Source organism: Achromobacter kerstersii (assembly GCF_902859595.1).
GTDB lineage: Bacteria > Pseudomonadota > Gammaproteobacteria > Burkholderiales > Burkholderiaceae_B > Achromobacter > Achromobacter kerstersii.
The window spans coordinates 1-56,643 of sequence record NZ_CADIJQ010000018.1 but is presented as its reverse complement, the minus strand read 5'-3'; the positions used below and the strand labels follow the sequence as shown (position 1 = coordinate 56,643).

At 59.6% G+C, this 56,643-nt stretch carries 56 protein-coding genes and 3 pseudogenes (1 of these 59 only partly in view); 30 read left to right on the top strand and 29 right to left on the bottom strand.

Going from position 1 to position 56,643, the window contains the following annotated elements:
- The 10 genes from HV765_RS30340 to HV765_RS30295 all read left to right on the top strand — a co-directional run.
- Positions 1–434, top strand: the 3' portion of a protein-coding gene (locus HV765_RS30340) for a hypothetical protein (protein WP_217483406.1). It extends 52 nt beyond the left edge of the window; the window shows 434 of its 486 coding nt (coding positions 53–486); its start codon lies off the left edge, out of view; the stop codon is at positions 432–434.
- A gap of 155 nt (positions 435–589) precedes the next feature.
- Positions 590–859, top strand: coding sequence for a hypothetical protein (locus HV765_RS30335; protein WP_046804256.1), 270 nt, complete (start codon positions 590–592; stop codon positions 857–859).
- Between the two features lie 64 nt (positions 860–923).
- The gene (locus HV765_RS30330) at positions 924–1,973 is read left to right on the top strand and encodes a helix-turn-helix domain-containing protein (protein WP_175171956.1); all 1,050 of its coding nucleotides are present in this window, start codon (positions 924–926) and stop codon (positions 1,971–1,973) included.
- Positions 1,974–2,710: 737 nt separating this feature from the next.
- A complete protein-coding gene (locus HV765_RS30325; RefSeq protein WP_175171955.1) occupies positions 2,711–3,586 on the top strand; it encodes a KfrB domain-containing protein in 876 nt (291 codons plus the stop codon).
- Positions 3,587–3,623: 37 nt separating this feature from the next.
- Positions 3,624–4,046: a hypothetical protein gene (locus HV765_RS30320; protein WP_175171953.1), complete on the top strand. Its 423-nt coding sequence runs from the start codon at positions 3,624–3,626 to the stop codon at positions 4,044–4,046.
- Positions 4,047–4,055: 9 nt separating this feature from the next.
- On the top strand, positions 4,056–4,763 hold the full coding sequence (gene stbB, locus HV765_RS30315) for a StbB family protein (protein WP_083036994.1): 708 nt from the start codon (positions 4,056–4,058) through the stop codon (positions 4,761–4,763).
- A 65-nt stretch (positions 4,764–4,828) separates the two neighbouring features.
- Positions 4,829–5,179 (top strand): hypothetical protein, encoded by a 351-nt coding sequence (locus tag HV765_RS30310; RefSeq protein WP_175171951.1) that lies wholly within the window; start codon positions 4,829–4,831, stop codon positions 5,177–5,179.
- 63 nt (positions 5,180–5,242) lie between these two features.
- Positions 5,243–6,871, top strand: coding sequence for a type IV secretion system DNA-binding domain-containing protein (locus HV765_RS30305; RefSeq protein WP_175171949.1), 1,629 nt, complete (start codon positions 5,243–5,245; stop codon positions 6,869–6,871).
- Positions 6,872–6,926: 55 nt separating this feature from the next.
- Entirely contained in the window at positions 6,927–9,800 is a 2,874-nt protein-coding gene (gene mobF, locus HV765_RS30300) for a MobF family relaxase (RefSeq protein ID WP_175171947.1), read from the top strand.
- An 8-nt stretch (positions 9,801–9,808) separates the two neighbouring features.
- Positions 9,809–10,375, top strand: coding sequence for a hypothetical protein (locus tag HV765_RS30295; protein ID WP_175171945.1), 567 nt, complete (start codon positions 9,809–9,811; stop codon positions 10,373–10,375).
- Positions 10,376–10,911: 536 nt separating this feature from the next.
- On the opposite strand, the gene HV765_RS30290 is transcribed toward HV765_RS30295, so the two are convergent.
- The 8 genes from HV765_RS30290 to HV765_RS30255 form a co-directional block, all read right to left on the bottom strand.
- Entirely contained in the window at positions 10,912–11,202 is a 291-nt protein-coding gene (locus HV765_RS30290) for a HigA family addiction module antitoxin (RefSeq protein WP_198158204.1), read from the bottom strand.
- Between the two features lie 12 nt (positions 11,203–11,214).
- Entirely contained in the window at positions 11,215–11,493 is a 279-nt protein-coding gene (locus HV765_RS30285; RefSeq protein ID WP_175171943.1) for a type II toxin-antitoxin system RelE/ParE family toxin, read from the bottom strand.
- 86 nt (positions 11,494–11,579) lie between these two features.
- Positions 11,580–13,568 (bottom strand): ParB/RepB/Spo0J family partition protein, encoded by a 1,989-nt coding sequence (locus tag HV765_RS30280; RefSeq protein ID WP_175171941.1) that lies wholly within the window; start codon positions 13,566–13,568, stop codon positions 11,580–11,582.
- Positions 13,569–13,598: 30 nt separating this feature from the next.
- On the bottom strand, positions 13,599–13,748 hold the full coding sequence (locus HV765_RS30275) for a hypothetical protein (RefSeq protein ID WP_164741215.1): 150 nt from the start codon (positions 13,746–13,748) through the stop codon (positions 13,599–13,601).
- A gap of 72 nt (positions 13,749–13,820) precedes the next feature.
- Positions 13,821–14,243 carry a thioredoxin domain-containing protein gene (locus HV765_RS30270; RefSeq protein WP_175171940.1) on the bottom strand — a complete coding sequence of 141 codons (423 nt, stop codon included), beginning with the start codon at positions 14,241–14,243 and terminating at the stop codon, positions 13,821–13,823.
- A 19-nt stretch (positions 14,244–14,262) separates the two neighbouring features.
- Entirely contained in the window at positions 14,263–14,493 is a 231-nt protein-coding gene (locus HV765_RS30265) for a hypothetical protein (RefSeq protein ID WP_175171938.1), read from the bottom strand.
- A gap of 13 nt (positions 14,494–14,506) precedes the next feature.
- Positions 14,507–14,938: a hypothetical protein gene (locus tag HV765_RS30260; RefSeq protein WP_175171937.1), complete on the bottom strand. Its 432-nt coding sequence runs from the start codon at positions 14,936–14,938 to the stop codon at positions 14,507–14,509.
- 487 nt (positions 14,939–15,425) lie between these two features.
- A complete protein-coding gene (locus HV765_RS30255) occupies positions 15,426–15,761 on the bottom strand; it encodes a ClpX C4-type zinc finger protein (protein WP_175171935.1) in 336 nt (111 codons plus the stop codon).
- 177 nt (positions 15,762–15,938) lie between these two features.
- Between HV765_RS30255 and HV765_RS30250 the strand changes: the two genes are divergently transcribed.
- Positions 15,939–16,148 (top strand): hypothetical protein, encoded by a 210-nt coding sequence (locus HV765_RS30250; RefSeq protein WP_175171934.1) that lies wholly within the window; start codon positions 15,939–15,941, stop codon positions 16,146–16,148.
- A gap of 82 nt (positions 16,149–16,230) precedes the next feature.
- Here HV765_RS30250 and HV765_RS32005 read toward each other — a convergent pair whose 3' ends face one another.
- From HV765_RS32005 to radC, 5 genes are all read right to left on the bottom strand, one after another.
- Positions 16,231–16,686, bottom strand: coding sequence for a DUF6900 domain-containing protein (locus tag HV765_RS32005; protein ID WP_254600785.1), 456 nt, complete (start codon positions 16,684–16,686; stop codon positions 16,231–16,233).
- The gene (locus HV765_RS30240) at positions 16,683–17,330 is read right to left on the bottom strand and encodes a DNA methyltransferase (protein ID WP_175171932.1); all 648 of its coding nucleotides are present in this window, start codon (positions 17,328–17,330) and stop codon (positions 16,683–16,685) included. Before HV765_RS30240 ends, HV765_RS32005 begins: the two co-directional genes overlap by 4 nt.
- A gap of 300 nt (positions 17,331–17,630) precedes the next feature.
- Positions 17,631–18,530 (bottom strand): N-6 DNA methylase, encoded by a 900-nt coding sequence (locus HV765_RS30235; protein WP_175171931.1) that lies wholly within the window; start codon positions 18,528–18,530, stop codon positions 17,631–17,633.
- A 308-nt stretch (positions 18,531–18,838) separates the two neighbouring features.
- A complete protein-coding gene (locus tag HV765_RS30230; protein ID WP_175171930.1) occupies positions 18,839–19,249 on the bottom strand; it encodes an antirestriction protein in 411 nt (136 codons plus the stop codon).
- Positions 19,250–19,454: 205 nt separating this feature from the next.
- Entirely contained in the window at positions 19,455–19,982 is a 528-nt protein-coding gene (radC, locus tag HV765_RS30225) for a RadC family protein (protein WP_175171928.1), read from the bottom strand.
- Positions 19,983–20,237: 255 nt separating this feature from the next.
- Here radC and HV765_RS30220 point away from each other — a divergent pair, with 255 nt between their 5' ends.
- The 7 genes from HV765_RS30220 to HV765_RS30190 all read left to right on the top strand — a co-directional run bounded on the left by HV765_RS30220 (position 20,238) and on the right by HV765_RS30190 (position 26,350).
- Positions 20,238–20,900, top strand: coding sequence for an SOS response-associated peptidase (locus HV765_RS30220; protein ID WP_175171926.1), 663 nt, complete (start codon positions 20,238–20,240; stop codon positions 20,898–20,900).
- 302 nt (positions 20,901–21,202) lie between these two features.
- Positions 21,203–21,514, top strand: a complete 312-nt coding sequence (locus HV765_RS30215; protein ID WP_175171924.1) for a hypothetical protein — start codon at positions 21,203–21,205, stop codon at positions 21,512–21,514.
- 86 nt (positions 21,515–21,600) lie between these two features.
- On the top strand, positions 21,601–21,855 hold the full coding sequence (locus HV765_RS30210) for a CrpP-related protein (protein ID WP_175171923.1): 255 nt from the start codon (positions 21,601–21,603) through the stop codon (positions 21,853–21,855).
- A gap of 326 nt (positions 21,856–22,181) precedes the next feature.
- Positions 22,182–22,847 carry a hypothetical protein gene (locus HV765_RS30205; RefSeq protein WP_175171921.1) on the top strand — a complete coding sequence of 222 codons (666 nt, stop codon included), beginning with the start codon at positions 22,182–22,184 and terminating at the stop codon, positions 22,845–22,847.
- 105 nt (positions 22,848–22,952) lie between these two features.
- A complete protein-coding gene (locus HV765_RS30200; RefSeq protein WP_083447496.1) occupies positions 22,953–23,129 on the top strand; it encodes a DUF3606 domain-containing protein in 177 nt (58 codons plus the stop codon).
- A gap of 50 nt (positions 23,130–23,179) precedes the next feature.
- Positions 23,180–25,702, top strand: coding sequence for a DNA ligase D (ligD, locus tag HV765_RS30195; protein ID WP_175171919.1), 2,523 nt, complete (start codon positions 23,180–23,182; stop codon positions 25,700–25,702).
- A gap of 384 nt (positions 25,703–26,086) precedes the next feature.
- Positions 26,087–26,350: a type 2 periplasmic-binding domain-containing protein gene (locus tag HV765_RS30190; RefSeq protein ID WP_175171917.1), complete on the top strand. Its 264-nt coding sequence runs from the start codon at positions 26,087–26,089 to the stop codon at positions 26,348–26,350.
- Positions 26,351–26,398: 48 nt separating this feature from the next.
- Here the strand turns inward: HV765_RS30190 and HV765_RS30185 are convergent, their stop codons facing one another.
- The 5 genes from HV765_RS30185 to HV765_RS32285 all read right to left on the bottom strand — a co-directional run bounded on the left by HV765_RS30185 (position 26,399) and on the right by HV765_RS32285 (position 31,189).
- On the bottom strand, positions 26,399–26,626 hold the full coding sequence (locus HV765_RS30185; protein ID WP_175171915.1) for a GntR family transcriptional regulator: 228 nt from the start codon (positions 26,624–26,626) through the stop codon (positions 26,399–26,401).
- A gap of 21 nt (positions 26,627–26,647) precedes the next feature.
- Positions 26,648–26,926, bottom strand: coding sequence for a hypothetical protein (locus HV765_RS30180; RefSeq protein WP_175171913.1), 279 nt, complete (start codon positions 26,924–26,926; stop codon positions 26,648–26,650).
- A 112-nt stretch (positions 26,927–27,038) separates the two neighbouring features.
- On the bottom strand, positions 27,039–27,269 hold the full coding sequence (locus HV765_RS32290; RefSeq protein ID WP_420840199.1) for a CrpP-related protein: 231 nt from the start codon (positions 27,267–27,269) through the stop codon (positions 27,039–27,041).
- A 429-nt stretch (positions 27,270–27,698) separates the two neighbouring features.
- Positions 27,699–29,456, bottom strand: coding sequence for a PAS domain-containing sensor histidine kinase (locus HV765_RS30175; RefSeq protein WP_175171912.1), 1,758 nt, complete (start codon positions 29,454–29,456; stop codon positions 27,699–27,701).
- 1,559 nt (positions 29,457–31,015) lie between these two features.
- Positions 31,016–31,189, bottom strand: a complete 174-nt coding sequence (locus HV765_RS32285; protein ID WP_175171910.1) for a DUF3606 domain-containing protein — start codon at positions 31,187–31,189, stop codon at positions 31,016–31,018.
- Between the two features lie 615 nt (positions 31,190–31,804).
- On the opposite strand from HV765_RS32285, the gene HV765_RS30165 reads away from it, so the two are divergent.
- The 3 genes and pseudogenes from HV765_RS30165 (at position 31,805) to nadE (ending at position 34,367) form a co-directional block, all read left to right on the top strand.
- Entirely contained in the window at positions 31,805–32,698 is an 894-nt protein-coding gene (locus tag HV765_RS30165; protein WP_175171909.1) for a manganese catalase family protein, read from the top strand.
- Between the two features lie 238 nt (positions 32,699–32,936).
- On the top strand, positions 32,937–33,443 hold the full coding sequence (locus HV765_RS30160; RefSeq protein WP_175171907.1) for a CinA family protein: 507 nt from the start codon (positions 32,937–32,939) through the stop codon (positions 33,441–33,443).
- 28 nt (positions 33,444–33,471) lie between these two features.
- A pseudogene (nadE, locus tag HV765_RS30155) lies at positions 33,472–34,367 on the top strand (ammonia-dependent NAD(+) synthetase).
- On the opposite strand, the gene HV765_RS30150 reads toward nadE, so the two are convergent.
- Entirely contained in the window at positions 34,345–35,514 is a 1,170-nt protein-coding gene (locus tag HV765_RS30150; protein ID WP_175171906.1) for a zinc-dependent alcohol dehydrogenase, read from the bottom strand. The pseudogene nadE and the gene HV765_RS30150 sit on opposite strands and share 23 nt — an antisense overlap.
- Positions 35,515–35,598: 84 nt before the next feature.
- Positions 35,599–36,102, bottom strand: a complete 504-nt coding sequence (locus tag HV765_RS30145; RefSeq protein ID WP_175171905.1) for a DUF421 domain-containing protein — start codon at positions 36,100–36,102, stop codon at positions 35,599–35,601.
- A gap of 176 nt (positions 36,103–36,278) precedes the next feature.
- Here HV765_RS30145 and HV765_RS30140 point away from each other — a divergent pair, with 176 nt between their 5' ends.
- The 3 genes from HV765_RS30140 to HV765_RS30130 all read left to right on the top strand — a co-directional run bounded on the left by HV765_RS30140 (position 36,279) and on the right by HV765_RS30130 (position 38,367).
- Positions 36,279–36,845 (top strand): DUF4142 domain-containing protein, encoded by a 567-nt coding sequence (locus HV765_RS30140; RefSeq protein WP_175171903.1) that lies wholly within the window; start codon positions 36,279–36,281, stop codon positions 36,843–36,845.
- Between the two features lie 75 nt (positions 36,846–36,920).
- A complete protein-coding gene (locus HV765_RS30135) occupies positions 36,921–37,427 on the top strand; it encodes a YciE/YciF ferroxidase family protein (RefSeq protein WP_175171901.1) in 507 nt (168 codons plus the stop codon).
- A gap of 103 nt (positions 37,428–37,530) precedes the next feature.
- Entirely contained in the window at positions 37,531–38,367 is an 837-nt protein-coding gene (locus tag HV765_RS30130; protein ID WP_420840200.1) for a ZIP family metal transporter, read from the top strand.
- Positions 38,368–38,434: 67 nt separating this feature from the next.
- Here the strand turns inward: HV765_RS30130 and galU are convergent.
- Positions 38,435–39,256: pseudogene (galU, locus tag HV765_RS30125) on the bottom strand (UTP--glucose-1-phosphate uridylyltransferase GalU).
- Between the two features lie 461 nt (positions 39,257–39,717).
- Here galU and HV765_RS30120 point away from each other — a divergent pair.
- The 6 genes and pseudogenes from HV765_RS30120 (at position 39,718) to HV765_RS30095 (ending at position 46,832) form a co-directional block, all read left to right on the top strand.
- Positions 39,718–39,945, top strand: a complete 228-nt coding sequence (locus tag HV765_RS30120; RefSeq protein WP_175171897.1) for a DNA-3-methyladenine glycosylase — start codon at positions 39,718–39,720, stop codon at positions 39,943–39,945.
- Positions 39,946–40,026: 81 nt separating this feature from the next.
- Positions 40,027–42,411 carry a UDP-galactopyranose mutase gene (gene glf, locus HV765_RS32145; RefSeq protein ID WP_217483405.1) on the top strand — a complete coding sequence of 795 codons (2,385 nt, stop codon included), beginning with the start codon at positions 40,027–40,029 and terminating at the stop codon, positions 42,409–42,411.
- Between the two features lie 7 nt (positions 42,412–42,418).
- Positions 42,419–43,564: a beta-glucosidase gene (locus tag HV765_RS30110; protein ID WP_175171895.1), complete on the top strand. Its 1,146-nt coding sequence runs from the start codon at positions 42,419–42,421 to the stop codon at positions 43,562–43,564.
- Positions 43,565–43,567: 3 nt separating this feature from the next.
- Positions 43,568–45,082: pseudogene (locus HV765_RS30105) on the top strand (ABC transporter ATP-binding protein); the annotation flags it as partial.
- A 160-nt stretch (positions 45,083–45,242) separates the two neighbouring features.
- Entirely contained in the window at positions 45,243–46,001 is a 759-nt protein-coding gene (locus HV765_RS32140; RefSeq protein WP_338077820.1) for a DUF2243 domain-containing protein, read from the top strand.
- 381 nt (positions 46,002–46,382) lie between these two features.
- Positions 46,383–46,832: a helix-turn-helix domain-containing protein gene (locus HV765_RS30095; RefSeq protein WP_175171893.1), complete on the top strand. Its 450-nt coding sequence runs from the start codon at positions 46,383–46,385 to the stop codon at positions 46,830–46,832.
- A 409-nt stretch (positions 46,833–47,241) separates the two neighbouring features.
- Here HV765_RS30095 and HV765_RS30090 read toward each other — a convergent pair whose 3' ends face one another.
- The 8 genes from HV765_RS30090 to HV765_RS30055 all read right to left on the bottom strand — a co-directional run bounded on the left by HV765_RS30090 (position 47,242) and on the right by HV765_RS30055 (position 54,594).
- Positions 47,242–47,937, bottom strand: coding sequence for a putative bifunctional diguanylate cyclase/phosphodiesterase (locus tag HV765_RS30090; protein ID WP_175171891.1), 696 nt, complete (start codon positions 47,935–47,937; stop codon positions 47,242–47,244).
- A complete protein-coding gene (locus tag HV765_RS32280; RefSeq protein ID WP_420840198.1) occupies positions 47,850–48,158 on the bottom strand; it encodes a diguanylate cyclase domain-containing protein in 309 nt (102 codons plus the stop codon). Before HV765_RS32280 ends, HV765_RS30090 begins: the two co-directional genes overlap by 88 nt.
- Positions 48,159–48,343: 185 nt before the next feature.
- On the bottom strand, positions 48,344–48,877 hold the full coding sequence (locus HV765_RS30080; protein ID WP_175171974.1) for a CHASE4 domain-containing protein: 534 nt from the start codon (positions 48,875–48,877) through the stop codon (positions 48,344–48,346).
- Positions 48,807–49,097: a JAB domain-containing protein gene (locus HV765_RS32275; RefSeq protein ID WP_175171888.1), complete on the bottom strand. Its 291-nt coding sequence runs from the start codon at positions 49,095–49,097 to the stop codon at positions 48,807–48,809. Before HV765_RS32275 ends, HV765_RS30080 begins: the two co-directional genes overlap by 71 nt.
- A 663-nt stretch (positions 49,098–49,760) precedes the next feature.
- On the bottom strand, positions 49,761–50,933 hold the full coding sequence (locus HV765_RS30070; protein WP_175171886.1) for an EAL domain-containing protein: 1,173 nt from the start codon (positions 50,931–50,933) through the stop codon (positions 49,761–49,763).
- Positions 50,934–51,104: 171 nt separating this feature from the next.
- Positions 51,105–51,800, bottom strand: a complete 696-nt coding sequence (locus tag HV765_RS30065) for a response regulator (protein WP_175171884.1) — start codon at positions 51,798–51,800, stop codon at positions 51,105–51,107.
- 784 nt (positions 51,801–52,584) lie between these two features.
- Positions 52,585–53,220, bottom strand: a complete 636-nt coding sequence (locus tag HV765_RS30060; protein ID WP_254600781.1) for a fimbrial protein — start codon at positions 53,218–53,220, stop codon at positions 52,585–52,587.
- 999 nt (positions 53,221–54,219) lie between these two features.
- Positions 54,220–54,594: a hypothetical protein gene (locus HV765_RS30055; RefSeq protein WP_175171883.1), complete on the bottom strand. Its 375-nt coding sequence runs from the start codon at positions 54,592–54,594 to the stop codon at positions 54,220–54,222.
- Positions 54,595–56,643 lie beyond the last annotated feature (2,049 nt).

Here is a 56,643-nt window from a genome sequence, read left to right as displayed (position 1 = left end):
CCGGCAGCTTGAAAGGACCACTGCGGCCTCATACCGAGGCGCTCGCGCTCGATGTCATCGATTCGCGCGTCCGTGCGCTCGTGGCGGTGTTCAACGTCGACGGTGTCGTCTCATCAGTAAGCAGCTGCGAAGGGCATCGGCTGTGGTGCCTGCCGACGCGTCGAACGCCGTTCGTTATGTTCTGTACGGACGTCGCTCGCGCCGCGCGCCTTGCGGACAGAATCCTCTTGGACCACGGGCAGGGGTGCGAGCTGCAGCACTACTGGAGAATTGACGCGACGTTCAATGCTGACGGCGGCCTCGTCTTCTCACTTCACTGCCCGGACCAACGCTTCAACCGCAGAAAGCTGGACGCTGACATCTTGCGTCTCACGCAGTGGGTGCGGGACGTCTTTCAAAACCAGCCGGCCGAGCACGCTCGCAGTCTCGACTGAGCTCAAGGCGCCAGTCCTAGCGAGCGCCGCCGAATGCGGCCGGTGCGCGCTATGTCTTCTCTGTTTCCTATTCCCAGCGCGCCTCTACTCGGGGCCAGCGCCGCCGTCGGTCGACCATTCCACCGTCCCGACGCCATTTCCTCCCGGAGACTTCCATGACCCGAGCGAACCGCCAACGCGGCGCGCAGGAAGCACGCACCCGCATGGCATACAAGATCATGCAAAGCGTCTTCGAACGCTGCCGCGCCGAAGGCCTCAGCGCCGAACAAACCCACCAGGCCATCAAGGACGCCTACCCCTGGGGCGAGCGCCGTGCGTGGCCCTACAAGGCGTGGCTGATGGCCCGCCGCGAGTTCTATGAAGCACACGGCCTGCCCCTGCGGGCACGCCGCACCATCGCTGAATCACTGGAGACGGACTCGTGACCGGCACGCTGTACCAGCAAGACCCATTACCCGGTAATAACTCGCAGCAACGCAAGGGGCGAACATGAGCGTCGAAGCATCCAAATGGGCCAGAATGGCCGACGTCCAGAAATCCTCATCCAAGCTCGTGTTGCTGAACCTGGCACAGCTCGTTCGTTACGATGCCGACCACTGGACGGTTTTCGCATCGATCGACTACTTGGCCAAGGTCACGCATCTAAATCGCAAGACGGTCATCGAAGCCCTCGGCCGCCTTCGCGACTTGGGCGCGATCCAGGACACAGGGCGACGAGCGGGCGACAACCGTAGCAGCATCATTTATCGCTTGTGCCCGAATGCAGTCCCCCTGATCGACCTTGCGGCCTCTGGTGCCGTCGCCGGCGGCGAATCGCAGTCGACGCAGCAAGATCTCGCACTGCAGGACGGGCTTGAGCTTGAGGATGGGATTGTGCCGCTGGCAGCTCCGGAGGGCGACCGCGGGGCGAATGCCGGCCAAAGCGAGCCGTCAGAGCGGGATGGATCCGCGATCGACGAGTCGCTGTTTCCTCCCGAGGGCGACGCCTCGTCGCCGCACTGCGAGGGGACCGACGCGACATTCCTTCCCACGGGCGGATCAATCGATGCAGCGGGCGCTCGCGTCAGCGCTGAAGGCTCTCCTACTTCCGATGCCACACGGCATATGCCCGCCAGCAGAGCAGCGAAGGGGGGCAGGCGAAAAGGGCGACGACGCGAGCCTGATGGGCGCCCGGCCGGCGCCGGCCCCACCCGGCTTCCAGCAACCTGGACCCTGCCGGAGCGGTGGCGAAGTTGGACGCAGGAGCAGCGGCCGCTTTGGACGCAGGAGAAGATCGACGCCATGGCCGCCACCTTCAGCGCCTACATGCGGTCCAGGCCCGGAGAACTGGGCATGTCACCCGACTGGTTCGAGTCATGGCGGCTCTGGGTTTTCCGGGAACGCGACGCCGGAGAGACGGCGGGCATTGCCTGGCAGAACAGTTGGACCGGCATCGTGGCCACCGGCAAGAAGCTCGGCGTTGAGCAGGCTCCGAACGAGCCGCCGCCCCATTTCAAGGCGCGCGTATTCCTCGCCGCCGGACTCGTGCCGTCCCATTAAAAGTTGTCCACAGCCTGGACCCATATCGGGACCAGTCCCAGTTTTGGGCCTAGCCCGAAAAGTGTTTTTGCCCGTCCCAATTTGTTCGTTCGCCAGTACCGAAAACGGCTTTTTGCCAGTACCGAAAACGGTACCCAATAGGTATATATAGGTTTTATAGGTTTTAGAGAGAGTCGCGCGCGAGGCGCTGGCTCGTCGCGAACGCCGATCCGCCTACCCTCCGGTCGCTACGCTCCCTCCGCCCCGCCGCCTGCGGCGCCGGCCTGAACCCCTTAGCTTGAGTCCCCCTCCCCGCCGGCGCAATGCGCCGCCAGGCGGGGGAAAGGCATCCCCCCGGGCGTCGCGGGCCGTTGGCCTCGCCCCGCCCCGAGCGCCACGACCTCCCTGCTGAACACCGTCAACGCCACACCACCGCTGCGGCCCTCCGAAGCTGCGTCGGTGTCTGCCGTGCGGGGAGAAAAGGTCCGTCCCCTTCCCGGCGAATCCGCCGGGTGGGGATCGGCAGGCCCCAAAAGCGCGGGGGCTGCTGCCCCCCTGGCCGGCCGCCTGGCGGCGTCCGCGCTTCCGACCCCCCGGGGAACCGCAACGGTTCCCCCGCGCCCGCTCACGGGCGCGGCCCCCCCTCCTTCAACCCCAAGGTTCTCCAGCAGGAGGGACGCCACCGCCAGCGTCAACTTAACCCCACGACAGTGCGCGGCCTGGACCGTTTCGCACCATCACACACCCGAGGAAATCTCATGAAAATCTCCGACTGGAAAACCAAAGTCCAGGCGCTATTTCGCCCTGCCCGGCACGATCACGCGTCCGTTTCAAACGGCCCGCGTACCTTCGCCGCCAGCGCCGACCGCAAGCCGGTCGCGCACGGCGCCGGCCTTGAGCAATTCGTACATGCCCCCTCGCTCGAGGACGCCGTCGTCGATCCGCGCTACTTGTCGCCCGACCCGTATCACGACGACCTGGAACGCGCCGCGGCCGAGGCGCTCAAGCGCTGGGACGGAAAGTCCGTGCGCGACATCGACACGGAGCGCTTCTACGACCATTCGCATCTCGAGACGCACACGGCGCTGCAGGCCAGCGTGCCCGAGCAGGCGCGCGCGGAATTCTGGAACCCGGCGCCGAAAGAGCCGGCCTATCGTTCCAGCATCACCGTGCTTGCGGTCGACCAGCTGGGCGAGGCGCTCGTCAAGGAGTACGTGGTCGATAACTCTCGCAATGCCGAAGGGTGGTCCTATTCCGTCATGTCCGCCGACCGAGCCGCCCAACTCCTGAGAGATTACGGCGCGGCCGCAGATCTGAAGCTCGACGTTGCAGATGACCTTTGGGACGGCTCGCTTCCCGTACAGCCCGCAGAGATTGGCGCGACCTATCGCGGACAGATCGTCTCGATCCATGGCGATATCGCGTGTCAGATTGTTGGTGATGAGATCGCAATTGAACACAGGATCGGCACGCTGGCCATTTCCGACCCCCAGCAATACGTGGGCAAGGACGTGGAGATCAGCTACCCGTGCGGAAAGGTCGGCCTGGTGCGCCAGGTCGACACCATGGCGATGGCAACGACCGCTTTGGAAAAGGCCGGCGCGGAGAAAACTTCAGCCGCCCTCGAGCGGTAGAGAAGTATGCCGAAATCAGACGGTGAAGCTACTCACTATGGAAAAGAAACACTCGTCACAGGACGGCGTTCAGCCCACCACAGTTCAGCAGCTAAACGACCTTCGCGTTGCTGATTCGCAAGCGCGACTTCGGACGCTTCTCCCTCTCATCGACGATTTGAGGCGACAAGGCGTTTCCCATTCCGGGATCCTCGAAGTACTTAGCCGCGCCGGAGTCACGTTGAAGCCCGCGTCGCTACGGCAGGCGCTGCACCGTTGGCGCCGGCGCCAACAACAGCCGTCACAACCATCCAGGGTTGCGACGGTCGGCAGCGCGTCTGCTGTTCCAGAAGTTCCGGTCGCTGCGTCACCTCAAACGCCAACCAGCAGCATTCAAAGCAAAGCCGACCTGGTTCGACTTCGCAATGCTTCAGATCCCATTGACCTCAACGAACTGGCCGAAATCGGCCGAAGAAAATAGGCATCACCCATGAAAATCGCAACCGTCAATTATTCCGGCTCCGTCGGCAAAACCGTCACGACGAGCCACCTGCTGGCACCCCGTATTCCGGACGCCGAGATTATCGCAGTTGAGTCGACCAACGAAAGCGCGGCCGATCTCGGCCTGGATGTCGAACAAATGCGTGGCGGGCAGTTCGGCCGTCTCTTTCGCAAGCTGCTTATGGCAGAAGCTGCCATCGTCGACGTCGGCGCCTCCAACATCGAGGACTTTCTGGCCGAGTTGGTGAAGTATGACCAGGCGCATCTCGAGATCGACTACTACGTCCTGCCCGTGGTCGCCTCGGGCAAAGCGCAACGCGAGACGATCAAGACGATCCAGGCTCTCTCCGAGATGGGCGTACCGGCCGAACGCGTGCGGGTGCTCTTCAATCGCGTCGACTCCGACGTCCGTGAGGAGTTTGCCGCCATTTTCGGATACGCGCACCAGTCCGGCGACTTTCGGGCGAATCCGGAAGCAGTGATCTTTGAGAACGAGGTATTCGATCTGCTGGCCAACAAGCGCACCACGATCAAGGAGATCCTCGCCGACCCGCGCGACTACCGGCACGAGCTGCGCCAAGCTGATCGTGACGATGTGAAGCTCGTCAGCCACCTCAGCGACATGCATGCCCTGCAGTCGCTTGCGCGTCCGGTTGACCGGCAGCTGGACAAGGCGTTCGGCGCTCTCTTCCTCTAGGAGGCTCTGTGACCGCCACACCGCCCGAAAGCCCCGCCACTTCGTCCGGCATCCCCCGCAGCAGGATGGAACTTCTGTACCGCGACATGTTGCAGGAAAGCGCGCAGCTCGTCGTTCTGATCGAGCAGCTGACCGTCCGGCAACAAGAAATCGCGGAAACGATGCAGGCAGTTCCGGCCATGGTGCGTCAAGCTGGCTTGGACGCGGCTGCGCACGCGAGCGGCAACGCGGCGCGTGCTCTGCTAGAAGCAAGCCGGACGCTCGGAAAATCGGCCACAGACGCCCGTATCGCAACGCGCGTTGCAACTCGAGCATTGCCCGCGGCCGCGTGGCGAGCTGGCGTGCTTTGCGGCGTATGCGCGCTCGTCGGAAGCGGGATCGGCGGCGCGTTGGTGGCCCTCGCTCTTCGCCAGTAGCCCTCGCAGGCCCAATCTCCAAGGCGCTCCGGGGCGCCTTAATCATCTTCCAAAAGGACTTTCATGGCACCCGACATACGCCGGCGAATCATCAAATTCGTCCTCTTATTCCTGCCCCTTTCTGCCTGGCTTCTCACTGCCAAGATCATGTCAGGCATTCCGCTATCGCACGTTACCTGGCTAGTCCTGTCGCATTGGGTCATATCGACGCCGGACTACCCCGCTCTGATCGCGGCGCCGAGCATCGGCTTCGTTCTTGCCCTGGCACTCTCGCTCACGCTCAAAAAATACTCGACCAAAGAGGGCTTTGACGGCGCGGGGTACAAGAAGCACATACGCGGCACCGAAGTAGTTCCGGTAAAAAAGCTCGCTCAACTGTGCACCGAAAAAGGGAAGGCACAGATCGACGTCGCAGGCATCCCAATGCCAACCGGTATCGAAAACTTGCACCTTCTCCTGAACGGTGCGACCGGCAGTGGTAAATCGGTCCTACTGCGTGCGCTAGCCTTCTCTGCACTGAAGCGCGGAAACCGGTGCGTCATCGTCGATCCAAACGGGGACCTTTACAGCAAATTCGGACGGGCCGAGGACGTCTTACTCAATCCATACGACGCCCGTACGGAGGGCTGGTCCTTCTTCAACGAGATCCGCGCGGACTTTGACTGGAAGCGGCTTGCGCTCTCCATCGTACCCCTCGGGAAGGACGCTAATGCAGAGGAATGGAACGAATATGGTCGCCTGCTTTTGCGCGAAACTGCGCGCAAGCTGCATTCGCTAGGCACGCCCTCTGTGGAAGAGCTGTTTCGCTGGTGCACCATAGCATCGGACAACGACCTCCGAACCTTCCTCTCCGGGACCCTTGCTGAATCGCTGTTTGCCGGATCCGCCGAGGCGAGCAAGGCGCTTACGAGCTCTCGATTCGTGTTGTCCAAGTACCTTGCCGAGCACGTAAGTGTGCCGCAAGGTAAGTTCAGCATCCGTGACTGGATGGACACTGGCACGGGCAGTCTGTTTATCACGTGGCGCGAAGACATGATGGAGGCCCTTAAACCGCTCGTGTCTGCGTGGGTGGACGTCTTCTTGTCGGCGGTGCTTTCTCTGCCCGAAGATCTTCAAAGACGGTGGTGGACTTACCTGGATGAAATCCCGTCGTTGGAAAAGCTCGCCTCGATCCAAGACGGTTTGACCAAGGGCCGCAAGCAGGGACTAGGAGTGGTGGCCGGTCTGCAGGCGGTGTCCCAGCTTAGGGACATCTACGGTGCAGATAAAGCGCAGACCCTTCGCGCTAGTTTCCGCTCTCTCGTGGTGCTTGGTGGGTCGAAGACCGATCCAGAAACGGCCGAAGAGATGTCGAAGGCCCTGGGAGAGCACGAAGTGGCGCGGCCGGAGTATACCGACAGCCGTAATCCCGGCAGTTCGCGCAACACCAGCGAACGCATGGTTCGCTCTACCGAACGAGTGGTGACGCCTGCGCAAATCCAGTCGCTGCCCGATCTAACCGGCTGGGTCGCCTTCGCTGGTGATCGGCCGATTGCCAAGTTCGTTCTACAACCAATGACCTTCGCAGTACGAAATGCCCCGTTTGTAGAGGCGAAGCGCGCCGGAGCCCACAGGATGGCAAAGTCGCCAGCTGACGACCCCCAATCATGGTCGCCGGTGGATCTGCCCGAAGATCCGACCATGGCCGCATAACCATTTCACGCCGGACCGTCACCTTGCATGGCGGTCTGCGCGTACTGGAAATCTAATGATCTCTTTGAAATCGATCCATCGGAGCGCTGCCACAAAGGCCTCGCATTACTACGCCGACCAGAAGGACGATTACTACAGCCGCGACGGGACCGCCGCCCAGTGGCAAGGCAAGGCGGCTGACGCGCTCGGATTGACCGGCGCCATTCAGCAGGAGGAATTTCTGCGCGCGCTGCGCGGTGACTTCGGCCCTGACGTCAAACTATCGCGTTCTATCAGGTTGGATGCTGAGGCACGTGCGGCACTGGATATGACATTCTCTCCGCCTAAGAGCGTCAGCATCCAGGCGCTGGCCGGCAAGGATCCGTCAGTCATCGAGGCCCACGACTACGCGGTGAGCAAGGCGCTGGAATTTCTGGAACACGAGCTACTGCGCGCGCGCCAGACGGAGCAGGGAATAACGACTACGGAGCGAACGGGCAATGCTGTTATCGCGAAGTTTCGGCACGAGACGGCCAGGCCCACCGATGGCGCTTATTCGGATCCCCAGCTGCACACCCACGCACTGTTGATGAACCTCACCCAACGCGCCGATGGGCGCTGGGTCGCAATATCGAACGACGAAATTTATCGATTGAAGTCCATGATGGAATCGGTGTATCACGCGGAGCTGGCCAGCAGCCTGGAGAAGTCCGGCCATCAGATCCGCTATGAGGGCAAGAGCTTCGAACTCGCGCATATCTCTCGGGACCACATCGAAGGGTTCTCCAAGCGTTCGCAGGACATCAATGCTGAACTGGCGGCATTGGGTGAAACCCGCGAATCTGCGAGCAGAGCCCTCAAGCAAACTATCGCCCTCAAAACTCGCCTGGACAAGGCCCCCGAAATTTCTCGCGAAGAACTTCAGCGTGACTGGGAACGACAGGCGACTGAACTCGGCATTGATTTCAATGGAGAAAAGCAACCACTGGAAAAGGAAGCCGGATTGGAAGGCGGCAAGCCACCCCGGCAGGAATTGACGCCGGAGGCGGCTGCTCTGATTGCGGACGAATGTCTCCGGTGGGCGATCAAGCACCACACCGAACGCGAATCCGTGATAGATGGAAAGGAGATGCTGAAGACCGCGCTGCGCCGTTCGCACGGCATGGGCATAAAGCTGGGCGACCTCAAATCGGCCGTCAAGCGCTCACTTGATAAAGGCCATCTGATCCTTGGGACGATTCAATACCGGCACGCGAAGGATAAAGACGGCGCCGGCGAATCACGGTCGGACTTGGTCACCGCCCTCGTCGTCGGTGGGATGAGCAAAAAACATGCGGAAGAAAGAATCCGCATTTCCATTGCTCGAGGTGAGCTTGTTCCGACCGGCGCAAGGTACACCACACAGGTGGCTCGGGAGCGCGAAAAGCGAATCCTCCAGATCGAGCGCGAGGGGCGTGACCAGGTGGCGCCAATCTTGGATATTCGAGCAGCCCAAGGCGCTATGGCGGGCCGCTCGCTTAAGCCAGGCCAGTTGGCGGCCGCCAATCTGATCCTCAGCACGCCACACCGGTTCATCGGCGTCCAAGGCCTGGCCGGGACCGGCAAGTCGCACATGCTGGCCCAGGTCAAGGAGGCCGCTGAAGCAGCTGGCTTCAAGGTCCAGGCCGTGGCGTCCTACGGCAAGCAGATCGAGGCATTGCGGGAACTCGGAATGGAATCCAGGACCGTAGCATCCGTTCTGGAGGCACGTCAGAAGGACCGCTTCAAACTCGACCCGAAAACCGTCCTTGTCATCGATGAGGCGGGCGTGGTCCCTGCCCGCCTCATGGAACGCCTGATGAAAATGGCCGAGGCCGACGACGCACGCGTCGTCATGCTGGGCGACACGGGCCAAACCAAGGCCATCGAGGCTGGCCGCCCGTTTCACCAGTTGCAGGTAGCTGGCATGGCTACGGCCCTAATGGGCGACATCATTCGCCAGAAGTCCCCCGAATTGAAGGCTGCGGTGGAACTAGCGGCAAAGGGTCAGGCGTCGGCCTCCCTTGGCGTGTTAGATCAGAAGCTGAAAGCGGTGCACACCATCAAGGACGACGGCGAACGATATGACGCCATAGCGACGCGATACGCAACGCTGAACGACGATGAGCGGCGGGAGACCCTTATCGTGACCGGCACGAACGATTCGCGGAATGCGTTGAACGAGGCTACTCACCAGGCGCTCGGACTGGGCGGCCGCGGCTTTGAGTTCAAGATGCTCACCCGGCGTGACACTACGCAGGCAGAACGGCGTGTGGCGAAGTACTTCATCGCTGGGGATATTGTGCAGCCGGAGCGGGACTACAGAACCGGGAATTTGCGGCAGGGCGAGATGTACCGCGTCATTGGCGCGCTTGCCGGAAAGCCCAATGACCTAGTCGTTGAGCATATGGAAAGTAAGGTCCGGACCACCTTCAATCCTGCTCGCGCCGCCAAGTTGTCAGTCTACGAACCGGTCAAGGCAGAATTATCCGCCGGCGATTGGGTTCGGGCGACGAGACACAACGCGGCTCTCGATCTGGCCAACGGTGATCGGTTTGAAGTGCTCGCGGTCACGCCCACAACGGTCACCATCGGCGGCAACGGCCGACGAATCACGATGAACGCGGCAACGGCGCCGCTGCATTTAGATCGGGCCTACGCGTCCACGAGCCACAGCGCGCAGGGACTGACGTGCGATCGCGCGCTGATCAACTCTGAGAGTTTCAGCCGCACCACGCAGCGCGACGTCTACTACGTGGCGATTTCCCGGGCACGCTTTCACACGGAAATCTACACCGAGAACGCCGCAAAGCTGTCCGGTGCCGTGAACCGGCTGGAGGAGAAAACGGCAGCGCTGGACATCGGCTTGGAATCTACCCGTCCCTGGCGTCCGCACAAGGCGCCGGCAGACATGGAACACCACTCGAAATAGGATGAACAATGCAATCTAGTCAAACGCCGTTCTTCACGCTAACTGGCAAGGGAAGCTTTGTCCACATCGAAAGTACCAACCGGGACGGAGCCACTGGCGAAATCAGGCTCGCGCAGAGGCATGCTGCCTGGCTGTTTCATCGCCTGGGCTATTGCAAGCCGGCGTCATACTCGCGCTGGCTCGCCAGCGAAGATGTAGAAGAAATCGGAGTGATGCTCTTTCGCATAGATGGGCACGACCATGAGCATCGTGGGCGCCTGCGTGTCGAGGTCGGACGGCATCCCTCAAGTGGGAGCTTAGTCTTAGGGCAACCCGAACAGGAACAAGAACAACTACACGCACTTCTGCAATTGGGCGACCAGGTCATGCACTTGTTCGAGATATCCCAGCCAGACGAAACAACGCGGGCGCGCACTGCCGAGCGAGCGCAAACACTGCTCCGGCAAGCTAAAGGCCTCACCTTTCTACCGCCGGAAGGCTACTGCTATCGCTGCGAGCAGGACGTCACCCTGGACGTTACAGACGCCACCGGCATGACCGGCTGCCCGAAATGTCACGTGTCCTGGTGCGACTAGCGTCCGAGTACGAGTGCAGCCCATATGCTTGTCGACAAGCTGTCACGTTGCGTAGACAACGTGTAGACGTGGCGTCACAACGTGTAGACAAGCCGTCACAACGTGTAGACACGGCGTCACAACGTGTAGACAAGGCGTCACAAGGCGGGCAGTTGGAGCGCGAGAGTCCGCAAAATCAGACGTTTGTATACAGTGAGGATGCAAGCGCCAGCCTGCGTTTGCGCGGGTTTATGTTTTGAGGCGCTTTTCGTTGTCGGACAAAAGAAAACAGCCCGCCGCAAGGAAAACCCAAAAGAATCAAAGAGATGACCCCACCCGGAGGGTGCGTCCTGTGTGGTGGCTTTAAGGGACCCGCCGCCGCCCTGGCGGCGGGGGCCTTAAGGGCACCTGTGAGCGTCCGGGGGACGCTCACGAAGTCCGCAGGACGGCCCCGCCGGCGCAGCCGGTGGGAAAGGCCGCCCCATACCAAACCCGTTGGTACATCCAAAGCAAAAGGCCGCCCTAGGGCGGCCTTTTGCTTTGGCGGATGGTTTATGTCAGTGCGCTGCTGCCGTTGAGGCCAAGGGCCGAACAGGCGGCTGCTCATGCTGTAGCGCTTGCCACAAGTCATAGTTGGCCTGCATTGCGACCCAAGCCTGGGCAGTACTGGCCCCAGCATGCTCCAGCCGGACAGCCAGATCCGGGCTGATACCAGCCTTGCCATTGAGCACCCGGGAAAGTGCCACCCGCGACATGGCCAGCCGGTCAGCAGCCTCGGTCACAGATAGCCCCAAGGGGGCAATTACATCCTCCCGGAGAATTTCACCCGGATGCGGAGGGTTGTGCATCATGATTGGCTCCTAGTGGTAGTCCTGATAATCGACCAGTTCAGCACCGGCCTCGGTAAAGCGAAATGTCACGCGCCAGTTGCCGTTGACCCAGACTGACCAATGCTCGGCCAGACCGCCCTTGAGCGAATGCAACTTAAAGCCCGGGATATTCATATCCTGCGGTCCCTTCGCCACATCGAGCAGGGCCAGGATGCGGCCCAGCTTGTTGACGTGTGCCGCCTGAATTCCTCGGGTTGAACCGGTGCGGTAGAAGGTCTCAAGACCTTTGTGGCGAAATCCGATGATCATGCGCTATTGTATCCCGTAACGATACACGATGCAATGGGGCGGCGCGCAAAATTGGCGTGCTGCCCCTTCCCTTCCCTAACGGTGGCTTACTCTCCCGCTGCCGCCTCCTGCGAAATCGGCTCCGGGTTCGACAGCAAAGGCTTCACGCGCATCAATTCCGGCACCCATCCCTTCCCATCGAGCAACTGCTCGGCAGCGGTCGCTGCCTGGGCCTTCTTCATCGCCAACAGCGGCTTGGCCTGCTCCGCACCGACCGCGTCGGTAACGACAGCCGCGATTCGGTCCTTGGACACGTGGGCGAGGTAGGACTGCGCCGTGGGCTTCCACCATTTGCTCATGTCCAACCCAACCAGTTCGCCCAGGCGGTCCAGGTGCCGTGGTTCCGCCCCATAGGAATGGCTTTGGCGGCGGTAAATCGAAATGCTGGTCAGCACGGCGAGCAACTCGATGAGGTCCGCCTGGGGCTGCGCCAGCAGCCAGGGAAGCACCGCCCCGTCATCTTCCGGCACGTTCTTGGTGACGGCTTCAATCTGCTCGTGAACCCGCGCCCAAGCTGGGCTGTCCTTGATGTCCGCGTCCGTATTCGCAAGCTCATGATGCGCAGGCCGCAATGAGAGGTCGAACGAGTCACCGGAACCGCTGCGCTGACTCCCGTCGAAGTCGCCCAGCATCTGCTCAATGAGCAGGCAAAGCGCCAAGTTCGGACGGGCGATGATTTCGGCTTGCAGGGCGATCACGCGCTGGGCCTGGAGCCGATTTGTCAGCGCTTCGGAATGTACGGGGCGGGTTTCGACGGGCGGCAAGTCAGCATTCAAAACCTGCTCACCGGCTCCTGCCGTACTGCGCAGGATCTGCGCCACCGTCTCGCGTTCGTCCTTGCGGATCAGTCCGCGTGTGGCGGTCAGCCCGCCTTCGTAATCGAGGTGCAGGACCGCGCCGCTCAAAGCCTTGAGTTCGATTGGATAGTCGAACAATTCAGTACGAATGGTCCGAATCTCGCCCTCGTATCCGCGAATCAACGCCCGAACTTTATCGAGGTCGGATTCGTCGTAGCCTTCAACGGCGCGCAAGCCATCCAGCTTTTCCTGTGCGGTGGACACCTTTTTTTCCAGCGCTTCAATCTGCTTGGCCTGGGCCTTGCTCGGGTCCAGGTGGGCGCGTTGGATTTCCCCGAATTGCTTCTTGTCGTCGTATGCGAAAGACACCCGGCATTCCACCCACAGCCAGCCCTCGGTCGATATCGCCTTGAAAAGCTTGGACCGTTGCATCTTCGCCAGGGCCATCGTTCGGGCCATATCCGGATCAGCCAGATAAGTATCGTTCTCGAACAGGTCGCGGCGCACTTCTCCGCCCGCCTTCTCATACGCAGCAACTGTCACGTAACGGGCAACGGCCGAGTCACCCAGCATTTCCGTTTCAGCCAGGAGGTTGCGGATATGAACGTCGCGGTTCCAGTGTTCCGACTGCGCCGCCTTCCATGCCGCTTCCTGGCGGGCGTGGTCCGAAACCGACGCCAACGCCTGCATATCGGCAACTTCAATCTTGCCATCGCGGAATAGCTGCATGAGCTTGGGCGAAACAGCGCCGAGAGCCAGCAGCTTTTTTACGGCGGATTCCGTTGCGCCGTGCGCGGCCGCGATGGCTTCGATGGTCCAGTTTTTCTCCGCGCGCATACGGGCATACGATTCATACACGTCTGCCGGGTGCATAGCCTTGCGGGCGATGTTTTCGATCAGGCTGGCGTGGTGGGCGTATTCGGCCGGAATCACGAGGCACGAAACGCTGTAGTCTGCCGGGAACACGGCGTCTTCGATCAACAGCCCCAGCGCTGCCCAGCGCCGACCGCCCGCGCAGACTTCGTAGAAGCCATCGGCGCACGCAACGACCACGAGGTTTTGCAACAGCCCGCCCATGGCCTTGATCGTGGCCTTCAGTTCCGAAAGTTCAGGATCTTTCTTCGGATCCAGCGGACGACGAGCCTGATAGCTTTCGCTCAGGCGCAGTTGGGAATGCGGGATCTCCGTGCGGGTGCTTGCGGCGTGAATGGCGGCGAGTTCTTTGGAGTCGATCTTCATGGTGTGTGCTCTTGCTTCGATTTATCGGAATTAGTGCAGCTGTGCAGTGACCGGCGCGTCCTGCATCGCGGCGATGAGGGTGGCAAGGTCGCGCACCGTCATCGCCGGAAGGCGGTAGGAAAGGCCCAGCACGTGGGCGCGGCGCATGTCGTTCGCCAATCTGATAAAGTCGTGGTTCATCACGGTTCTCCTTCGAAGGGTGGGTCGAGGTGCAAGCCCCTGTCGGTTGCCGCCGATCAGGGGCTTTTTCGTTTAATAGCCAAGCCACTCCAGCAGCACGTGGCCGCGATACAGCGGGTGATTGCCGCAGTCGGCAAAGAACTCTTGAGCGTTCAATTGATGCCTACCGATTTCTTCCATGACCTGGATGCGCGTCACCACGGCTTCGTCCGCCGATTCCCTATCGCGCAGGCCCCGGGCCGAAACCGGCCCGAGATCGAATAGGTCCGCGAGCAGTTCGATCATGTCGGGCCTGTGGCCTTGCCATGTGACCAATTCGTTTTCGATGGCGACGGCCAAGACTGGCGCGGTGTCATAGCCTTTTGCCGCGAGCGCTTGAGCAAAGTCGGCAGCGCTGCGTTCGGTGAAGTCGATGCCGCGCGCGGCAAGATCATCCTTGGAAAGCTCGCACTGGACGCAAGCCAGGTGGGTGTACAGAACGACGTCGCAAGACATGGCGGATTTCCTTGTTTAACTAGACTTCGGTTGAACCGATCCAGGACGTTCCCAGGAACGCATCGCAGCCGATCACGGCCGATTCAGGTTGCACAGCGCAAAGCCCCTCATGTGTCCAGCCGTGTGCCGGGGCCTGCTGGACGTGCAGGGTCGTCCCATCCAGGCCGCGCAGGAGCAAAGGCTGGTGGCGCAGTGCGGTCAGAATGTCCGGCTCGCCTTCCATCTGGTCCGTTACGTACTTGATAAGCATCTGGGTTCCCCTCTCAGCCGTGATGCGGGCAAGGATTGCCAGAACCATCGTTGCAACCCGAACACGCGGCCATCACTACGGACTCTTCTGCTGCGTCCCAGCCGTCCACCCATGCGCTTGCCAGTTCGGCAACATCGGTCAGCAGCGGCGGTACGTCGTCGGAGTCACGGCCACGGGTGAAGTCTTGGCGGCCTTGAACGTGAGCCAGCATTTGCGCGTAACCAAGGTCCATGAAACGGCTGTCTTCATCGAACATCCCTGCTGCTTTGGTGTGAGCAACGCGGGCGTCCAGGCCGCGAAGGAATACCACTGCGGGCTTCGGCATTGCGATTGTCTGAACAGTGTTTGCCATGGCTATTTCCTTTACATTCAAGAGCGTTTTTGGAGCGCTGACCGATCCTGAAGAAGTCGTCCGAGCGTAGGTTTGTTGGATTTGGTTGTTCATGGTCTTTCCCTCCGCGTTATTCGCATCCGTTCCTGTGAGGCCTGTCCGTGCCGTCCGTGGCCACGTAGTGACGACTGGAAAGGGCCGGAGCAGAGGCCGCATGCGGAGCGCAGCCGAAGGCGAGCACCGAACGGGTGAGCACCGGACCCCTTGGAGGGAGGAGCGCAGTGGTACGGTCGGCGTTTTAGGACAGGGGTCGCGGGAATGGATGCATTGCGAGAGCCAGGGCGGCGACACCAAAGCCAGGCGCGCGCCGAGCGCCCCTACCCGCGCGCAGCGCGGGTCAACCTGGCCGCAGGGCGGCTGGCAAGCGCCAGCGCGCAGCGCCGGCAGGCGCGAAGGCGTGAGCCGACCGTAGGGAGGGTAGGACTGAAGCCCCGCAAGGGGGTGAGACTGGCCATTTGGCCAGGCTCAACGCGAAGCGCGATGGCCCGACCCGTAGGCGCAGCCGGAGGGGCACGCCCAACGGGGAGTCGTGATCAGAAGATCAATGCTGAGATCCGGACGCCGGCGGCATCGAGACACTCAGCAGATCCAGAGCCTTATTTGCCCTATCCCGTGCGTCGTCGATGATTTGATTTTGCCGAACGATGTACTTGTACAGCGCTTTGGGGCTGTTTTCGGCTTCGACCAAACCTTGGTCGTTGATGATCTCGGTGCACATCTCGACACACTCGTCGCAGATCGTGAGCGCCTTCTTGCCGGGAGGATTTTCTCGGGCGATCAGCTTGTGGACTTCGTCCTGAGACTTATCGCAAAATGAGCAATGCAGCACGGTCGGCTGCTTTTTTCGCCGAGGGCTCTTTTTATTGTTTTCGTCCATTGGGCGCAGGGTCCGCGTCAACGCGTCGCTAGGTCAGAGTAGGTGCGAAATCTAGCACAAGCCCCAACAGCCCGGATGGGTGTTTTTCCTAGTTGTATCCCAATTTCGTACCGGTATTTTTGGCCCGAATTGCGCCCGGCAGTTCTTTGAACAGGGAGAGTCACGGTGGATGGAACCATGATTATCAACGGTGTCCGTGCAGCCTACAGGACGATTCAAACGCCGAATGGAAAAGGGGTGATAGCGGAAGTGAAGTACGCCGACAACGGACAGTGGGAGTGCGTCGGCGGGCTTCATACGGTGTTTGCTGACGACGCCTCTGCCCGCCGTGCGATACAGAACCATGTCTCCGCTGACTGGTCGAAGAGAACGAACCAAAATCGGTGAAGGTAGGCGGACCGCGCCGGCCTTTTCGCGCCGTCCTGTCGCCGTTGCGGATAGCCAGGCCGCCAGGCCTGGCTAATGCCGTTCAGCCGTTTCGGTGATGGTCCACCATGCCGGCCAAATATGCCGCCTGCAATGCCCTCCAAAGATCCCACACCGGTATTTCGCGATAGTCCTTCGAGCGGATCCTTTGAAGTTCCAGACATTCAATGTCCAATATCTCCAGGGCGATATTCTGGATGGCCAGTTCCGCGGCGTCGGATAGTTGCGGCATTGCCATGGGTGGTGACTCCGTGTTCAGCTGGCCCAGCACCTTGCTGGCCAGCTCGTTGAGGTTGATTTTCGACTGGGCAATAGCTTGCACCTCGTCCAGAGGCAGGGACTCGAGGAAATGCGCCATGCGCCGCTCGCTTTCCCGCGCCGCCAGCGCCGGCCAGGCGCCGCAGGCAGCGATCGCGGACAAGCCGGCCAGGTTGTTGCCTCCGTAGCCTTGCAGGTATGCAATTAGCCCACGCTTCATTTCGCTTTCATCCCGGCTCATGCTGCAATCCTTTCTTGGTTGGCCAGCGCCAGGCGCTGCACGGCGGCGTCGTGATACTTCGGGTCCATTTCGATCCCGTAGAAGCGCCGGCCGGTCTGGCGGGCGGCCACGCACGTCGAGCCGGAGCCTGCGAACGGGTCTAGAACTATGTCGCGCGGGCGGCTGAAGGTTTCGATCAGCGGCGCCAAGCATTCGACTGGTTTTTGGGTCGGATGATGGCGATTGCCGGTGTACTTCCACGGCATCACGTCGGGCAATGGCGTGGCCGGCACGGCTGGCTGGCCCTTGGCCAGCAGATAGGCCGACTCGTGCTGGTACGCCAAGAACCGCGCCTTGGATTGGTATTGCTTGGCGAATACCATGTGGCCGACGACACGAAAGCCCGCCGCGCGCCAGGCGGCGAAGAAGCGATCGACACGGTTCCAGCCGTAGAACGAAATGCAAAACGCATCGTCGCGAAGCACTCGGAACATTTGTGCGAACGCCGGCGTCATCCATTCGTCGGTGCGATCGTTGGCAATGCTCCGGCCGGAGCGGTCCACGTAGTTAACGAGGTACGGCGGATCGGTCAACACCAGGTCGACGCAACGATCCGGCAAGGTGGGAAGAACGGACAGGCAATCGCCCAGGACAACACGGCTCATGGTTGGCTCCTTGCGTGCAGCAATGTCAGCCGATCTGCATTGCACTGCACGGGGCAGGCGGGCGCAGCCCACGAAAGCGCGGTCAAGGGACGTGGAATAAATAGCGAACGTAGTGAGCGGTTTATGCCGCGAAAGCCCTTGAAGATGGGGCCGCGGCTACAAAGCCGCGCGCAGCGGCCCTAGCGTCCGTGCGGGAGTGGGATGCGACTGTATGCTCCGTGCAGTGCTTGTGGCTCTACATGGTCCGCAATTGGCGCGTGGCTAGCGCGCCAGGCCCCGAGAGGGGCCATCGCAACCTCGCTAGAAGAGCGACATCTGGCCAGCGGCAGCAGCTTGGCGGATCGGCTTCGGAATGGCCTGCGGCGGCGCATCGATCTCGGCCGATGGACTGTCGGCCGCCACCTGGTCGACGTGGATCTCGTCCGTGGCCGCCGGCGCCTGCAGTAGCGCCCGAGCGCCCTCCTCCGCTTCGCGACGGCGAAGCCGCGTGCCCCAGCCGCCCAGGATGTGTGCGGGCGTAAACCACTGCTCCCGGCACTCGCCCGTGAGGCCGTTGCCATGAATCACCACGGCCGGCACGTGCAAGAGCGCCAGCTGAATGAATGTCATATGCACGCAGCGCTGATCGATGTCGATTGCAGTCGCGTGCATGCACTGCTGATAGTTCAGCTGCGCATCGTGCATCGCGTGCGCCGCCGCGATCAACATACCGCCGGCGCCGCAGGCGGGCTCCAGTACGCGGACGAACCCCTGTGCGCTCGTCTTATCGACCAGATCCTGGCCATTGCCCATCATCATGTTGCCCATCAGGCGCGACACCTCATACGGCGTGAAGAACTGGCCGGCGCCCGCGTTGCCCATGTCCAGCATCATGAACGTGCTCCCCAGCACGTCGCCAAAGTCTGCTGCCTGAACCCGGACCTCGTATGCCATGACCAGGTGCGAGAACGCTTGGACGAATTGTTCGACTTCGGCTCGCTCGTACTGAGCGATCACCTGCAGGTAGCGCTGTTCGCGCGCCTCGCGCTGCGCCAGGTCTGCACGTGCCAATGCGATCGCGCAGATTTCCACCCAATCGCTCCAGACACGGTCGATGCCGCGCGTACGCGCGACCTGCCGAATGAGACTGACGATTTCCTTCTGATGGGCGTCCGCGCTGTTCAGGAATCGGCGTTGTTGTGCATTTGAGGTTTTGGCCATGTGGTCTCTCCGGTTGCCAGGGCGGGAATGCCCGGAACTTGAGAGGCACGGCGCAGCGCAGCGCTCAAGTGTCGAAGACGGCCAGCGGCCGCAAGTGGCGCCGGCGCAGCCGGCGTCGCGCCGCACTTGAACGCGAGAACGCCGTGGCACACTGACCGGGAATGCAGACCCGCCACCCCGTATGGCTTTCAACGGTCCAACTTCAAAGCGCAGCCGTGCCCCTGCAGCGTCACTTAGCAGGGGCGGAGCCACGATGGCCTGATGGCGCTCAGAAGAAGAAAGGCCCGCCGAAGCGGGCCGGAATGGCGTCAATCGATCGCCGCGAAGATGGCATTTGCCTCGGCGTGTTCGCCGGCGAAGTCGCGCAGGGCGTGGTACTTCTCGGCCAGGTCGTCGCTGCGGTACTGGCTGCACAGTTCGCACAGGGCGTACAGCGTTGCCACGATGCCGGCGGCGTCCGCCGACATTGTCCGGTCGCACCAGTTCATGGGCCATACGATGTGAAGCGTCTCGTAGTCGGCCGGCGCCATGTAGAAGCCGTTCGGGATTTCGTAGTAGTGCCAGTAGCCGCCGCTGTACTCCTGCGACAGGCGATCCAGCCAGTTGTAGACGCTGATTTCTCCGCGCAGCATCAGACGGCTTCCGAAAGACTTGGGGAGAAAGTTCATGCGTTCTCCATCGGGAACCAGGCGTGCGACGGAAAGAGTGGTTTGGGTCATGTCGTGCTCCTCAGAAGTAGGGCCCGGCCGGGTGGCGGGACGGGAGCACTGGCGCCCTGCGGAACAAGCGCCGGGGGCAAGGGGACGTGGAATATAAAGCGAGCGCAGCGAGCGGCTATATGCCGCGAAAGCCCCTTGCGCCAGGTGCGCGCAGGGCAAAGATGCGCCCAAGGCCTGACACCAGCGCCAGGCCCGGCGCTGCAGGTCAGGGCATGATGCCTTTCTCTGCGAACGAGACGATCTTGCTGCCGCCCACGACCAGGTGATCGAGTACGGTGGTGCCGACCAAGGCAAGTGCATCTTTGAGCTGACGCGTGATGCTGATGTCGGCCGTGCTCGGCTCGGCATGACCGCTCGGATGGTTGTGCGCCAAAATCACGCTCGCCGCGTTGTGCGCCAGCGCAGCCTTGACGATCTCGCGAGGGTAGACAGGCGCGCTGCTCAACGTGCCACGGAACGGTTCTTCGTATGCGATCAATTCGGCGCGCGGGTTCAGGTACATGATGCCGAACACCTCGTGCTCCAGGCTTCGGTTCAATCGCAGCTGCAGGAACTCGCGCACGAGCTTTGGCGAATCCATGAGTTGGCCCCGCTGGATCTCCTGCAGGACGACCTCACGTGCCGCAGCGAGGATCTCTTTCGGCGCAGCCGGACGCACGGCGCCAGCGGAATCCTGTACGAAGAGCGCGCCGGCGGCGTGATCGTTGGTGTTGAACGCGATGGAATACTGCATTGCTGGATCTCCAGTGCCGGGCGGGATTGCCCGGCGATCCTGGGATACGCTGCAGCGGAGCGGTCAAGTGGCCCGCCGGCCCCTGGCCGCAAGCGGCGCCGGCACCGCCGGCGTTGCGCAGCACTTGACGGCGAGAACAGCGTGTCATGATCGCCAAAGACGCAAGACTGCCCCCTCTCCCCGAGGGTTGGCCACCTTCAGTACGGCACGCGCGCGCCTATACTGGCCAGACATCTGCATTCACAGAGGTGATCGATGTGCGGTCGAATCGTTCAGAAATCGGGTCCGCTGGACTACGTTGAGCGGATCTTTACCAACCAGAGCCAGATCTTCGCGGACCCGACGGGGCCGCGATTCAACATACCCCCGGGCACGCGCCCGCTCACTTTGCATCGCCTGGCTGAAGGCACCGAGGCCATGGGCAGGCTGCCGTGGGGATACAAGCGTCCCGACTCCAAACACTTCATGAGCAACGCGAAGCTGGAGACCATCCTGAAGAACGGATGGCCCTGGCGCTTTCTCATCGGAGCTGGCCGCATTCTGGTGCCGGCAGACGGCTGGTACGAGTGGCCCGTGCTTGCGGACGGCACGAAGCAGCCCCACTACATCCACGGTGATGGCCCGCTCTACTTCGCCGCGTTGACGGCCTGGTCGCCCGGCGCGCCGTTGGATGCCGCACATGGTTTTGCGATCGTGACCAACGATACGAAGGGGGGGATGGTGGACATCCACGCCAGGCGGCCTGTGGCGCTGCCGCCGGATGTCGCTCGGCGATGGGTTGACCCTTCCTGTCCATTGACAGATGCGCGTGCGCTGTTGAAGGACTGCCTGCCCGAGGACGCCTTCACCTGGCACCCTGTACGGCAAGAAGTTGGAAATTCTAAATACCAACTGCCGGACGCTATCGATCCGGTCTGAAGGCCGGTTCGGTCAGGCCTTGGCTTGGTGTTCGTACAGCGCCAGCGCACCCTCAAAAGACGCCCTCATCCCGATCAACCTACCCGCCTCTCCGCGTGTGTGCCAAAGCTCATGCTGATACCGTCCGTCTACCCAGACCCGGCAGATGGTCCAGCCAGGGGGACCTGCCCAGTAATAGTCATCGGCGCGCCGCCACTCGGAATCATCCATAGCTCTGTCCCCCATCGGCTCCCAAATCGGGGGCATATGGCGCAAATTCTAGGCATGTTTATACTGTATGTCCATACAGTATTGTTCCGGTCATGCCGTTCAACCCGCCCCTTCCGCTCGCACAGCTGCGCGCCATTCAGAACCGCCATCGCGGCCCGGATGGCAAGATAAATGATGCGGACGTCCTCGCCCTACTGCTGGAGGTCAAGCGCTACCGGTCCTTTGTCCTGCGCACGAAGCAGCTGTCGGGCGAATTCAAGCGTCCTTCCGGCGTGCTGGCACCCGTCTATGACGAATGGTGGGAAACCTTGGTGGCGGAACCATGCGTGGCCGAGCAGGAGCAGATGATTCGGGAACTGCTCGAAGGACCTTTCAAGCCTCGCAAGGGGATGGAGCCGCGATAAGCCCCCCGCCCAGTACCAGGGCTCCATTGTTCCAAACGGCGTTTCATCGCATACTAGTCCCGCGCATCTTTTGGAGGGCGAAAGCCATGCTCGACGACATCCAGAAGCAGGGCGCGGAGGCAGCCCGCAAGGGTTTGAGCCTTTTGAACTGCCCGTATCTGAAGGCGGACGCTATGCCAGGACATACAGGGGAATCTCCCGGCGAATGGCTCAAGCGAGTGAATGCCTGGGAAGAAGGCTGGAAGAAAGAGTCGGCGCAACGCGGGGCCAATCCATCCGCCAATCCGTTTGCAGTCTCCGTCGCCAAGAGGCGACCGGACAGCTGCAATCCGGCCACCTAAGCGACCGACCGAACAAGCGCCCCGAATGGGGCGCTTTTGCTATGTCCTTCCTCGTTTAGCCGCTAAACAGGTAAGCCGCCTCTACAGGACCAGAGTTTCGTTTGGACATATCATGTGATATTCAATTTCCTCGCTATCACATGCCTACACCTCTCTTGAGTTTGCTCCGCTGCACGGGTTACTGGATCACAGCGACCCTGGGCGCGATGGTTCACTACGGATTTGTGGTCCCGTGGCAAGGGATCTTGCGGCCGTTGTCGGGAACTCCCTTTGTCCTTTGCGCCTTTGTGATGGTTGCCAGGTCGAGGGTCCGACCGTGGCTGGGGATGCTGGTGGCGGTCGGAGTCATTTCCGCTGCGCTGGTCTTCACAGTCATACTCGACCAAGGTTTGAACGCGTGGGCGGCGGTGGCGGTACCTCTAAGTGCCGTCACCCTCGGTCGACTGTTGCACAACCATCACGGCCGGATCCTCGTGGTGAGCAACCAGGGACGTGGAATTTGGTCTGTGCATCTGAACCTCCTCAAGGCGAAGCATCCCACGGCACTGTGGAGGGGGGTGTTCCGGGAATTAGAGAATGTTGTTCGTATGGCGAAGGCAGCCGGGGCAGTCGAACTGAGGTTTACGTCTCCACTGCTGGTCAACGACACAACAGCAGGGCGGCTGGACCGAAAGTTGAGGAAGGCGCTGTCTAAGTGTGACCTCACTGCCGAAGTGACATTGGCAGATCCCAAGCCCATGGGCGTGAGCGGCACCGGCCTCATTCATGTTTACCTGGCACGCCAGCGCGGACTCAAAGCCACGCGACAAGTCTATGAAGACGCGCCGTGGAACATCAAAACAAGAGCGATCACTTTCCAGATTACGCCGGCGCCGCACCCTTTTCCTCCAGCCGAGCCTCAGCATTGTTTCGGTGGTGCCGGCGTTTCCCAACACGGCTCAACGCAGGATGGCAGGGCGGCGGTCGCAGCGTCCTCTGGATCTGCACGTTGATCCTGGCCAGGAAAAGCGTCCTTTGTGTTTAGCGGCTAAACAGCGCGAGGCCAGATTGGGAACGAGAGTTGCTGCACGGAGGTTTCTTGTTCCAAAGGAGCCAACATGTCCGATGATCTCAACAACCGTGGGCCGCAGGACCGGTCTCGCATCAATGTCAACGAGCCTCACGAGCTTCGCTACTGGACCAAAGAGCTGGGCGTGACTGAATCGCAGCTGCGCGCAGCGGTTAAAGCCGTTGGAGTGTCGGTGAGCGCAGTGCGTACGCATCTGAGCAAGTAGAAATCGGGCCGGCACACGCGTGTCGGCCCTGTTCACTTGAGCGACCCGAAATGTCGGATTCCCTGAAAAAATACCGCGAAAAGCGCAACTTTGCGGTGACCTCGGAACCGGCAGAAGGCGGTCTGGCTAATGAAGCCGCGCGAGCATTTGTCATCCAAAAGCACTGGGCCAGTCGGCTTCATTACGACTTACGCCTGGAACTCGACGGCGCGATGAAAAGCTGGGCTGTGCCAAAAGGGCCGTCGTATGACCCGACCGTTAAGCGTATGGCGGTCCAGGTCGAAGACCACCCTATTGCCTATAACGAGTTCGAAGGCGATATTCCAAAGGGGGAATACGGCGCAGGCAAGGTCATCATCTGGGACGAAGGCGTTTGGACGCCCGTGGGGGACCCTCGCCGGGGATACAAGTCAGGACACCTGAAGTTCGACCTGGAGGGGTCAAAGATGCACGGGCGCTGGGCGCTGGTGCGTCTGCACGGCAAGGAAGACGAAAAGCAGCCTCCGTGGTTGCTCATAAAGGACAGAGACGCCTTCGCGCGTGGCAGTCACGAATTCAGCGTTGTCGACGAGCTGCCGGACAGTGTTGTACCCCTTCGTAAGAAAAAGAAGCGCACCGCCAAGCAAGCCCCGAGGAAGGATCCTCCCACTGCGTCGACGCTACCGGGGCAGGAGACCGATATGCCGGGGTCACTCAAGCCACAGCTGGCCACGCTCGTCGACGGTATCCCACGCGGCGGGGACGACTGGCTGTACGAGGTGAAGTTCGACGGATATAGGATGCTGGCCAGGATCGACGGCCCGAACGTCAAGCTGTTCACGCGGAACGGTCACGACTGGTCTGCAAAGATGCCACATTTGGTTCAAGCCCTGCGCGGCCTTCCTGCGCAGTCTGCATGGATCGATGGTGAGATCGTCGTCCTTGCTGACAATGGCGTGCCCAGCTTCCAGGCCTTGCAGAACGCCTTCGACGGCAAGCGCACAAAGGACATCGTCTTCTATGCGTTCGATCTGCCCTACATCGCCGGCCGAGACATCCGTAGCGAGCCGTTGCGATTGCGCCGAGATTTGCTCGCGCAGCTCATCGCCGCCAGCAAGGACGATCGGATCCGTTTCAGCGAGGCGTTTAATGCGTCACCATCAGATCTGATCGCGTCTGCTTGCCGCATGGGTTTGGAGGGAATCATGGGCAAGCGGCAGTCCGCGCCATACGTCTCCAGGCGCACCGACGACTGGGTCAAGATTAAGTGTGCTCAACGGCAAGAGTTCATCATCGTTGGGTATACCGCGCCAAAGGGCGGCCGCGTCGGATTCGGTGCTCTGCTGCTCGGAGTCCATGATGAACCCAGAGGCATTCGATATGCAGGCAGCGTGGGCACGGGCTTTGACGACCGCGGCCTGGCCGAACTGCATAAAAAACTGATGGCCTTGGTCCAAAAGGCTAGTCCGCTCACTGTCGGAAAGCCCAAGTCCGCCCGGGACGTTCGCTGGGTAAAGCCTACGCTGGTATGCGAGGTATCGTTTGGTGAATGGACGGAAGGTGGCCACGTGCGGCATGCAACGTTTCGCGGCCTTCGCACCGACAAGCCACCTCAATCGATTACGCGAGAGGTGCCCCTGCCTGCTGGCGCGGTAGAGGCTCATGCCACGGCTGAAGAGGCCACCGATGAGCTCAAGCCGCGTGGAGCAGGCAGTAGGCCAAAGCCTGGAAAGCTGTCCAATCCGGACCGGGTGATCGATCCCTCAACCGGCCTGACGAAACTTGATCTGGCGCGGTACTACGGCCTAGTCGCCCCGTTGCTGCTGGCACACCTGAAAGATCGCCCTGTGTCCTTTGTGCGTGCACCGAGCGGCATACAAGGACAACTGTTCTTTCAGAAGCACCTTGATGCCGCAATACCTGGCGTGACGGCACTGCCGGAAAAACTACATCCAGGCCATCCGGCGCTGCTCGAGGTCCCGACGCAAGAAGCAATCATGTCGGCCGCGCAGATGAACGTGGTCGAGTTTCACACCTGGAATGCCGTCAAGAGCGCCATAGGCAAGCCGGATCGGTTGATCCTAGATCTGGATCCTGGTGAAGGCGTGACCTGGCAGGCGGTCCAACAAGGTGCCCAGCTGGTGCGAGTGCTGCTGGACGGCATCGGCTTGGCCGGATGGCTCAAGACGAGCGGCGGTAAAGGGCTGCACGTGGTGATCCCGGTGCGTAGGCAATACGACTGGGACACCGTCAAGGGGTTTTCCGAGACGGTGGTACGGCATCTGGCACGCACGCTACCGCAGATTTTCGTCGCGAAAAGTGGCCCTAAGAACCGGGTGGGAAAGATCTTCGTGGATTACCTGCGCAATGGCTTTGGAGCAACAACGGCGTCGGCCTGGTCTGCTCGCGCCAGGCCTGGGCTGGGCGTCTCCGTTCCGCTAGCTTGGGATGAACTACCCAAGGTGACCGGCGGCGCGCAGTGGACTATCGCCAACATACACAATCGGCTCGACGTCGCAAACTCGCCGTGGGATGACTATCTGCCCCAATCACTGGGAAAAGCGATGAAGGCCATTGGTTATGAAAGGCGGTAGTGGCTGCTTTAGCGGCTTGGCCGCTTGGCTTGGCTTCCGCGCAACGACAGGCATTAGTATCTACGGGGGCCTGTTTAGAAGTTATGTATCTTATGGCTGCTTGATGGGGGCCGGTGGGTATGTGGGAGAAGCGCGGGTAGCCGGTGGGCATACCCTGTGGTCAAGCGCGTGGTCAGGCGGAGCCTGTCCACCGTTTGTCCATCAGCGGTTGTCCACGGGCCGAGCAGAGCGAGCCGGGCGGTCGCGCAGCGATCATCCACATATCCACGGGTTCGGATAAACGTGTTTCGAATTGGATGTTTAGCGGCTAAACCGGGCCGGAATGCCTGCAACCGGCCATGAGCAGTCGTTGCGATCAGGTGAGCCCAAACGCAGTTGCTGATCTTGATCAAGACCTTGCCGAGCGTCCCCGGCGAGCCTGTCTCAACGGCTGCGACACAGTTTCCGATTTGGCTCGCTGGCGACGCTTTACGCTCGGGAGCACTGACCAACGTGATGCCCGAAATCTCAGGCGGAACTATGCCGATAAAACGTAATCTGGCAGAAGACTTGGCACTTGCCACCAAGGTCAAGGTCGCGGTGAAGGCACTATCAGAGTTTGCGAAACTTCAGCCAGACGGTTTCGACGCGCTGTCGCTGCGTCAGTAGGGAAACAGCTTTTGTGCACGCAAGTTTCCGGCCACGACCGCCCGCGCACTACGTCACGAACGTACCTCGGCCTGGAATCACTTGGACGAGTCCCCGCCGCTCCAGATTCTGGGTGGCTCTGCGAACGGTACTGCGGCTCACGCGAAAGTGGGCAATCAGGCCATTCTCGCCTGGGAGGCACTCACCCGCGATCCAGCGCCCGGCCGCAATCTCCCTCGCCAAGGATGCTTCGACGCAGCTATACAGCAGGATCGGATTGGGAAATACAAGATTCATACTGGGCTTGGGATCGGAGTTCTATCGACGAAGATGCTCCGAAGGCACTTGTTCTGCCGCACGGTCCACTCGCGCCCCATCGGCGCCGGATTGCCCCGTGCTGGTCCTCTCGCAAGGTGCGTCCCGGCCGGAGGCGGCTTCAAACACGCGCGCCACTTCGTTGGGGATTTCTAAGCCAAACAGGTCATATTTCCATCCGCGCTTCGGAGGCCAGCCAACGCCCAGAAGCATCAACTGCCGCTTGTTGTAGCCCCCATTCTGAGTTTGCCATTGAAGCAGCCATTCGTTAGTGATTTTCATATATTACCGCCGCAAAAGATGTCGTTGCATTTCTCAGATCGATGCAGGTCGCCCGGGGCAGTGCCTGGCTTCTTTTCCCGTTGGTCCAACGTCACGTCAAGATATGGATAGGTTAATGCAGCGCGCCGCGTCGCCCAGAAACCGGCCCTATCCGTGTTCCAAAAATCCAGCCTTGCACCTCGTCGCGCCATCCCTTTCTCCAAGCTTCCACATATTCCACTCCTTCGTACGGGGATTGGCAATTAGCCTCGGCCATCATCGGAACGCATAGATATGGGCACTCAAACGAGCTTATTCCGTTTCGGGCCGCCCATGCGCCTTCCCGCTGGATTTCTTCGAACATTGACCACTCGCTAGCACTAAGAGAAATGGAGTATGTTCCTAGGCAACCAGCAATGGGTAAAAAAGTAATGCATGAAGCAATCGCGATATGCGCATATGCGCCCTGGGCTCGCTGCCGCTTCTGAGTACGTGACTTCGACGCGATGGGGTTCCGGCCCGGCCAAATCAGTATGCTAAGAATCTACCCTAGGGTCTTCCTACGTAAGGCGCGCGTCCATACGCAGTCCAATCGTCACCTTCTTCGCGGCGTATCAGCCTCTCGAATTCCGATTTCCCCCGTTCCGATAGTGCCGCGATTTCGACATCGGGGCGGCCGGAGCCGGAGGCCACCCGTTGACGGGCTACAATGAGGAGATTCAGCGATCGCAATTGTGAAAAGGTTTTCGCCTTCTTGACCCAGGGAATCTGGCGCATCCGTACCTGCCGAAGCTCAACAAGCACGTCTCGGTTCGAAAAGATCATATGGATTAATTCCCAATCCCGACAATTGACCAGATGTGGATCTCCGTTTACACAGGTATCCTGGTGTTGCGCCGCGCGCAACTGTTTCTCGCTTGGAATATGGACGTTCTTCGCCTGGTGGGGGAGCGGTGCTTGAAGATGGCTGCGCCAGGGTAAAGCCCTGGCGTTGAGGCCCCCTGCCCGAGCCAAAGCGGGCGCCATGCAGCACGTTCATCAAACTTTCAAGCGAGTACGGCTTTTGCATTACCGGAAAGGGGACGACCTCTCGGTTACTGATGGCGTCACTGTAGCCGCTGGCGAGCACCACCCGTACGTCAGGCCATTGCGCTCGAATACGGCGACCCAATTCAACACCATTCATACCAGGCAGGACGACATCGAGGATCGCGATGTCACAGGCGCCCGTTCTCTCTGTCAGATGCGCCAGCGCGGCCTCCGCATCGAGGAGCCAGGTCGCATCTTGGCCCATGTCCCTTAACATCGAGACCACCACCTCGCCCACCATGCGATTGTCTTCGACCAGCAGGACGCGATTCCGGACCTGCGGGTCATCAGACTGCCGAACGCTCGCATTGCTGGGTTTGGTTGCGGCTTCCGCAGCTGGAAGATAGAGGGTAAAAGTTGTTCCTTGCCCCAGCCGGCTGTCGACTTTCACATCGCCGCCGGACTGCTGGGCGAACCCCTGCACCTGGCTTAGGCCCAGGCCCGAATTTTCGTGCGGGCCTTTGGTTGAGAAGAACGGTTCAAAAATGTGCTTGGCCACCTCATCGTCCATCCCGATGCCCGTGTCCTTAACCGCTACGGCAACGTGCGGCGCATCCAAATCCAGACTCACGCCTAGCGTCGGAGCCCGCGCTATTCCTTGCACCGAAATGGTGAGGCGGCCGCCCGCGGGCATCGCATCCCGGGCGTTGATCACTAGATTCAATAGCGCCGATTCAAGTTGCGCCGGGTCTGCATAGATAGTCGTATTTCCGGGGTCAATCTCGTAGGCTAGGGCAATGGATGACCCAACCGAGGCCTCGAACAGTGGGCGAAGCGATGAAAGGCTGTCACGCACGTCAATTACATGTGGTTTCAGAGGCTGTTTTTTTGCGTATGCCAAGAGTTGTCGGGTAAGTTGTGCCGCCTTCTTCGTAGTGTCAGAAATGATCCCGACATAGCGGATCAGAGAGGCGGGCATGTCCGCCGATCTTTTCAAAAATTCCGCGGAGAACCGGATAGCCGTCAAGAAATTATTGAAGTCGTGGGCAACGCCTCCTGTCAGACGTCCGATTGCCTCCATGCGATGTGCGTGGTGCATCGAATCACGCGCGGCTTGAAGTTCTTCCCGATGTCTTTTCTGCTCGGTGACGTCGCGTGTGATCTTCGCGAAGCCCAGATGTTGACCTTTGTCATCATGGACCGGATCAGTGACAACGCTACACCAGAAGCGAGTTCCATCCTTTCGCACGCGCCAGCCTTCTGCCTCGAAGGGCCCTTCTTTTTTCGCCGTTTCCAGCGCGCGCTGGGGTGCGCCTGAGGCGCGGTCTTCCTCCGTGTAAAAGACAGAGAAATGCTGCCCGATAATTTCCTCTTCTTTATAGCCCTTGAAACGCTCGGCGCCTGGGTTCCAACTGCTGACCCGGCCCTTCGCGTCCAGGAGATATATGGCGTAATCCATCACGGCATCTACAAGCTGTCGATACCGATCTTGTTCGGGACACTCTAACGGTGATTGTGTCATGTTCGTTCTAGATGGTCGAAAATTCGTTCGCGTCCCCGCAGGCGGCATTGTCCAAGCGCCCTGGATGTGATCGTACGCTCGGAGCGCTACATCGAAAATGGTGACAACCCGAACCATGTTCGTCTGCCGGGAAGTGAGCACAAGATCGCTTTCCGCGAGCACATAAGAGTTCTTATTCTTAGCTCTCTCAGAAACGCGTTCAGCCCCCTGTCCTGGGGGCTTTTACCGGGCGCCTTTTATGGGGCGCATTTCTGTCAGCCGACTATTGGCCTCGTGACGGATGTACCTGTAATTTCATGCATGCTATGAATGAGGTGTCACGGGAAGGCGCTGACCGCCGACAAATTGGATCGATCCCGACACGGTCGCGCCATTACAGAAAGGACGAATTATGGCCTCCGGCTCACGGTTGTCCGATGTCATCGTTAAGCTGCCTGATCGATCGACCTGCAGGATAGAAAGGCGTCTGGTCATCGAACGTAGTTCCGAAGCAGCTCCGGTGCATCAATACGTTTGCACTCTCCAGACCGGCGAGACAGTCATCTGGCTCGGGGAGGGCAAATACCGCTTGCCCGATGGCAGCATTGCCGTGGCCGTAGCGCACAAACGTCCTTGAGGCCTACTTCGGCATTAGTCGGCATTGGTGGCCGGATATCGGGGAAACGCTCCGCAGGCCTGTCTGAGATCGAGGCCGACGTAGGTGTGTGTCGGTCTATTCGCTTTCACAGTTTGGTTCTCGCCCATGCCCGATTTTGCGGTGGGTATTCAACCGGTCAGTCGTCAAAGCCGGCTTCCGGCCAGAAAGGCGCCGTTTCCCTAACCTACTTGGGCTGGGACCCGCCGATTGACGTGAACTAGTACGAACGAACCCCATATGCCAGGAACTATGGACGGTTTCGGTCTCTTCTCGTCGCATAGTCGAGCGGTTGCATCAGCCCACGATCCCGTCCTCGCGCTTCTCTTTGTGCTTTGTGCTATCGCTGTGGACGGCTGCAGGCGTGGCGGATTGGTGGTGCCATGGAAAAGCGCGGATCGAACACGATGCTGGCGACTGAGAGTCGCTAATTCACCTGCTCATATTCGCGCAGATGGGGGCAGGCGTACTGGCGTCTTTTCCTCGAATTTAATGCTCTTGTCTTCGCCATCTTGATAGGCCTCTTCACGACGAACAAGGCCACTGCGCTCTGGGACCTTGCGTTCGCATCCGCACGCCGGCACATTCCGCCTATCGAGCGGCAGGTCCACAGCTTTCTCGTCACTCCGCTACTCCCGCTATTGGGCATCGCGCTGCTGGCGGTGAAGTATTGCCCGGTGCTGCTGACGATCACCGACCGGGATGCAGACCGGGCGCTGCGGCTCAACAGCGACCCCATCCAGCTCCGCCACCTGATCGCCGTACTAGGTGGAGCAACATTTTTTGCACTGATGCATTTGCGGAGGAGTTGTGTCGCACATGGCGCGGACGGGTTGGCGCGTAGGCCACAAGTAGCTTTGCGATTGGCTCCGCTTGAAGAGATTTGTAGAAAACTTGCATGGCGTAGGCAGGCAACAAGCAACACCTATTTATTTAAGTATCTTTTGACAGCAGATACAGATACGCCCACTGCTGTGATCGCTTGCCGAATTCCGAGCGCAGTCACTCCTGGAGCCTCCCTCCAGTACAGCAGGTCTCGGTTCTCGTTTACGTATACCCACCGGCGTTCCCATGGAGCAATATTGTTCGGATTTGTCATGACCGTGACCCTCGAAAACTCTTACGATGGACCAGACGTACTGATGTCATAGCGCGCAGTCCGTATCGTTCGGCAACGATGCATTGGAGTTCATTCAGGGCACCAACCAATACTTCAGGCGCAAGTGTCGTACCCGTCCTACGTTTACCGCATGCTCAGAACCCAAAGAGTAGATATAACCTCGCGACAAATATCTTGCGCGGGGGGGTCGCCACGGCCGGTTCACTGCTTCGCACAAATGAGACGGCCCGATCTGCGGGAAACACTAGTCGCGCGGCGCCCTCCTGAGCCTTGGGAACGGCGATTGCGGAATCTTCGAAAGGGGCAATTCCCACCTAGGTATTGAGCCAACTTAAGAAACGCGATTTTCGGCGAGAACCGGGTGGTCAGTTCCCCTAGCGCACCTTCCACCTCCGCCCAGGAGTGGATGCGCCAAACGTCGGAGCCAAGTGAGGCTGCATGCTGCCTAATCTTGCCGGAGGAGCCCGCGCATCCCGATATCTTGAATATGCAAAATCCGTCGCACAAAGGCAGATCGCCCTCCGACCGCCGTGATGCAACGCAGTAACGACGACAAGCCGCTCATTCTGAACGGCCCGCAATCAAGGAAAGATTATGTTCGCGCACAACAAACGACTGCAGTACACGCTACGCGTTACCGAAACGAATCCAGGTTTAGCTAACTTGCTACTGGAACAGTTTGGCGGCCCCCAGGGCGAGCTCGCCGCGGCCTGTCGATACTTCACCCAGGCCTTGGCAGAGGATGACCCGGGAAGGAAAGACATGTTGCTTGATATCGCAACGGAGGAGCTAAGCCACCTCGAAGTGATAGGAACTCTAGTCTCCATGCTTAACAAAGGAGCAAAAGGCATCCTATCTGAAGCGACAGAGTCGGAAGCCGATCTGTACCGACGCCTTAATGGCCCAGGCAATGACTCCCACGTCACGCAAGTGCTGTACGGCGGAGGTCCCGCCCTCGTCAACTCTGGCGGCCAGCTCTGGAACGCCGGTTACATCGACTCTATTGGGGATCCGTCGGCTGACTTGCGCTCGAACATCGCTGCGGAAGCACGGGCCAAGATTATTTACGAACGCCTGATCAACGCTACCGACGATGCTGGCGTAAAGGACGCACTGGGGTTTCTGATGACGCGAGAGATCGCGCATCAGCAGTCATTTGAAAAGGCCTTGTACTCGATGGAACCCAATTTCCCGCCTGGAAAGCTGCCTGGGGACCCACGCTTCACAAATGTGTATTTCAATTTTTCCCAGGGCGAAGGGGATATGCGTGGGTCCTGGAACAGCGACGAGAATTTCACCTTTGTTTCTGGCGGCGACGTTATCGAACCCGTGGACGGCGACGGCAGTGCATCCGTGGGCTTGGATGGCGAGGAGGAGGCCGCGTTGGAAGCCATGATTGTTCGGACACAGTCAGACCCCGACGTCGATCCCACCACCGGTGCAGAGCTAGGTTCCGCCCCCCCGCTGCAGAAAGACAGCATCCTCTGATGGAACTGAAGCACTGAGTCCCGCTCGGCACGGCCCAGATGCGCTCCAAGCGGGAAATTGGGATAGTGTCTGGCGTCGAGCGGAATCGGCGACTCTGGGCTTTCGGGCGGATTGCTTTTCACGATGGCTCTACGCTCGTGATGCTGATTACTTCGGTCGTACATTCTTCAAACTTCGGTAAGGCTTGTCCCTGCTCATCAATTTCAGAGTCATATCCAGCCGACTCGGGACGGAAGAAATGAACGTTGTAGAACGTGTGGCCAATTTCATGCTCGAGAACCAACTGACGCTCGTGACAGCGGAATCCTGCACTGCGGGCCTCATATCAGCAACACTTGCCGACGTGCCCGGGGCAGACAGTCTGCTGGAATGCGCTTTTGTGACCTATTCCGTTGAGGCGAAAAGGCGCTGCCTGGGGGCCCCGCAATCCATTCTGTCGACGCACAACTTAACTAGCGAAGCCGTGGCGCGCGCTATGGCCCTCGGAGCAGCGCGCAACAGTTCCGCGAATGTCGCCGTCGCCAATACGGGCGTCACGGATGACACCGATGACCGAATTCCCGCTGGTAGCCAGTGCTATGCATGGGTGTTCAAGCAGGGCCAGGCGGACGCCAGCCCGACGGTCTACCCAGCGACGAAGCGCTTCTCCGGCGGTCGCAACTGCATACGTCAAGCTAACGCCGAATTCGCGTTGGCAGGCATTGTCGAGAGTTTTCTGCTTTGCCGCTCATCTGGCCGTTTGTAATCCGCTTCAAGCATCCGAGGAGATCCTCATGGTCGAAACGCAACATCAGCGACACCGACGCCACCACACTCCGACGCACGCCAGGCAACGCGCCATCTCACGCGCACTGGGGGTTTCCCTTGCCTTCGACGCGGCGTCAGAGCTTGACCGCCGAACCGCCTTCCTGGAGAGCATACTTGAGAAGTCAGGCAAGGCGGGCTACGTGTTGGGGATTAGTGGCGGAGTGGATTCGCTGGTGGCGGGAAGGCTCGCGCAGTTGGCTGTACGGCGCCTGCGCGACTGCGGCCGGCACGCGTTCTTTGTGGCGGTCCGCCTACCATACGGGCACCAACAGGATGAACAAGACGCCGCGCTCGCGTGGACTTCATTGCGCCCGACCATTGCATTCAGGTCGACATTAAGATGGCGGTCGACGCACAGTGCGAAGCCCTCAGCGCATCCGGCCTGATCATTGCGGACCCCGACGTGGAAGTTTTCACCGTGGGCAATATGAAGGCTCGGCAACGGATGTTCGCGCAATACGCGATCGCAGGCGCGCAGGACAGCCTAGTCATTGGCACGGACCAAGCCGCAGAAGCGCTGATGGGATTCTTCACCAAGCACGGCGATGGTGCGGCAGATCTCGTGCCGTTGCGCGGCGTAACGAAGAGGCGCGTACGGGCGCTGGGGATCATGCTTGGCGCGCCGGCAAGGTTGATCACCAAAGGGCCTACTGCCGATCTGGCGTCGCTTCAGCCCTTGCGCCCCGATGAAGAAGCGCTCGGGGTGACCTACGACGAGATCGACGATTTTCTTGAAGGGCTACGCGTCCGCCCGGACGCGCTCGCTACCATCCTCAAGCAGTATGACGCCACTGCCCACAAGTGCGCGGAACCTGCCGCACCCATGCCCGCCAGTCAAGTTAGGGCGCCAGCACCACCTTGATGCAGCCGTCTTCCTTGTCCCGGAACGTCTTGTACAAGTCCGGACCGGACTGCAGTTTTCCGTGGTGCGTGATGACAAAAGAAGGGTCGATGCGCCCTTCGACAATCATCTGCAAGAGCTCGTCCGTCCAACGCCGAACATGCGTTTGGCCCATGCGCCACGTTAGGCCCTTGTTCATCGAGGCTCCAAACGGGATCTTGTCGATCAGCCCGCCATAGACGCCCGGCACCGACAGCACGCCACCCGGCCGGTACACGTAGATCATTTCACGCAGGACGTGCGGGCGATCGGTCTCTGCGCCCACCGCCTGCTTGACTCGGTCGTACATCGATTCCATCGTGCTGCTGGAGTGCGATTCCATGCCCACGGCGTCGATGCATTTCTCGGGCCCTTTACCCTGGGTCAGCGACTGCAACCGGTCAATAACGCTTTCCGCTTCGAAATTGATAGGGATCGCGCCGCCATCACTGGCCATCTTCAAACGCTCGGGTACAGAATCGATGCAAATGACCTGCTTGGCGCCCAGCAGCATGGCGCTGCGCACGGCCATCTGCCCCACCGGCCCCGCGCCCCAGATGGTGACGGTGTCAGTGGGTTGGATATCGCACTGCATCGCCGCCTGCCAGCCCGTGGGAAAGATATCGCCCAGGAATAGCGCTTGATCATCGGACAGATTGGAGGGCACCTGGACGTGCGTGGTGTTCGCATAGGGCACCCGCACAAACTCTGCCTGGCCCCCCGCGTAGCCGCCGGTCAAATGGCTGTAGCCGAACAGTCCGGCCGTGGTGTGGCCGAACATTTTCGCGGCCTGCTCCGCGTTGCGGTTGGAGCGCTCGCATAGCGAGAAATTGCCGCGCTGGCATTGCTCGCATTGTCCGCAAGTAATGATGAAGGGAATGACGACGCGATCCCCAACCCGAAGGCTGGTGGCCTCTGTACCGGTCTCGACCACTTCTCCCATGAACTCGTGGCCGAGCACATCCCCGGATTTCATCGACGGCATGAAGCCGTCGAACAAGTGCAGATCTGACCCGCAAATGGCGCAGGCACTGACCTTGATGATCGCGTCCTCGGGATGCTCGATGATTGGATCTGGAACGGTGTCGTACCGCACATCGTGTTTGCCATGCCAACAAAGTGCTTTCATGTGGAACCCCTTGAACGTGCAATCGCACGGTTGCGACTGCTGGAAGAATTCAGCAGCGCGGGTTGTCCTGCATCACCGGCTGCATCAAGCTTTCGATCGGGAAGCCTTCGCTTTCAACACGCTGATATTGCCGTCGGCCTCCATATACGCACGATGAACGTCAGCAAGGTCCTCTACGCCTTTCAGCCGCAGCTCGCTCATCAGTTCATCTTCCGTGATGTATTCGCGGCGCAAGTTTCTTCTCACTACGACCCCGTCATGGACGAGGCACACTTTTTCTGACATCAATAGCCGGCCGATCGGTTTGAAGAAAAACCCCACCCGATCCACCACGACCGTCCATCCGACGATAGTGGACACCAGCACCAATCCATCGACAACGGACGTGTATTCCCCGGCCATTGCATTTTGTGCAGCGTCGGCTATCAGTACGAGTACGAGCATGTCTGCAACACCGAAGGAGCCGACGTCACGCCTACCCGCGATTCGGAGCAGCACGAAAATAAACCAGTACACGATTGTGCCGCGCACAAAGATTTCGAACGGAGAAATCGAAAATGTGAACATCGCCGGCCAGTCGGGGCTCATGGCTGCGTCCTTAAAGTTGTCTTCGCGATTGAGCGACCTGCGTCGCAATTGCCGTTCCCAAATTTTTGAATACTGGTTCGGCCCCAATCGTGACGAGTGGGAATGGGGTTTGCTGTAGGGCTGGGTATGTCGAATCACATCGGCCATTTTCAGTCGACGTACTCCAGGAGGAATTCATGAAGAAGCATTTTTTCCCAGCCGCAATCCTAGCCGTCAGTGTTTTGGCAGTGGGCGGCGCGACGCAGGCGCAGACGACCGCCGCGCCCCCCCCGCAAGTGCCGGCATCGGCGAATAAGCTCGACAGCGAAGACCGTGGCTTTCTCAGCGACGCGGCTCAATCTGGTCACCTCGAAATCGAGGGCAGTAAGTTGGCGCTGGAAAAGTCTGCGAACGCCGACGTCAAGAAGTTCGCGCAGACCATGATTAATGATCACACCGAAGTGGGACAGAAATTGGCCGTGCTTGCCAAAAGCAAAGGCTATGAGCCGCCCACCGAACCATCCTTGGTTCAAAGCGCCAAGTTAAAAGCGCTTGGATTGCGCGATGAGGGCTTTGACAAAGCGTATAGCGGAGAGATCGGTGTTTCGGCACATGAAGAGGCCGTCAAACTCTTTGAAAATGCCTCTCGCGAAGCCAAAGACCCGGAAGTCAAAAAGTTCGCTGCCGATACGCTTCCCAACTTGAAGCATCACTTGGAGCAGGCCAAGGCGCTGCAGCAAGGCGTTGAATCCAAGGCCAAGTAATGCCGGCGTGCACGCGGGGGCAACCTCGTCCCGGCCACGCTACCGACAGCAGCGTTTTTCCCACAGGAGCTCGCAATGACCCAAAAAACCCTGAAGGACCTGTTTATTCACGAACTCTCGGACATCTACAGCGCCGAGAAGCAGCTTACTCGTGCCTTACCCAAGATGGCCCGCGCTGCAACCGACCCGGCGCTCGCCGAGGCGTTCACCTTCCACCTGGAAGAAACACGGGGGCAGGTCGAACGTATCGACAAGATCGTCGAGACCGCGGACTTCCGTTTGAAGCGCGTGAAGTGCGCCGCCATGGAGGGACTGGTGGAGGAAGGAAGTGACGTGATTGACGACGTGGAAAAGGGCCCGGTGCGGGACGCGGGGCTAATTGCCGCGGCGCAGAAGGTCGAGCATTACGAAATTGCCAGTTACGGAACCTTGTGCACCTTCGCCAAGCAGCTCGGCATGAACGACGCAGTGAAGCTACTAAAGGAGACACTGGCCGAAGAAAAGGCGACAGATGAAAAGCTTGGCTTGCTTGCTCTGCAGCAGACTAATGCTGAGGCGGCACGGGCAGGGAAAGAGAAGTAACCCGCCCCTACCGTAGTCCGCTACTCGCCACCGCAAGAGATGTCTCATGACCACAGACGCGCGCATTGCCACCAGGATGACGGCGCTGCGCGCCTGCATGTGGATGTTCCTTGTGCTGGCGGGAATTACAGGCACCTATCACGGCTGGCGGGTCCTCAGCGCGCACCACCAACATGTAAGCGACGCGTTACTGGGCGGTCTAGTTGCCGGTGGCGCCACGGCGCTTGGTGCGTTGCCCGTGTGGTTCTGTCAGACGCTATCAGGCAAGCTGCAAGACAGCCTGCTGGGATTCGGCGCCGGCGTCATGCTGGCCGCCAGCGCCTTCTCCCTGGTAATGCCCGCCGTTGCCGCTGCGGGCGATCTCGGCATGGGAACTTGGACGGCAGGGCTGGTCGTGGGCGGTGCGATTCTGCTTGGGGCGGCCGCCCTGCTGGTGCTAGATCAAAGCGTGCCGCACGAGCACTTCATCAAGGGCAGGGAAGGCACCGACCCTCGCACCTTGCGCCGCGCCTGGCTGTTTGTTTTCGCCATCACATTGCATAACCTGCCCGAGGGTTTGGCGATCGGCGTAGGCTACGCCGGGACGGACGCGCTGCGCGCCAGCGCGCTGGCTATCGGCATTGCCATTCAGGACGTGCCCGAGGGCCTAGTGGTGGCCGTCGCATTGCGCGCTGCCGGCTACGGCCGCGGCTTCGCCACGGCTATCGGTATGGCCACCGGCCTGATCGAGCCAGTAGGCGCGGTAATCGGCGCCGCGTTGATCGGGGTGTCCGCGCAACTCTTGCCTTGGGGCCTGGGATTTGCCGCAGGTGCCATGCTATTCGTGGTTAGCCACGAAATCATCCCGGAATCGCATCGCAAGGGCCACGAGGCGTGGGCAACTTGCGGCCTCATGTTGGGCTTTGTATTGATGACCTTGTTGGATACGGCGCTAGCGTAGCAAGCGCTTAGGATTGGCAACGCCGAATTCAAGGTTCCCGTCGCAATCAGCATCAGCTCATGCCGTGCTACTTGCGGCCAAGTTCCATTGTGGCCCGGTAAAACCCTTCTTTGCTGCCGCAGTCATAACGCACACCTTCGTACTCATAGCCGAATACCCGACGTTCCTTCAGCAGCGCCGCAATCGCATCCGTCAACTGAATTTCGCCGCCCACGCCTGGCTGCGTAGCTTCAAGCATGGCGAAAAAATCTCTGGTTCGAGAATGTAGCGGCCCACCACGGCCAAGTCGGTGGGCGCGTCCTCCGGCTTCGGCTTTTCTACCATGCCAGAAAGACGCAGTACGTCATGGGCCTTATTCACGCCGGAAACAATTCCGTATTGGCCAGTGTGCTCGTGGCCCTCCTGCTGGATCGCCAATACGCTACCGTGGAATTCGCGCGCAATTTTTAATCATCTCGCCGATCACCGGCATTTCCGCGTCGATCATGTCATCCGCAAGCAACACGGCAAAAGGCTCATTGCCGATGATGGACGCCGCACTCAACACCGCATGTCCCAGGCCCAACGGCGCAGACTGGCGCGTGTATACGCAATGCACGGAGTCCGGAATGACATTACGGACCACGTCCAGGAGCGCTTGCTTGTTCTTCAGTTCGAGGTCGCGTTCCAAATTCCGGGACGCGGTCAAAGTGATCTTCGATTGCGCACTTGTTGCGCCCGGTCACGAAGATAAGCTCAGTGATGCCCGCCGCCACCGCTTCCTCCACGGCATACTGAATCAAAGGTTTGTCGACGACAGGCAGCATTTCTTTGGGCATTGCCTTGGTGGCCGGTAGAAACGCGTTCCAAGCCCAGCAACGGGGAACACTGCTTTACGAATCGGAAGCATGGCATCACCTTTGCGCAGAACCTAAGATTTGTATGCTTTATATACACGCACGTCACGTGCCAAACCTACGCGCGTGATCGCCTCCAATGCGAATATAAACCCCGCTCATCACCGGTAAATTCGACCGGTGACCACCTGGGCGGTTTGTAGTTTATGCATTTCCCCTGGAACCTAGCCCTGCCCCACCATGCCATCCTCCAAATTCTTCCACCCTCAAACCAATTCCGGCAGCTGAGGCCATGCGCTCAGTCCGGGTTGTGGCCCGCGCCAAGGGGTCGAAAAGCGTAGGCGGCGCGCGAGTAGGCAGTGGTTCACAGTCGTTGTCGACGATGGAACTATCCACCCATCTCGTCCTCGTGCCGTCACGCGCACCGCGCCATTTCCAAAGCGGGACGTTTGATCAGACTTGGGAACGCCCTGTGCTAGCGAATGGCGGTTCGATAGTTAATTAGGTGAACGATATGGAACGCGAGGATCTCCTCGCCCAAATGCTCTCCCGGCCTGCAAGGTCTAGTCGCTTCGATGACTGGGCAGATGTGCTTGGCGAGTTTGCCAACTGCCTGGCCTTCTCGAGTGGCAAATTGTCCCAGGGCGAGATCGATAGCTTTATTAATGTGGGTGCGGCCTTCTACCGGACCCTGGCCCGCGCCGAAGCATACCGGCGGGAATCGGTTTGGGGAAAGGAATGAGATGCAGAGGTACTTCGCGGCGTCCTTGGCACGCTGCTTGCGAAGACGCAGGTTGATCGTAACCCGTCATTTGGAGTCCCCATGGGTATCATCGAATCACCGAATGGCGACACTCCCCCCGCTCGCCCGTACGCCGCTCCAGAGTTATACGCGGGGAGTGCATGGCTGTCGCGCGAGCGCCCCGCGCTACTGTGCTTTTCCCATTTGCGCTGGAATTTTGTTTACCAGCGGCCACATCACTTGATGACGCGCTTCGCACAGTCCCATGCGGTTTACTACATCGAAGAGCCCGTCTGGGAAGAGGACGCGCACGATGGCTGGCTGAAGTCGAATTCCACTAACGGCGTCATCGTCATAACGCCTCACGTGGCGCGCCAGACCGCTGTCCAAGACCTGCGCCGGTTGCTGAAGGAATGGGTCCACGCCAATGACCTCGCCGCACCCGTAGTCTGGTATTACACTCCCATGAGCTTGCCCTACGCCGAAGACATAGAGGCCGCCCTGGTGGTGTACGACTGCATGGACGAACTCTCTGCATTCCGCGGCGCGCCGCCAGAACTTATCGCACTGGAACGACAGCTCCTCGCCCGCGCAGACGTGGTTTTCACGGGCGGCCACAGCCTGTATGAGGCAAAGCGCAAGCTGCATCCGAACGTGCATGCGTTCCCCAGCAGCGTGGACAAAGCACATTTTTCTCGCGCAAGGACTGCCGCACGCATTCCTGCCGACTTGCTGTCAATCCCGTCGCCGCGACTGGGCTTTTACGGCGTGGTAGACGAGCGCTTCGACATCGACCTGTTGGCCGAAGCAGCGTCGCTGCGACCCGATTGGCATTTCGTCCCGGTTGGGCCGGTCGTCAAGATTGATCCTGCAACATTGCCACAGGCGTGCAACATCCATTACCTGGGGGCTCGCGGCTACGATCAGTTGCCCGATTATCTGGCGGGCTGGGATGTTGCGCTGATGCCTTTCGCGCTTAACGACTCCACGCGCTACATCAGCCCTACCAAGACACCTGAATATTTGGCGGCGGGCAAGCCCGTCGTCTCGACCCCCATCGCGGACGTCGTAAGCACCTACGGTCAATGTCCCATCGTTCACATCGCGTCGGACGCGCCGGCCTTTGTCGAGGCGATTTCGCGTGCGCTGCTGTCCGCGAAGGATCTCGACGCGCTTGCCGAGCACGCCGATCGGGCGCTGTCGGGTATGTCGTGGGACCACAGCTGGGAAGGCATCTGCGACGCCATGAACCGCACATGGAGAAGCTCCACCCAGGACAATCGGCCCCCGCCGGAAGCACCCGCCCACCGTCCGCTGCCGTGCAGGCCCGCGCCACTTCATTACGACTGCCTCATCGTCGGGGCTGGCTATGCGGGCAGCGTGGTAGCGGAAAGACTGGCCCAAGGCAGCGGCAAGCGCGTCATGGTGGTGGATCGCCGTCCGCACATCGCGGGCAACGCGTACGACTTCTACAACGAAGCCGGGTTGCTTGTGCATCGTTACGGGCCACATATCTTTCACACGAACTCCGAGAAGGTTTTGCAGTATCTTTCCCGCTTCACCGAATGGCGTCCCTACGAACATCGGGTGCTGGCCCAGACAGATGGCGCGCTTGTTCCAATGCCCATCAACCTCACAACGCTGGAACGATTGAACGGGCGCAGCTTCACACCCGCCGAGGCCGAGCACTTCCTGCAGGCTGTGGCCGAGCACACACCGCTCGTCGTCAGCGCCGAGGACTACGTGGTCGCGCAGGTGGGCCGCAGCCTCTACGAGAAGTTTTTTCGGGGCTACACGCGCAAGCAATGGGGGCTGGACCCCTCGCAATTGGACCGCTCGGTTGCGGCTCGGGTGCCCACGCGCCTGTCGCGCGACGACCGCTACTTTACCGACCGCTACCAATGCATGCCGCTCAAGGGCTACACGCGCATGTTCGAGCGCATGCTGGATCACCCGAACATCTCGTTGGCCCTCGGCATGGAATTCGAGGAGGCAAAATCGGCGTTCACCTATGACGTACTGGTTTATACCGGCCCCATCGACGAGTACTTTGACCACTGCTACGGCCCGCTGCCGTACCGGTCGCTCAAGTTCAGGCACGAAACGCTCAATCAAGAGTGGCACCAACCCGTGGGCGTCGTGAACTATCCGTCGGAAGACACCCCATTTACCAGGATCACGGAATACAAGCACCTGACCGGCCAGCGCCATTCGCAGACAGCCGTGACCTACGACTACCCCACTGCGGAGGGTGACCCGTACTACCCCGTCCCGCGACCCGAAAATGCGGCGCTGTTCAGGCGATATCAGGAACTCGCGGATGCAGTCCAGGGCGTGCACTTCGTAGGACGCCTGGCGACGTATCGCTACTACAACATGGACCAGGTCGTCGCCCAGGCTTTGTCCGCCTACGAGCGGATGGCCGCCCAGTACACAGAGCGGCCCAGCGCGCTCGTCGCCGGATGATCCGGCCATGGGATTCCAGAGCTTCATGCAGGCGGGATTTGAGTGCTCCTGCCATCGATTTCCCGACGGCCGCCAGTTGGATTTGCTGGCGTCGACGGGGCATGCGAAATGGGCAAGCGAGGACTACGCGGCCATCGCCGCGCTTGGGCTGCGCACGGCGCGGGACGGGGTGCGGTGGCACCTCGTCTGTCCTGCGGCAAACACCTGTGACTGGTCATCGTTGCTGCCCATGATTCGGGCGTCGCGCGATAGCGGCGTCGAAGTGATCTGGGACTTGTGCCACTACGGCTGGCCGTCCTGGCTCGACATCTGGTCCCCCTCCTTTCCCGAAGCATTCGCGCGATATGCCGCCGCCGCGGTCCGCTTGATTGCCGGGGAAACGGACATACCGTCCTGGTACTGCCCTATGAATGAAATCTCGTACTGGAGCTGGGCGGGTGGCGACTTGGCGCACTTTGGTCCCGGCACCGTAGGCCGGGGCGCTGAACTGAAGCGCCAACTCGCGCGGGCGGCGATCCAGGCTAGTGACGCGATTCTGGAGGCGGATCCCGGCGCACGCCTGATCTGTGCTGAACCCTTGATCGCCATCCGGCCCGCGCGACCCGGAGACGCCGCAGAGGCGGCGGCCGCAAGCGACGCGCAATTCGAGGCGCTGGACATGATTTGCGGCCACGCGCATCCGGACCTGGGTGGAGACGGGCGGTATGTGAACATTGTAGGCCTGAACTACTACCCGCATAACCAGTGGTGGCACCGAGGGCCCCCACTGCACTGGGACCACGCGCAGTACGCGCCGCTCGCGCGACTTCTGCAAGGCTGCGCGCACCGCTATGGCAAGCCCCTGTTCATCGCCGAGACCGGCGCGGAAGGTCAGGACCGTGTGCGCTGGATCCGCTACGTCGGCGACCAGGTCGCCCAGGCGCGGGCGCAAGGTGTCGATGTGGCCGGAATTTGTCTCTATCCCGTCACTGACTATCCCGGCTGGGGAGATGACCGCCACTGCCCCACGGGGCTGCTGAGCGCGCCGTCGCCGCAAGGGCGGCGCAGCGTGTACGCGCCGCTGGAGATCGAATTGCGTGTCCACGCGGCGCGCGCGGGCTGCGGTCCCGCCGGTCTGCTTCCAGCGCCCGCCACAGCGCCCGCCGAAGAATGAGCCATGCGCGACTTGCCCAATATGCCCGCCCAACCCGCGGCCTTCCTGTGGCGCTACTTACGCCAGCGGCCGTGGGCGTTCGGTTTGATGGGACTGATCGTCGTGCTGGCCGGCATCTGCTCGGTCGCCGTCCAGTACGCCATGAAGCTGATCGTCGACGCCATGGCGTTGGGCGCGCGCGCGTCATTCCACATATGGTGGGGTCTGGCGCTGTTCCTAGGACTGATCGCGGTCGAAGCCGCCTTGTGGCGCTGTGGTGGCTGGCTTGGCTGTCGCAACATCGTCGCGGCTTGCGCGGCGCTCCGGGTCGAGGAGTTTAATCACCTGAGCCACCACTCCACCCGGTATTTCCGCCAGCATCACTCCGGCGCGCTCGCAAACCGCATTTCGTCGACCGCTAGCGCCGCCGGCGCAATCTATGGCGCGATGGTCTGGAGCATTGTGCCGCCTTGCGTAGACTTCCTGGGCGCCGCTGTGGTGCTCGGTACGGTGGATTGGCGCATGGCCGGCGCGCTGCTCTGCTTCGTCCTGGTGCTGGCCGGGGTCATCATCTCTTTCGGCGCTCGCGGGCGCACCCTCCACCAGCAGTACGGCGAACAAGCCGCGCACGTCGGAGGTGAGATTGTGGACGCCATTTCCAACATCTGGGCCGTCCAAGCATTCTCCGCCCAGGCGCGCGAACGCGCACGGCTGGAAAAAGCATTGGGAGAAGAGGCCCGCGCCCAGCGGCGTAGCTGGATGTATGTAGAGAAAGCGCGCGTCATCCATGACGCCTGCCTGTGGCTTGTGGCCGGCGCAATGCTGCTCTGGGTGCTCCGGGCGTGGGAAATGGGCCGCGCCAGTCCGGGCGACGTGGTGGTCGTCAGTGCCCTGACGTTCCGCATCCTGCACGGCTCGCGCGACCTGGCGCTGGCTTTGGTCAGCACTGCCCAGCAGTTTGGCATCATCGCTGAAGTGCTTCGGCTGGTGTGCCGGTCGCATGCAGTCCCCGACGTACAAAGTGCGCAGCCGCTGCACCACCCCGCGGGGGCCATCGTCTTTGGCGACGCGCACTACACCTACCCGGTCGGCTGCCATGCGTTGCGCGGCATCACGCTGTCCATCGCGCCGGGGCAGAAGGTGGGCTTGGTAGGCGCGTCTGGCGCGGGAAAATCAACGCTGCTGTCTCTTCTGCAGCGCTCCGACGAACCGCAGCAGGGCCGCATTCTTGTCGGCGGCCAGGACATCCGCGAGGTCACCTTGGATAGCCTGAAGCAGGCTATCTCGGTTGTGCCACAGGACGTGAGCCTGTTTCGCCGCACCATCATGGAGAATATCCGCGACGGAAGAGCCGAGGCCTCCGAGGAGGAGGTGATTGCCGCAGCACGCCAAGCGCACTGCGAACCGTTCGTCCGACGCCTACCCCAGGGCTACGCAACGCTCGTGGGCGAGCGCGGCGCGCTGCTGTCTGGCGGCGAGCGCCAGCGCATCGGCATTGCCCGCGCCTTTTTGAAGGGTGCGCCCATTCTGCTGCTTGACGAAGCGACGTCCGCGCTTGACAGCTACTCGGAGCAACTCATTAAAGAAGCCCTGGCAGAATTGATGAGCAGCCGGACCGTTATTGCGGTGGCACATCGTTTATCCTCTCTCGCGCGCTACGACCGGATCGTGGTCGTAGACGCGGGCCGCATTGTCGAGGATGGGTCCCTGGATGAACTGCTTTTGGCGCGCGGCCCGTTGCGCGCTCTGTGGGATCTGCAGGTCGATAACGGCGGCCCCGCAGGCCAAGAAATCGGCAAACCATTCCGGTACCTGCCTGACCGGCTGGTCTCAACGGACGTCTCGCTACCGCCAGGCATGTCAAATGCTAGACATGCGACGCCCCCCCCAAAAAAATTTCACGCGGACAGCCGACGCCAAGGACTCAAAAATGGAAACCATCCGACCTTTCCGCGATCTGGCTACGTCGCGCCGGCTGCGACGCGCCAGCTTTCTCTTAGGATTCGCAATGGGGGGCTTCTTCGACGGTATCCTTCTGCATCAGATACTGCAATGGCATCACCTGCTGTCCGGTATCCAGACGGGCGCGCTTCTTGGGTCGTTGACCGCACAGATCGCGGCAGATGGCGCGTTCCACGCCTTCATGTACGTCATCGCCACTCTGGGACTAATCGAACTGTGCCGTGCCCGGTTCGTCTCGGCCTCTTCCGACGCGCGACCACCCTCGGCGCTTTTCTGGATAGGTTTTGGAGTTTGGCACATCATAGATGCGGTGATGTCGCATTGGATTACGGGCATCCATCGGGTCAAGATGGACGCCGATAATCCCATGATCTGGGACATCGCCTGGGTGGCGGTCTTTGGCATAGTCCCGCTCCTCTACGCCTGGTGGACGCGCATTCACAGGAGGCCGCCGCACGATGGCCAAATGCGCCGCAAAACCTATTTCGGACTGTGAGCAGCAACTGTTATGGCCAGTGCAATGGCGAATCTGTTTCCCTTGCGTGCAGACGCCGATACGACCGTAATCGCTGCCTAAGTCCACAACTGCTAAAAACATGGGATTACCGGAGGGTGGCGCGAATACAACAGCTAATTCACCAGTGCCCCCTGCAACATCAAGTTTTCCGCAAAAGATTTGCGACCAACGTCCCCATTGCGAAATCACGCCCGACTTCTCTAGTGCAGACCGAGCGACGAGCAACTGTCATGCTCTTCCAAATTTTCCTTAGTAAGAGTAGATTAACAGCAGAGAGCGATAGGGTGCCCGATTACGTTACAGTGATTGACTCTCAATATCTTTAAATGCCCTTGCTTCCACGTGCTGGAGCGTCTACCTTTGAGCATCATAGACGTGGATAACAACATTGAATTTTTTAAGAATATAAGACCGTTGCTCACCGCAGTGCGTGAAGCGATTACCCTGATCGACAACTTGATAAGAGAATTCGATGAAACGTGCGAACTGAACGGCATTCGGACCGACAATGATTGGGCTGTGGATTTGAATCGAAGCCGATTGCGCTGTCCTCATGGAGGTTTCGTCTCGTTGACATTCGGCGAACTGCTAATTGCTGATGCACTAATACGGCGCGCCGAGGATGTAGTCAGTTATGACGAGTTGACGCGTGCATTAGAGAACGGGGGAGCTCACAAAAGCAAGAAGGAATTAGGCAAACCCTCAATACGTGTACTTGTCAGCCGCCTTAAAACTAAAATTAATAGAGCTTACGGAGTATTTCCCGTCCAGCCTGTACGTGGCGTGGGGTATATTTTCACGCCGGAGTGACAGATCGGAAGAGACGAAATGTCATTCGGAGGAATAAAATGAAAATGTACTATCTAGGAACATTTTCCATGGGTACACTTGACAGGGTATTGGTGTTTTGCTCTGCCGAAGAAGCTTGGCAGGCCGCGCTCAATTTGCCCCCAACACACGCATGGCCGCTTGATCGCTCGCGCGCCCTTCGCTGGTTATTGCAGACTGACCGGGATGCCAAGGCCGAAAGCATTTTGCAAGACGCGGAAAGTCGCGCAAGGTCCGCCACGTCAAAGTCGTAAGCGATCGGGGACGCTGCTGATTCGCTTGATAAGCGTCATGAAACTGGCTCCATGCCAACTTCAGGAACAAGGCCGAGAATTGCAATCGCATAGCGCAGCTCGGTGCCGTGAAGCCCCGCTCAAATCATGCCGCTACATTATTCATATCCGAACTCAACATCTCCCATGGCAACTTTCTCGAATTGCTTAGTTATTTCCGCCTCTGGCACAGCCTTTGAGTAAAGAAATCCTTGCAGCTCATCGCAGCCTACGGTCCGAAGGAAGTCCCGCTGCGCTGCAGTCTCCACCCCTTCAGCGTTAACCGTGAGCCCCATTGATCGGCCCAAATTGACGACGGCGTTGACGATAGCTGTAGAATCGCCTCCCTCTCCTATATTTGCCACAAAGCTGCGGTCGATTTTGATCTTGTCGACCGTGAACTTTTGCAAATAGTTCAAGCTTGAATACCCGGTTCCGAAATCGTCCAGTGCTATGCGGAAACCAGCCTTCCGTAATTCGGCAATGGCCTTCTGCACCCTACCATCGTCTTCAACGAACACCCCTTCTGTGATCTCAAGCTCGATTTGAGCGGCACTCACGCCCGCATTTTTCACAAGGTCAATCACGTGCGTGGCAAACCCTTCAGTGCGAAACTGCACCGACGAGAGGTTTACAGCCATAGACAATCCGGGCCATTGCAACACTGCCCGACACGCGTCGTGCAACACCCATTGCCCGAGTTCAACGATTAGGCCCGATGACTCCGCTATAGGGACGAAGATCTGCGGTGGCACTGGGCCTCGGCTTGGATGGTGCCAACGCAGAAGTGCCTCGACTCCAACGAGTTTCCCCATGAGTCATTCACGTGTTTAAAATTATCCAAGTCTAAAAGAAAAATAGCACAACAGTTGTCGGGACGTCGTCGAACCAGAGCTTGATCGACGGAGGCCGAAAAATAAGCGCGGTTGGGCAGTCCCGTAAGCACATCATGAAAGGCCAAGTGCTGGGCGTGCGCTTCACTCGCTTTCAACTCCAGGTGGGCGGCGCTCAAGTCGCTCAAGTACGAATCCTGCATGCGCGATAGTTGATAAGTGCGAAATGCAAAATGCTACTAGAGTCGTCGCGCCTGCGACCATAGAGCCTACGATAGGAAGCATCGAGCGCCAAAGCTCTGATCCGGGCAGGTGAGGGCGCCACATGAAATATCCGAGCGTGGCCTGTGTCGATGAAATCAAGGGCGAAGCCCAATCTGTGGTGTCATCATGGTGTGCCCGGACTGAACGGTAGTGGAGCCCCTCCATTAGGTTGTCCCCAGAGAAGCTGCGCAAAAAGTCGCCATCGATAAATCGGACGCTCACGAGAAGATTTGGCGGAACGGACTCCTACTACGGTCGGTTGTTGAGCCACGCTAGCGAGGTCCGTCGCATGCACCGCTCCGGCCGTTGTACGCATCGAGGCATTTTCGGCGACAGGCTGACTGGGGAGCCTTTTATGGTCGTTGTTGCGTTTGCTAACCTGCCCTCGAACTAATCCTATAAGTCGACTGATGTCGGCTCCAAATAACGAATAGATGGTCGGAGAGGCGGCATTTCCACTAACGTTTCCATAGATATATTCATTATTTGGCCCAAGGATGAAGATCAGATACTGCTCAAAAAGACGAAGCAACCAGGGGCCAACATTTTCATTAAGCCAACCTTGGTCGGACATGGGCTTCCTCAATTCATCTGCCAATAAATCCCAGCCGGCGAAACCTTGTTGCGCCTGCGCGACATCGTCTTTGACATGGTTCAGCGCTTGCTGAAGCTCTGTGCGCGAGCGCTATTTTGACGATCTCGCGCGAATAGGCGGGTGCAGTGCTCAATGAACTGCGGAACGGTTTGTCGTATGCGATGAGTTCGTTGCGCGCGTTCAGGTACATGATGCCGAACACCTCATGCGCGAGGCAGCTGTTCAGTCGCAGTTGCAGGAAGTCGCGAACGACCTTCGGCGAGGATATAAACTGTCCCGGCATGCTGCCTGCAGAACGACTTCGCGCGCCGCGACCAGGATCTCTTTCGGCGTAGCCGGGCGCACCGCGCCTGCGGAATCTTGTACGCAAAGAGCGCGTCTGGCGTGATCGTTGGCGTTGAACGCGATGGAATACTCCATGGCTGGATCTCCAGTGTCGGGCGGGATTGCCCGGCGATCCTGGGATGCGCCGCAGCGGAGCGGTCAAGTGGCGCGCCGGCCCCTGGCCGTAAGCCGCCGCCGCTGCCGTCGTTGCGCTGCACTTGACGGCGAGAACAGCGTGTCATAATCGCCCAAAAAGCAGGACTGCCCTCTCTCCCCTGGTGTTGGCCACCCGCAGTACGCCACGCACGCGCCTATACTGGCCGGCCATCTGCATTCATAGAGTTGATCGGTGTGCGGTCGAATCGTTCAGAGATCGGGTCCGCTGGACTACGTTGAGCGTATCTTTACTAACCAGAGCCAGATCTACGCGGACCCGACAGGACCGCCATTCAACATCCCCCCGGGCACCGCCCGCTCGCTTTGCATCGCCTGGCTGAAGACACCGTTCTATGGCCACGGGGCCGTGGGGTTACAAGCGTCCAGGTTCCAACCACTTCATGAGCAACGCGAAGCATAGCAAGATAACTACCACGCTCCATAAGGCGACCACACCTCGCATCGGTCACGAAGACGCCTTATCGCAACCCAACCGCATCGTGACATTTGAAGGCTTTGCGAGTAACTTTTCTACGAATGCGCCAACTTCCATTGGCTGGGCCAAACCGAATCCCTGGCCGATTCGACAGCCCAACGATCGCAACAGGCCCACCTGCTCGGCCGTTTCGATGCCCTCGGCTACGACCGCAAGGCCCAGCGCCCGCCCCAACTCATTTGCAGCGGCCACGATGGCATGGGCAGTCGGCTCGGACTGAAGCCGTCGAACAAACGTCTGATCGATCTTGATCTCGGAGAACGGGAGGTAGCTTAAGCGTTCCAGCGTAGACGCGCCCGTTCCGAAGTCGTCCATGCTGACACCGAACCCGCAGGCGCGCAGCCGCTGCAGCTCGGTCGCCAATGTTGTCATATTCTGAATGGTTTCGCTCTCTGTGAGTTCGATCGTGATTTTATCGGGGGAAATGCCTCGCAGCAACGTGCGTTCCCATAGGCAGTGTGCGACGCCGGGCACTGCCAGAGTGGACGGGGCCGCATTAACCGAAATTCGCGTGGAGATGCCTTTGGCCGCAAGATGGGCCTGCAGATCGAGCACACGTTCGGTGACGACGTGGAACAGTTTTCGACCCATTGAAAGGCGGCTGATCGCCTGTACCACCTTGGAGGCGGGTACTTCACCGATCCGCGGATGCCGCCATCGCGTCAGAGCTTCGGCGCCCAGGGTCTGTCCGGTAATCAAGTCCACTTGTGGCTGCAGCACCACGCGAAGACCATCCTCGGTTCCAAGCGCGAGGACTAGGTCTTCGTCATTGAAAGGAGCCTCGCAGGCATTTAGTGCACCCGCTTCGCCGCCATGGGCAAAGCTGGTAAGCGGCGCGTCTACGCCGGTAGCGGTGGTGACGGTTTCGAGGACTCCGCCAATCGCGCGGAACGGGTCGGCACACGCATCCAAGATGCTTCGTGGAAGATCGCTGATCCACAACACGGCCGGCAGGCGTCGCAGGCGCCCCGCCTCGAATTCGCGTTGAATGCGAGCGGGCAGTAACAGCCCTTCACAGGGAACGCCTCGCACTTCGCACACCACTACATCTATATCCTGGTGCAACAGTTCTTCTGTCAGGGAGCCCAGCCCCCAACAAGTTCGCAACTCCCGCAACACACCGCTGTCCAGAAGCGTGGTCAACCCATATGAAGATGAGGGAGCGCTGCTGAGCGCAATCACAGCAATCCCATGCGTACGCCCTGACGATGGGTCGCGGGGAGGAAGGTTCAGATTGATGTCTCGCATAATGGACCCAGTATGATCCGACGACTTACGTCGAACAATCGGACCGGTACCAAAGCTGTCGGCATGCTAGCCCTGTCCCAAGAGCATGTCGGAAGCAATGGGGTTTTCGTGCTGCACGGCCCCTTCCGATAACAGCCCCATCCCATAGGCAAAGCGAAACAGCTCTACGTCTCGTTCGATACCCAACTTGCGCATCGCGGCGGCTTTCTGCGAACTTATAGTCTGCTTGCTACAGTTGAATTGTCTGGCGATCTCGTTGATAGATACGCCAGAGACGTAGAGGCGGACCGCCTCCATTTCTCGCCGGGTGAGTTTTTGAATCGGGTCAATTTGCGCATGCTGGCCCACTGCGGAAGTCGATCTGAATTTTGGGGAAAAGTACGTGGCACCGGCGTACACCGCGTAAATGGCGGAAATTAGGTGGTCGATCGCATCCACTTTGCTCAACACTGCATGAACGCCGAGCTGTACCATCTCGGCCACCATCGCCCGGTTATCGATCGCTGTGAAGACGATGATCTTCAAGAATGGGTAGCGACCGCGGAGTAAAGACAGCGTGATCAAACCGTCGCCGAAGTCGCCGCCCGGCATGACATAGTCTGTAACCAATACATCGCAGGGCGATTTCACCAACAGCTCAAAGATCTCCCTGGAATTGCTGGCGGTTCCCACAATGGAGATCGTGTGGAACTCTACTAATTCGTGTTTGACGCCTATGATGAGGGCGGGATGATCATCGGCGATGATGAGGGATATTTTCATGGCGCATCAGCTTCCCGGTTTGGCCAGATCTAAATGCAGCCAATGTAGTGTTCGTTCCTATGGATTTATCTCGTACTTGTCCTCCTCTTTGCACAGACAACACGGACCAGCACGAAATCCGGGAAGATGGGGCGATGCCGCTGACTGGCGCCGCGAGCTAGTCCCTTCTCTCGGACGTGGTTGCAGGTCTTGCCGCCCTTCATAACTACTGACAGGCTCTGCTCGGCCCGGGCCAGCAACTCAAAGTCGTCCAGCGGATTGCCAGCGACGAGCTACAAGTCGGCCATGGCGCCGCTCTGCACGACGCCCAGCTTGCCCGGGTAGGGATTGCGCGGGCCCGACAACGCGCACAGTTCGCCTTTAACGCTCGTGGCCATTCGCAACACCTCGGTAGCACCCGTACCAACGGCTCATCTTCCCCAGCTGTGCCCCTTGGCGGGTGGCGAGCCGGGCGTCGAACAGCGTATCCGTGCCCCATGCCGTTTTTATACCCCGACACTGCGCCATCTCATAGGCCCGATCGGTTCTGGCCACCATTGTCAATTGCTTAAGCCGCGCGGCAGGCGATGGATCGGAACCGCATCCTCGTCGTCCAGAAACGGCTCGCAAGCACCCCCACACCTCCAGCTCCGCCATGCGCCGAGTCGTGTCCTCGTCGATCGAATGGCCGAGCTCGACGCAGCGCACATGCAGGAGACCGCTGCGCATGTTGGGCAGGATTAGTTTTAGAAACATGGTCAGGGATAAAGCAGCACGCTAAAAGCATCAGAAGGCGGAAATACCGTCAGGAAAATGTCAGCGTCACCGTGGCCGTGGCATTGGCCGTACCAGGCCGTTGAGTCGCGCCGACGACCTTCATATAAAGAGCTTGAAAGGCGTATGTCTTTTTGTTCGAGCCGATATTGAAGCTATGGGAGCTGCTTCCGTCGAACTTCACGGCAGTAGCACTAGAAGAATGCGTTGCATCGTTGGTGACCATCATGACGCCAAATCCCTGCGCGGAGCCCGCGCCTGGCGTGAGCGAGAGGGTCGTCGCAACCCCCCCCGCCGTCGTACCATTGAATTTGAGCGAGGCGGTACTCAACGTACTGAGTTCGCAACCACCCAGCGTGATGTTGAACGTCTTTCGGTACTTCTCTGGCGCTAGAGTACTCACGAATTCGCTGATGGGAACGTCACCTAGATTAACGATATCAGCCACAATAGTGCAGGGTGTGTTAGTGATTCTCCCGGTGACGTTTAGTGTCGCCGTCTGGGCCTCTGCGACCCCCGCGGCCGTGCATAGGGCGGCTACAGCTAAAGACAATCTAAGGTTGCTATTCATAAACCGTGTAATTAAACTAAAAAAGGGAATCAAAAGGGTGCCCGCCGCCTTCACCGGTTTGGAGAGATTTGCGCGCAGTACCGCAGAACGTACCAACGTGCGAACATCCTCACCTCGCGCGATGGGCGAAGCGGACTCAGAAAAATTTCGCTAATTGGGCTTAGAGTTACTCCCCGCAGGCCTCTTACGAGTATTGAACTCCGAACAGAACCTAGGCATTGGCATTGCCCGCCGCCCCGTCTATCAATGGCTTCATAGAACGCCTTAAATTTGAAGTTGTTGGTACCCTTGATCAAGCCGAACGAGACGCAGCCCCGTTTATCGCAGTGCGGTGTTCCGTCACCAGGCCCACAGCCACGCCCCTCGGGCCGCCGCCATTTTCAAAGCCCAAACGCGGCTGCTGATCCCAGTCTGTCCCATTCCATTTATTCGGCGTAGGGATTCAATGAAAAAGATTTCGGCCTGCAACACTGCATATTCTGAGCGAGGTAAAATCATAGATGACATGAAAGACGATTAATATCATTCCAGAACGAAATAATATGGCGACCGATGAAAATCTAGTACTAGTCTTAGTCATTAGCGCGCATGTCACGCGTTTTTGCCGTCCATGAATGTCCAGCCGGACTTTGCTGGGTCTCGCGGCCCGCTCGCCCCTAGCTCCGTAGGCTCGAGTTTGGCGGGCAGCAGAAGGCAGGTAACGACAAAAACGGGACGCCGTAGAACTGGGTGGGCGCAAATGCGTCCATCCGTAGAGTCGAAAACGTGATCGCAACGACCCCAGCGAAGCCCACGCCCCCACACCAAGTTCCCTTGCCCTTGCGCGCGTTGCCAGGCAAGCGCCGGAATCGGAAATAGGCCAGAAAAAATGGAGGTCCATGACACCACATGCGCAGAAATTGCGATGGACGACACTGCGACGTACCCTACGCTAGGGGACGCCTTATGTGCCGCGTAGGCAAAATTTCGAGCGACATCGCCATGGAGCTCGGCCGAGCAAGCATCGCTCGAACTGGAGCAGCTTTGGCCATGCTAGAGTGGGCGCGAGCCGTCATAGATTTGACAGCTCAAAACGGATACAGCCGCGCCCATCGCTCAATGGCAAGCGAGCGTAATTAACGCGAGCAGCGCCAGTGTTTTGACCACGACGCCGGCGAACTCCACCCGTGCGAACATCCTCTCACCCGCCAGATGCATAAATTTACGCCTGCCATCACCCCACCGCCTCAAGCGCAGGCGGCAGCGGCGTGAGCCACCACGCGAAGGTTGATTCGAGCATGACGACCACGAGCCGACAATCTCCACGACAGGTAGAACATAGGCAGTGCGGACGACAAAGCCGGCTCGCCGGCTCAGAAAAGACCGGGCATAGGAACCAATCGCGCCTCGGCTTGGGTGTGCGGCCGTCAGTTCCGACAGACAGCGCATCAACAGCATGTCGACATTGGCAGCCACACCATCGCTCAACATTGCTGCACAACCTGCGACCATGAGAGGGACACCCCAGCCGGAAATAGCGCTTAGCTGATAATCGCGCCTACGGCGATAACCGTCAGATGCCCACGCGAAAACACGGCGGCCAAGCCGGACGCACGGTGAATGATCCGATCGATTCTTATAATTTGTGAGGGTTGGGTGCGTACGCCGCCAAGCACATAGATATTCCTTGCGCGCCTGAGGTAAGACGCGTCAGACCAGCAGCAGAAATGGACGCGGAAGAGTTTGCAGCATCGAGTAGTCCTATTCAATCAGACGGGTACGAAGCAGGATGCAGCGGCGCGGGTCTGTGTGTAGCGAGATAAGAGTACACACCGCGATCGATATTATTGGCGCTCGGCTCATCCATACGCAGCTTGCGCCAGATAGCCCACATCCGGAATGCAACTGCAGGAGTTGTACGAGTTCTCGATGAAGGCATGGATATCGCGCTGAGCGTTAGCATGCGTTGTGTATAAGCTGCGCCAGATTCTTTAGCTATTCATGCTCAGGAAGAACCGCTCTATGACGCCATATTCTCCACAGTTGCTTTGCCGCTCATGCTGCACAGGATACAACGACTGCAAGCCCCGATCGGGATGCAGTCATCGCCGGTGGATCGCCATTCCAGATGACATCTAGAGAGAAACACAACGCGAGTTGCCGGTAGCGCCGTGGACTCGGGTTCTGCGATGGAGCAGGCCTGATATTAGTCAGGGCGGCGAAGAGCCACCCGGGGAGGAGGGTCGGCGAACGCCCTTCGTCCCTCAGCCTTGCAACTACGCAACGACAGGGATGGCCCCCCCGTGATCCACCCTATCGGCGCCCAGCACGTACGTTCCAGCGGTCGATGGCGTGGCGTAACAATCGCAGCCGCGACATATCATGAAGAGCATGGCGGCGTCGCGCGGAGTCCTTACGTGCCTCCCACCCTTGTCGAAGTCCCCACTCGTGCCCGACGCGGAGCTTCGACATTCGAACTCCCTGGCCTCCAATCTCGAATAAGCGAAGCATGCGGGTACTAGAGTTGACGGCGCTAGTCCGACTCTGAAGCCTTAACGAACCAAGTCAAGATTACTGTACACATTCAGTTTGTGCATTTGCGCTCTTTTACGCATTGATCGTTTACTTGCTTCGGTCGAATTTTGCCGCGAGTTCGCTCCATGAACGACCCTCGGCCCGCACGGCGCGACGCAAGCGTTCGGAGCTCTCCGCATTCTCCCAATTACACCGAGTCTAAGGTTCCAGTGCGTGCAATACGTTGCAATTGTCGATAGAGGTCAGTATCAGCGTAATAAGACCAAGGCACCGGCCCCGCATTCGAGTAAACAATCCAAGGCCAACGCCGAAATCCTTGCCTTGCATCACGTAGGCGCTCACCAGCACATCGCAATCGTGGTTGTCGAGAACGCCAAAATAGCTCGCCAGAGTTGAAGGCGCAACCCACGACCGTGACACCATCTGCAATGGACAGCTCAATTTGGAAAAATTTTGACGCTTCCCGATACCCATCTGCCAAAACGACGCGGACGAGGTCTCGCATTGCACCGCGGACGCCGCCAAACCGTCGATCGGGTGCGTCTTCGCGCCAAGCAACGCCCCCCCCGGGCACGCAAGCCAAGGTTAGGGAGGGGTTGGATAAGCAGAACGACCGCTAGGTTCTCGGCTGATTTCCTGGTGGACCATTAAGATATTACGGGGAGCCTATTCACAATTGGTAGCGCGAAAATCAAACTCGAACGAACTGTACGCAGCTGGGATGGGACTGACTAATGCCGCGGAATTCAGCGCGCACCGGTGAATCGCCCGATCATCCGGCAATCAGATTAGCGAGATCGACACCCCAAGGAGGCGTTTACTTAAAACCCATCGATGGGGATTGACTGGATCCGACCGATTAAGTAGCCTACGAAATGTGAGTTAAAGCTCACCATATTTACAAAGCTACCCTCATCCTTAGTACGATTAGGAGCTCGACCATGAAGAAGCAGCTTTTGATGATTGGCCTTATCGGTTCGATGGCCTTTTCGGGGGCCAGCATTG

Excerpts from the sequence above, each read along its gene's own strand:
- HV765_RS30185 (WP_175171915.1), bottom strand. The coding sequence starts at position 26,626 with ATGAATCTTGTATTTCCCAATCCGATCCTGCTGTATAGCTGCGTCGAA.
- HV765_RS32280 (WP_420840198.1), bottom strand. The coding sequence starts at position 48,158 with ATGCAGGATTCGTACTTGAGCGACTTGAGCGCCGCCCACCTGGAGTTG.
- HV765_RS32290 (WP_420840199.1), bottom strand. The coding sequence starts at position 27,269 with ATGTTCGAAGAAATCCAGCGGGAAGGCGCATGGGCGGCCCGAAACGGA.
- HV765_RS30310 (WP_175171951.1), top strand. The coding sequence starts at position 4,829 with ATGGAACTTCTGTACCGCGACATGTTGCAGGAAAGCGCGCAGCTCGTC.
- HV765_RS30265 (WP_175171938.1), bottom strand. The coding sequence starts at position 14,493 with ATGCTTATCAAGTACGTAACGGACCAGATGGAAGGCGAGCCGGACATT.
- mobF (WP_175171947.1), top strand. The coding sequence starts at position 6,927 with ATGATCTCTTTGAAATCGATCCATCGGAGCGCTGCCACAAAGGCCTCG.
- HV765_RS30280 (WP_175171941.1), bottom strand. The coding sequence starts at position 13,568 with ATGAAGATCGACTCCAAAGAACTCGCCGCCATTCACGCCGCAAGCACC.
- HV765_RS32005 (WP_254600785.1), bottom strand. The coding sequence starts at position 16,686 with ATGAGCCGGGATGAAAGCGAAATGAAGCGTGGGCTAATTGCATACCTG.
- HV765_RS30285 (WP_175171943.1), bottom strand. The coding sequence starts at position 11,493 with ATGATCATCGGATTTCGCCACAAAGGTCTTGAGACCTTCTACCGCACC.
- HV765_RS30065 (WP_175171884.1), bottom strand. The coding sequence starts at position 51,800 with ATGAAAATATCCCTCATCATCGCCGATGATCATCCCGCCCTCATCATA.
- HV765_RS32285 (WP_175171910.1), bottom strand. The coding sequence starts at position 31,189 with ATGACAAATCCGAACAATATTGCTCCATGGGAACGCCGGTGGGTATAC.
- HV765_RS32140 (WP_338077820.1), top strand. The coding sequence starts at position 45,243 with ATGGGTCCCTGGATGAACTGCTTTTGGCGCGCGGCCCGTTGCGCGCTC.
- HV765_RS30275 (WP_164741215.1), bottom strand. The coding sequence starts at position 13,748 with ATGAACCACGACTTTATCAGATTGGCGAACGACATGCGCCGCGCCCAC.
- HV765_RS30295 (WP_175171945.1), top strand. The coding sequence starts at position 9,809 with ATGCAATCTAGTCAAACGCCGTTCTTCACGCTAACTGGCAAGGGAAGC.
- HV765_RS30325 (WP_175171955.1), top strand. The coding sequence starts at position 2,711 with ATGAAAATCTCCGACTGGAAAACCAAAGTCCAGGCGCTATTTCGCCCT.
- HV765_RS30175 (WP_175171912.1), bottom strand. The coding sequence starts at position 29,456 with ATGACACAATCACCGTTAGAGTGTCCCGAACAAGATCGGTATCGACAG.
- stbB (WP_083036994.1), top strand. The coding sequence starts at position 4,056 with ATGAAAATCGCAACCGTCAATTATTCCGGCTCCGTCGGCAAAACCGTC.
- HV765_RS30215 (WP_175171924.1), top strand. The coding sequence starts at position 21,203 with ATGCCGTTCAACCCGCCCCTTCCGCTCGCACAGCTGCGCGCCATTCAG.
- HV765_RS30290 (WP_198158204.1), bottom strand. The coding sequence starts at position 11,202 with ATGCACAACCCTCCGCATCCGGGTGAAATTCTCCGGGAGGATGTAATT.
- HV765_RS30135 (WP_175171901.1), top strand. The coding sequence starts at position 36,921 with ATGACCCAAAAAACCCTGAAGGACCTGTTTATTCACGAACTCTCGGAC.
- HV765_RS30160 (WP_175171907.1), top strand. The coding sequence starts at position 32,937 with ATGAACGTTGTAGAACGTGTGGCCAATTTCATGCTCGAGAACCAACTG.
- ligD (WP_175171919.1), top strand. The coding sequence starts at position 23,180 with ATGTCGGATTCCCTGAAAAAATACCGCGAAAAGCGCAACTTTGCGGTG.
- HV765_RS30165 (WP_175171909.1), top strand. The coding sequence starts at position 31,805 with ATGTTCGCGCACAACAAACGACTGCAGTACACGCTACGCGTTACCGAA.
- HV765_RS30235 (WP_175171931.1), bottom strand. The coding sequence starts at position 18,530 with ATGGCCAAAACCTCAAATGCACAACAACGCCGATTCCTGAACAGCGCG.
- HV765_RS30250 (WP_175171934.1), top strand. The coding sequence starts at position 15,939 with ATGATTATCAACGGTGTCCGTGCAGCCTACAGGACGATTCAAACGCCG.
- HV765_RS30180 (WP_175171913.1), bottom strand. The coding sequence starts at position 26,926 with ATGAAAATCACTAACGAATGGCTGCTTCAATGGCAAACTCAGAATGGG.
- HV765_RS30200 (WP_083447496.1), top strand. The coding sequence starts at position 22,953 with ATGTCCGATGATCTCAACAACCGTGGGCCGCAGGACCGGTCTCGCATC.
- HV765_RS30210 (WP_175171923.1), top strand. The coding sequence starts at position 21,601 with ATGCTCGACGACATCCAGAAGCAGGGCGCGGAGGCAGCCCGCAAGGGT.
- HV765_RS30335 (WP_046804256.1), top strand. The coding sequence starts at position 590 with ATGACCCGAGCGAACCGCCAACGCGGCGCGCAGGAAGCACGCACCCGC.
- HV765_RS30145 (WP_175171905.1), bottom strand. The coding sequence starts at position 36,102 with ATGAGCCCCGACTGGCCGGCGATGTTCACATTTTCGATTTCTCCGTTC.
- HV765_RS30150 (WP_175171906.1), bottom strand. The coding sequence starts at position 35,514 with ATGAAAGCACTTTGTTGGCATGGCAAACACGATGTGCGGTACGACACC.
- HV765_RS30260 (WP_175171937.1), bottom strand. The coding sequence starts at position 14,938 with ATGAACAACCAAATCCAACAAACCTACGCTCGGACGACTTCTTCAGGA.
- HV765_RS30120 (WP_175171897.1), top strand. The coding sequence starts at position 39,718 with ATGGAACGCGAGGATCTCCTCGCCCAAATGCTCTCCCGGCCTGCAAGG.
- HV765_RS30055 (WP_175171883.1), bottom strand. The coding sequence starts at position 54,594 with ATGTTGAGCGATGGTGTGGCTGCCAATGTCGACATGCTGTTGATGCGC.
- HV765_RS30305 (WP_175171949.1), top strand. The coding sequence starts at position 5,243 with ATGGCACCCGACATACGCCGGCGAATCATCAAATTCGTCCTCTTATTC.
- HV765_RS30220 (WP_175171926.1), top strand. The coding sequence starts at position 20,238 with ATGTGCGGTCGAATCGTTCAGAAATCGGGTCCGCTGGACTACGTTGAG.
- HV765_RS30230 (WP_175171930.1), bottom strand. The coding sequence starts at position 19,249 with ATGACCCAAACCACTCTTTCCGTCGCACGCCTGGTTCCCGATGGAGAA.
- HV765_RS32275 (WP_175171888.1), bottom strand. The coding sequence starts at position 49,097 with ATGCCGGGACAGTTTATATCCTCGCCGAAGGTCGTTCGCGACTTCCTG.
- HV765_RS30270 (WP_175171940.1), bottom strand. The coding sequence starts at position 14,243 with ATGTCTTGCGACGTCGTTCTGTACACCCACCTGGCTTGCGTCCAGTGC.
- HV765_RS30110 (WP_175171895.1), top strand. The coding sequence starts at position 42,419 with ATGGGATTCCAGAGCTTCATGCAGGCGGGATTTGAGTGCTCCTGCCAT.
- radC (WP_175171928.1), bottom strand. The coding sequence starts at position 19,982 with ATGCAGTATTCCATCGCGTTCAACACCAACGATCACGCCGCCGGCGCG.
- HV765_RS30255 (WP_175171935.1), bottom strand. The coding sequence starts at position 15,761 with ATGGACGAAAACAATAAAAAGAGCCCTCGGCGAAAAAAGCAGCCGACC.
- HV765_RS30205 (WP_175171921.1), top strand. The coding sequence starts at position 22,182 with ATGCTGGTGGCGGTCGGAGTCATTTCCGCTGCGCTGGTCTTCACAGTC.
- HV765_RS30320 (WP_175171953.1), top strand. The coding sequence starts at position 3,624 with ATGGAAAAGAAACACTCGTCACAGGACGGCGTTCAGCCCACCACAGTT.
- HV765_RS30130 (WP_420840200.1), top strand. The coding sequence starts at position 37,531 with ATGTTCCTTGTGCTGGCGGGAATTACAGGCACCTATCACGGCTGGCGG.
- HV765_RS30330 (WP_175171956.1), top strand. The coding sequence starts at position 924 with ATGAGCGTCGAAGCATCCAAATGGGCCAGAATGGCCGACGTCCAGAAA.
- HV765_RS30240 (WP_175171932.1), bottom strand. The coding sequence starts at position 17,330 with ATGAGCCGTGTTGTCCTGGGCGATTGCCTGTCCGTTCTTCCCACCTTG.
- glf (WP_217483405.1), top strand. The coding sequence starts at position 40,027 with ATGGGTATCATCGAATCACCGAATGGCGACACTCCCCCCGCTCGCCCG.
- HV765_RS30140 (WP_175171903.1), top strand. The coding sequence starts at position 36,279 with ATGAAGAAGCATTTTTTCCCAGCCGCAATCCTAGCCGTCAGTGTTTTG.
- HV765_RS30090 (WP_175171891.1), bottom strand. The coding sequence starts at position 47,937 with ATGGGGAAACTCGTTGGAGTCGAGGCACTTCTGCGTTGGCACCATCCA.